We start from the raw sequence: 57671 nt of genomic DNA on the forward strand, positions 1-57671 counted from the left end.
AGCCGGGAGCGACGTGATGAGCGGTAGTGCCGGCCACTGGCCGGCACTCTCCCGGTCCCACGCACGACGGAATGCCGGCCAGCGGCCGGCACTACCCGTTACACGTCAGCCCTGGTGATAGACCTCGGCGCCGGCCGCGCGAAACTCTTCCGACTTCTCCTTCATGCCGGCCTCGGCGTAGTCGCGCACGTCCTGGGTGATCTTCATCGAGCAGAAGTGCGGGCCGCACATCGAGCAGAAGTGCGCCAGCTTGTGCGCATCCTTCGGCAGCGTCTCATCATGGAATTCCTTGGCCTTCTCCGGGTCCAGCCCGAGATGGAACTGGTCTTCCCAGCGGAACTCGAAGCGTGCCTTGCTCAGCGCGTTGTCGCGCACCTGTGCGCCGGGGTGTCCCTTGGCCAGGTCGGCCGCATGCGCGGCGATGCGGTAGGCCATGATGCCGTCGCGTACGTCCTGGCGGTTGGGCAGGCCGAGGTGCTCCTTCGGCGTCACGTAGCACAGCATCGCCGTACCGAACCAACCGATCATCGCCGCACCGATCGCGCTGGTGATGTGGTCGTAGCCCGGTGCGATGTCGGTGGTCAGCGGCCCCAGCGTATAGAACGGCGCTTCGCCGCATTCGCGCAGCTGCTTGTCCATGTTCTCCTTGATCAGCTGCATCGGCACGTGGCCGGGGCCTTCGATCATGGTCTGCACGTCGTGCTTCCAGGCGATCTTCGTCAGTTCGCCCAGCGTCTCCAGCTCACCGAACTGCGCAGCGTCGTTGGCATCGGCGATGCAGCCCGGGCGCAGGCCGTCACCCAGCGAGAAGGTCACGTCATAGGCCTTCATGATTTCGCAGATGTCTTCGAAATGCGTGTAGAGGAAGTTCTCCTTGTGGTGTGCCAGGCACCACTTGGCCATGATCGAGCCACCGCGGCTGACGATGCCGGTGACCCGCTTGGCGGTGAGCGGAACATAGCGCAGCAGCACGCCAGCGTGGATGGTGAAGTAATCCACGCCCTGCTCGGCCTGTTCGATCAGCGTGTCACGGAAAATTTCCCAGGTGAGCGCCTCGGCGCGGCCGTCGACCTTCTCCAGCGCCTGGTAGATCGGCACGGTACCGATCGCCACCGGCGAGTTGCGGATGATCCACTCGCGGGTCTCATGGATGTGCTTGCCAGTGGACAGGTCCATCACCGTGTCACCGCCCCAGCGGATCGCCCACACCAGCTTCTCCACCTCCTCGGCAATGCCCGAGGAAACAGCGCTGTTGCCGATGTTGGCGTTGATCTTGGTCAGGAAATTGCGGCCGATGATCATCGGCTCGCTTTCCGGATGGTTGATGTTGTTGGGCAGCACCGCACGGCCGCGGGCGATTTCGTCGCGCACGAACTCCGGGGTGATGATCTTCTGGATCGAAGCGCCGAACGCCTCGCCCGGGTGCTGCTGCAGCAGCCCGGCATCGCGGATCGCGTCCAGCCGCTGGTTCTCGCGGATGGCGACGAATTCCATTTCCGGCGTGATGATGCCGCGGCGCGCGTAGTGCATCTGGGTGACGTTGGCACCTGCACGCGCACGGCGAGGCAGGCTGCGCGCGGGGAAGCGCACCGCATCGAGCTTCGGGTCATGCTCGCGATCGCGACCGAACGAAGAGCTCAGTCCTTCCAGCCGCTCGGTATCACCGCGTTCTTCCACCCAGCCGCGACGCAGTGCCGGCAAACCAGCGGACAGATCGATGCGCACCTCCGGATCGGTGTACGGGCCCGACGTGTCGTAAACGGTCACCGGTGCATTCTCTTCGCCGCCGAACAAGGTCGGCGTGCGGGTCAGCGCGATCTCGCGCATCGGCACCTGCAGATCCGGGCGTGAACCGGGCACGTGGATCTTGCGCGAGCCGGGAATGGGCCGGGTCACGGATTCGGAGAGTTGCTGGGCCTGTTGCTGCAGGGCGGAGAGCTGTGCGTTCATCGGGCATCGTCCAGGAAGGTCAGGGACGAAGCGGCGGCGCACTGCTGCCGCGCCCGGACGGTCCTTGGGCGGAGTCCGGGCATGGCTGCACTACAAAGCTTCCCTACGCCGGTATGAGCCGGATCAGGTTCCAAGGGACTGTCTCAACCGTGGCCACATGGCCGCGGTACCCCCGCTTCTTGGTGTGCATTAGAGCATAGAACGCACTGCAGCTCCTGGCTGTTCCATCCACGCACGGCGTGGATCCGCTGTTTCTGTATTAACAGAACCGTGACATCGCATTCAGTAACGTGCACACGCATCGTGCCGCTGCGGCCGGTGTTTCCCCGCCGCCTTCGCGGCCCCTGCCCGGTCTGTGCTGCATGTCGCCGGCCCCTCGCAGCAAGCTCTGCTCGCTCCCCTCAATCCCTTGATCGGAGAAGCTCCTTCATGGTGTTTCGCGTTTCCATCGCACTGGTTCTGCTTCTGGTGCTGCTTGCCGGTGTTGCACCCGGCCCCTTCAATACCGTGGTGCAGTCGGTACTGGCCGATGTCATCCGCAGTGTCGGCTGGCTCTATCTTCTGGTCGTGTTCCTGGCACTGACGTTCCTGATGTATCTGGCATTCGGTCGCTTCGGCAACCTGCGCATCGGCGGTGAAGATGCCGAGCCGGAGTTCTCGCGCGCCAGCTGGATGTCGATGCTGTTCGCCGCCGGCATGGGCATCGGCCTGGTGTTCTGGGGCGCCGCCGAGCCGATTTCCCACTTCACCAAGCCTCCGGAAGGCCTCGCACCGCAGAGCATGGACGCGGCGCGGGCTTCGATGCGCTATGCATTCTTCCACTGGGGCCTGCACCCGTGGGCGATCTACGCGCTGATCGGCCTGGCCATGGCCTGGTTCCAGTTCAACCGCAATGGCCGTGGACTGGTCAGTGACATGCTGCAACCGATCATCGGCCGGCACCATCGCGGCTGGATCGGACGCGTGGTCAACATCGCCGCGGTTGTTGCCACTGCCATTGGCGTGGCCACCACGCTGGGCTTCGGCACCATCCAGATCGCTGCCGGCATGGAACGCGTGTTCGGCCTGCACGCGGGTGTGCCACTGCAGCTGACCATCATCGCCATCGCGTTCGTGCTGTACATGGCCTCCACCGCCAGCGGTGTCGAGCGCGGGGTGAAGTGGCTGTCCAACTTCAACCTTGCGCTGGCCGCGCTTCTTGCGGCCACCGTACTGGTGCTGGGTCCGACCGGATTCATCTTCGATACGTTCACCACCACACTGGGGTCGTACCTCAACCAGCTGGTGACGATGAGCCTGCGCATGTCGCCGTTCTCGGGCAGCACATGGGTGGCGGACTGGACCATCTTCTACTGGGCGTGGTGGATTTCCTGGGCCCCGTTCGTCGGCTCGTTCATCGCGCGCATCTCGCGTGGGCGCAGCGTCCGCGAGTTCGTCATCGGCGTCGTGCTGGCACCCACGGTGCTGGGCTTCTTCTGGTTCGCGGTGTTTGGTGGTACTGCGCTGTGGGCGCAGATCTTCGGCCACGCCGACCTGGTGCAGGCGCTGGGCAATGGCTATGAAACGGTGCTGTTCACCCTGTTTGACAGCATGCCGCTGCCCTTGCTGCTTTCCTGCATCGCACTGGTGCTGCTGATGATCTTCTTCGTGACATCAGCCGATTCGGCGGTGCTGGTACTGGCCAGCATGTCCACTGACGAGGCAGGCGATCCGCCGTTGAAGCGCAAGCTGGCCTGGGGCATCGCGGTGGCGCTGATTGCAGCGGCGTTGCTGCTGGCCGGTGGCCTGGATGCACTGCAGGGCATGATCACGATTGCGGCGTTGCCATTCGCGCTGCTGATGGTGCTGGTGATGGTGTCGCTGTACCGGGTGCTGGACCAGGAGTACACGCGCGAGCGGCGGCAGGCGCAGCGCCAGCGGCACATGATCGATGCGTGGATCGCGCGCGAGATGGCGGCGCAGGAGGAGACCCAGGCGGAGGCGGCGCGCGCGCACGATCAGGATTGAGTGGGTTTTGCAGCCTGCGGCTGCACCGCTCTTTCAAGCAAGTGCAAATTCAAAAGCCAGGGCAGCTCTGGGTTTCTGCTGGTTGGGCGGGGCGGTGTGGGTAGGCAGGACACGCCGTAAACCCGTCCATGAAGTGACCCCCGAGACTTGGACGGGGTCAGGCGGCCGATTGGGCCTGCTCCCGGTACTTTATCGGGCTCAGACCTTTCAGTTTCAGTTTGATGCGCTCTTCGTTGTAGTACTGGATGTATTCCACCAGCCCAGCCTCCAGACTCTCGAGGCTGTCAAAGCTGTTCAGGTAGAAGAACTCCGACTTCAGCGTTCCAAAGAAGCTCTCCATCGCCGCATTGTCCAGGCAGTTGCCGCGCCGGGACATGCTTTGCTTCAACGAGTGCTTTTCCAGCATATGCCGGTAGTTTTCATGCTGGTACTGCCAGCCCTGGTCGGAGTGGATCATCGGGCGCTCATCCGGGGAAAGCTTCTTGATGGCCTCCTCCAGCATTTGACCCACCAGATCAAATACGGGCCGACGCTTGATCTGATAAGCCACGATTTCGCCGTTGTAGAGGTCCATGATCGGCGACAGGTACAGCTTCATGCCCTGCACCTTGAACTCGGTCACGTCAGTCACCCACTTCTGGTTGGGCCGCTCGGCATGGAACTGGCGATTGAGGTCATTGCCAACCACAACATTGGCCGCCCCCTTGAAGGCCTGGTAGCGCTTCACACGCACCCGCGATTTCAGTCCCATCTCCCCCATCAGGCGCTGAACCCGCTTGTGATTGGTCCGATGACCCTGATTGGCTAATTCCAGCGTCACCGTGCGATAGCCATAGCGCCCTTGGCTTTGATCGTAGATTGCACGGATGCGCTCGCACAGGGCTGCCTCATCCTGATCCGGATGGGCCAGGACATGGTTCTGGTAATAGAACGTACTGCGTGACAGCTCAGCTGCTTCGAGCAGAAGCGACAGCGTATGAACCTGCCTCAATCCTTGGACGGCTTGCGCTTTGCGTCCTGCGCCGCCTGCTCTTCCCGGATCAAGGCATCGAGTTTTTTTAGGTAGTCGGTCTCCGCACGCAGATAGGCGACTTCCTTGAGCAGCTCATCGCGGCTCATATCCTCAGGTGGCTTGGACGAACGGGTCTTTTTCATCGGCTTTCGGGGCGGCGGCGGAGGGGGTGCCAACGCTTGGGCACCGCCTTGAGCATACAGGCGCCGCCATCGCCCCACCGCGCCGGCATCGCCAATTTGAAAGTAGGTGGTGGCCTCCCGCCCGGACAAGCCGTCCTGGCTCATCTTCTCCAGGACAGCCAGTTTGAACGGGAGGTCATAGGACCGGGCCTGGCGATGAAATCCCCGCCTACCATGCAGCCGATAGGTCGCCACCCAGCGCCTGACCGTGGAGAACTCCAGGCCGTGGCGACGGGCAATGGCTTTGACCGATGTGGAGGTCTTGCAGGCCTCTTTGGCGACCTGCAGTTTGAAACGCGCGTCGTATTTGTTCATGTATCCCTCGGGGTTGGATCTGGTGTCCAACTCCCGGGGGTCACTTCACCCTGGGGGCTCGATGGCGCCATCCATGGCGCCAACGGTCCTGCCTACCCACACCGCCCCACCCCCGACAGGTTACGTGTGACGGTTGGTCCATCCACGCCATGCGTGGATGAGGTGTATCGGAAAACAAGAAGGGGTCGGATCCGTTTTCCTGTGGAAAACGGATCCGACCCCAACCCACAGCACGCGGCTGTTGCCGTTGCCTTTGTTCTTGATCTTCTTTTTTCTTTTCCTGCGGTGATGGCCACGGAAACTGTCAGGGGCCGGGCGGGTGGGCTGGGCGGGGGTGTCCGCGGCATGGATGCCGCGGCCAAGCCTCCAGGGACGGATTCACGGCGTCCCCCGACCAGCCCACCCGCCCGGCCCAATCACATGATCCCGCTTCCACGAACCATCACCGCGGAGGGGGCTGCGCCCGGTGGCCGGGAAACCTCAATACCCCGCCGCCTGCCCATCCTTTCGACTCTCAGACGCACCGTAGTAAACGCCGGATTCCGGATCACGCATGATCGCCTGATACCCACCATACGGACCGTCGGCGAACACGATGCGATGCCCCTTGCGCATCAACGCACGCACCGTTTCATACGGGAAGCCGGTTTCCAGATTCACTTCACCACCGTCGGTCATCGCCGTGGCCTGACCTGTCGGTTCAGTCGAGCCCTCGTGCTGGATGCGCGGCGCATCACCGGCTTCCTGCAGGTTCATCCCGAAATCCACCAGGTTCATCACGATCTGCGCGTGGCCCTGCGGCTGCATCGCGCCGCCCATCACGCCGAAGCTGGCATACGGCTTGCCGCCCTTGGTGATGAACGCCGGGATGATGGTCTGGAATGGACGCTTGCCCGGCGCGTAGCCGTTGGGATGGTTCTTCTGCAGCACGAACATCTCGCCACGGTCCTGCAGAATGAAACCCAGACCGGGCGGTGCCATGCCGCTGCCCATGCCACGGTAGTTGGACTGGATCAGCGACACCATCATGCCGTCGGCGTCGGCCACGGTCATGTAGATCGTGTCGCCCTCCTCCAGCTGCTTCGGCGTGCCCGGCTGCACTTCCTTCAGCGCCTTGTCCATCGAGATCAGCGCGCGGCGCTGTGCGGCGTAGTCCTTGGAAATCAGCTTCTGCACCGGCGCCGGCTGGAACGCCATGTCGGCATAGAAGCGCGCGCGGTCGGCGAAGGCCAGCTTCTTCGCTTCCACGAACAGGTGCACATGCTCGGGTGAACCGAAGGGAATCTTCGAGAAGTCGTAGCCTTCCAGCACGTTGAGGATCTGCAGCGCGGCAATGCCCTGGCTGTTCGGCGGCAGCTCCCACACGTCGTAGCCACGGTAGTTGCTGCTGACCGGTTCGACCCACTCACCGTGGTGGTCAGCCATGTCCTGGTAGCTCAGGTAGCCACCGTTGGCCTTGAAATAGTCGCCGATGGTGCGGGCGATATCGCCCTTGTAGAAGGCATCACGGCCGCCGTCGGCGATCTTCTGCAGCGTACTGGCCAGATTCGGGCTCTTCCACATCTCACCCTTGCGCGGGGCGTGGCCGTTGATCGTGAACTGTTCCTTGAAGCCCGGGTACTGCGACAGCTTGGGCACCGAGCGGTCCCAGTAATAGGCGATCACCTCGGCCACCGGGTGACCCTCGCGGGCGTAACGGATGGCCGGTGCCAGGTTGTCCGCCATCGGCTTGCGGCCGAAGCGGTCGTGCAGTGCGAACCAGCCGTCGACAGCGCCCGGTACCGACACCGGCAGTGGACCGGTGGCCGGGATGTCCTTCAGGCCACGGCGCTGGAACTCGGCCAGGGTGAGCGACTTCGGCGAGCGGCCCGAGCCGTTGTAGCCGTAGAGCTTCTGCGTCTTCGGGTCCCAGACGATGGCGAACAGGTCGCCGCCGATGCCGTTGCCGGTGGGCTCCATCAGGCCGAGCGCGGCGTTGGCGGCAATCGCCGCGTCCACCGCCGAGCCACCGCCCTTCATCACGTCCAGCGCGATCTGGGTGGCCAGCGGCTGTGAAGTGGCAGCCATCGCATGCGGGGCGATCACCTCCGAACGCGTGGCAAAGGTGTGGCCGGTGATGCGGTCGGCGGCAGAAGACAGTGCGGGCACAGCGGCCAGTAGAGCAGCGGCCAGCAGGGAACGGGCAAGGCGTCGGGACACGGTCGGGTTCCGATGGAAGGGTGGTCCCTCGATCTTCGCCGCTGCGGCCTTCACGCGGTATCGGGCAGAGGTCATGGACGTTGATCCTGGGATGGGGTGCGGAAGCTCCGCACCCGCCAAGGCGAAAATCCGCCGGATTCCGCGCAAAAGCCGGCCTGAAAGGAGTGAATTGGGGTTCACCGAAACACTTTCAGCGGCAACCATCCTTGTGCCGCAAGCGATTGCGCTGGATGCACCGGAAACCGATGGAAAATCCGTTGCGAGGGTTGACAGCGCCGAAACGGCTGTGTTTCTCTCGATCACATGTTGCATCACAACACGCCACCGCGAACCCACATCGAAGCCGCCGATATCGGCGCCGCTTCGCTGCGTTCGATTCTTGTGCTCGTACTTATTACCCAACCAACAGGTGCGGGACGAGCCAGCGTGTAAGCAACAAACACACCGGAACTCTTCAAAAACCCGCACCCGCCCCGGTGCGGGTTTTTTCATTTCAGGACCTGGTTTCAGACGCAACCACCATGCACAACGCCGATCGCACAACCCGGACCTGCACCACCGCGACGCCTCGTGGTGGCTGTGCCTGTGCAACGCGCGGCGCCTCCTCCACCGCTTTCCCCTGACCGGCCGGCACGTCACCTCGACGACCGGCCGTTCTTTTTTCTTCCCACCGCAAGGAACCTCCCCCATGAGCACCAACGACCTGCCCCAGACCAAGATCGCCGTCATCGGCTACGGCAGCCAGGGCCGCGCCCACGCGCTGAACCTGCGTGAATCCGGCTTCGATGTGGTGGTAGGCCTGCGTCCGGGCGGCCCGACCGAAGCCAAGGCGCAGGCCGATGGCTTCACCGTGATCGCGCCCGCTGAAGCGGTGAAAGACGCCGACCTGGTCGCCGTGCTGACCCCGGACATGGTGCAGAAGAAGCTCTACAACGACGTGCTGGTGCCGAACATGAAGCAGGGCGCCTGCCTGCTGTTCGCGCATGGCCTGAACGTGCACTACGGCATGATCGAGCCGCGCGCCGACCTGGACGTGGTGCTGGTTGCGCCGAAGGGCCCGGGTGCGCTGGTGCGTCGTGAGTATGAGATCGGGCGCGGCGTACCGTGCATCTGGGCGGTCTACCAGGATGTCAGCGGCAAGGCTGCGCAGCACGCGCAGGCCTATGCGGCCGGCCTCGGCGGCGCTCGCGCCAACCTGATCCAGACCACCTTCAAGGAAGAGACCGAGACCGATCTGTTCGGCGAGCAGGCGGTGCTGTGCGGCGGTGCCTCGGCACTGGTGCAGGCCGGTTTCGAAACCCTGGTCGAAGCCGGTTACCAGCCGGAGATCGCCTATTACGAAGTGCTGCACGAACTGAAGCTGATCGTGGACCTGTTCTACGAAGGCGGCATCTCGCGCATGCTGGAGTTCATCTCCGAGACCGCGCAGTACGGCGACTACGTCAGCGGCCCGCGGGTGATCGACGCCGGCACCAAGGCGCGCATGAAGGAAGTGCTGAAGGACATCCAGGACGGCACCTTCACCAAGAACTGGGTGGCCGAGTACGAAGCGGGCCTGCCGAACTACAACAGGTTCAAGCAGGCCGACCTGGAGCACCCGATCGAGAAGGTAGGCAAGGAACTGCGCGCCAAGATGGTCTGGTTGCAAGGACAGGCCGCGTAACCGCGCGGCCCTCCCCCACCCGCTTTGCAAGGTTCCCCCATGAACTCTTCGACACATCGCAGCGCGCCGCCCAACGGCGCGCGCTGGCTGACCCAGGCGCTGGAGGCCGAAGGCGTCCGCACGCTGTTCGGCTATCCCGGTGGCACCATCATGCCGTTCTACGACGCGCTGGTGGATTCGTCGCTGAAGCACATCCTGGTACGCCATGAGCAGGGCGCGGCGCTGGCCGCCAACGGTTTTGCCCGCGCCAGCAACCAGGTGGGTGTCTGCGTGGCCACCTCCGGCCCGGGCGCCTCCAACCTGGTCACCGGCATTGCCGATGCGATGCTGGATTCGGTACCGATGGTCTGCATCACCGGTCAGGTCGGCACGCCGCTGCTGGGCACCGACGCCTTCCAGGAACTGGATGTGTTCGGCCTGACGATGCCGATCGTCAAGCACAGCTGGCTGGTGCGCAGCGTCGATGACCTGCCGCGCGTGGTGGCCGATGCGTTCCGCATTGCCCGTGAGGGTCGCCCAGGCCCGGTGCTGATCGACCTGCCCAAGGATGTGCAGCTGGCCGATGCCAGCCATCTGCCGGCGCATGTGCCCAGCAGCGTCGAACCGCCGCCGGCGCCGGCCGAGGCCGCCATCGCCGAGGCCATCGCCGCGCTGGCGGCGGCCGAGAAGCCGGTGGTCTACGCAGGTGGTGGCATCGCCCTGGGCGATGCCGTGCAGGACCTGCGCGACTTCGTCGAGGCCAGTGCCATCCCCACCGTAATGACCCTGCGCGGCCTGGGTGCACTGCCGGCCCACCATCCGCAGTCGCTGGGCATGCTGGGCATGCACGGCACCCGCGCGGCCAACATGGCGGTGCAGGAAAGCGACCTGCTGCTGGTGCTGGGTGCGCGCTTCGATGACCGTGCCACCGGCAAGCTGGCCGAGTTTGCACCGTTCGCCCGCGTCGTCCACATCGACGCCGACGCCTACGAGATCTCCAAGCTGCGCAGCGCCGACGTCGCCGTGCCCGGCAACGTCGGCCATGCCATCCGCGCCCTGCGTGCGGCCTTCCCCTCCCCCAAGGCCCACCAGGACGCATGGCGCAAGCGCTGTGCACAGCATCGTGATCGTTTCGCTGCGCGTTACGACGCCCCCGGCCAGCATATCTACGCCCCGGCGCTGCTGAAGCGCCTGAGCGAGCTGGCACCGGCCGATGCAGTGATCGCCTGCGATGTCGGCCAGCACCAGATGTGGGTCGCCCAGCACTGCCGTTTCAACCACCCGCGCAATCATCTGACCAGTGGCGCGCTGGGCACCATGGGCTTTGGCCTCCCGGCCGCGATGGGTGCGCAGTTCGCCTGCCCCGATCGCACCGTGGTGCTGGTCTCCGGCGACGGCAGCTTCATGATGAACGTGCAGGAGCTGGCCACCATCGCGCGTTGCCGCCTGCCGGTGAAGATCGTGCTGCTGGACAACAGTTCGCTGGGCATGGTGCGGCAGTGGCAGGAGCTGTTCTTCGCCGAGCGTTACAGCGAGATCGACCTGTCCGACAACCCGGACTTCGTGGCACTGGCGCAGGTGTTCGGCATCGCCGCCACCCGCATCGACAACCGCGACGACGTGGAGGGCGGCCTGGCCGCACTGCTGGCCGAACCAGGCCCGGCGCTGCTGCACGTGGCCATCGATGCACGCGCCAACGTGTGGCCGCTGGTGCCGCCGAACACCGCCAACAGCACGATGCTGGAAAGCAACCCCGCCCATGCCCGCCAGGAGACCCCCAATGCAATACCGGCTTGACCTGGTGCTGCACCCGGCCGAAGGCGCGCTGCTGCGCGTGATCGGCATGGCCGAACGCCGTGGCTTCGCGCCGCGTGCGATCAGTGGTGCGCCGGTGGCCGCCGACGATGGCCGCTGGCACCTGCAGCTGGTGGTGGATGGCCAGCGTCCGGCGGAAACGCTGTGCCGGCAGATCGAGAAGATCTACGACTGCGTGTCCGTGCAGGTCACCGCCGTGGAAGGAGCATCCGTATGAACACCCGTACCGTAGCGACCACGGTGCCGGTACGGAGGCGTCTTCTTCGCCGCCCGTGCCCGCATGCGGCGGTCTTCTGCACTGCGCTGGTGGCCCATGCCGGCCGCTGACACCAGCCAGGAAAGCGATGTCGGCGACGTAAGCGTCGCCGACGTACTGGCGGCGCAGGCTCGTCTGCGCCGCTTCCTGCCGCCCACCCCGCTGCACCATGCCGAACGCTTCGGTACCTGGCTGAAGCTGGAGAACCTGCAGCGCACCGGTTCCTACAAGGTACGCGGCGCATTGAATGCGCTGCTGGCCGGCCGCGAGCGCGGCGATACCCGGCCAGTGATCTGCGCCTCGGCCGGCAACCATGCCCAGGGCGTGGCGTGGGCGGCCTACCGCCTGGACGTGCCGGCCATCACCGTGATGCCGCATGGCGCGCCCGCCACCAAGATCGCCGGCGTCGCCCACTGGGGCGCGACCGTGCGCCAGCACGGCACCAGCTATGACGAGGCCTACGCCTTCGCGGTCGAACTGGCACAACGCCACGGCTACCGCTTCCTGTCCGCGTTCGACGATGCCGATGTGATCGCCGGCCAGGGCACGGTCGGCATCGAGCTGGCCGCGCACGCGCCGGATGTAGTGATCGTACCGATCGGCGGCGGCGGCCTGGCCTCCGGCGTTGCGTTGGCGCTGAAATCGCAGGGCGTCCGCGTCGTTGGCGCGCAGGTGGAAGGCGTCGATTCGATGGCCCGCGCGATCCGCGGTGACGTGCGCGAGATCGCCCCCGTTGCTTCGCTGGCCGACGGCGTGCGGGTGAAGATTCCCGGCTTCCTGACCCGCCGCCTGTGCACCTCGCTGCTGGACGACGTGGTGATCGTGCGCGAAGCCGAACTGCGCGAAACCCTGGTCCGCCTGGCACTGGAAGAACACATCATCGCCGAGGGTGCCGGTGCGCTGGCGCTGGCCGCCGGCCGCCGCGTCGCCGGCCGCCGCAAGTGCGCGGTGGTCTCCGGCGGCAACATCGATGCCGGCGTCCTCGCCGGCCTGCTCACCGACATCCGCCCGCGCCCACCACGCAAACCACGGCGACGGCGCAGCGAAACACCGCGCTCGCCCGCCAAGGCCAGCGCCATCGCTTCCCCCACCTCTTCCCCTTCCCCCCTGCAAGCCGTCGCACCCGCTGTCGAGGAGATTTCCCTGTGACCACCATCGAACGAATTACCACCCCGCGCATCCGCATCTTCGACACCACCCTGCGTGACGGCGAGCAGTCCCCCGGCTGCAGCATGAGCCCGCCGCAGAAGCTGGTGATGGCGCGTGCGCTGGACGAACTGGGCGTGGACATCATCGAGACCGGCTTCCCGGCCAGCTCGCAGTCCGACCGTGAGGCGATGGCACTGATCGGCCGCGAACTGCGCCGCCCGAGCCTGACCCTGGCGGTGCTGTCGCGCTGCCTGCAGGCCGACATCGAAACCTCCGCACGTGCGCTGGAGGCCGCTGCCAACCCGCGCCTGCACGTGTTCCTGTCGACCAGCCCGCTGCACCGCGAGCACAAGCTGCGGATGACCCGCGAGCAGGTACTGGAGTCGGTACGCAAGCACGTATCGCTGGCCCGGTCCTATATCGACGATGTCGAATTCTCGGCCGAGGATGCCACCCGCACCGAGCTGGACTACCTGATCGAAGTCGCGCGCGTGGCCATCGCTGCCGGCGCCACCACCATCAACCTGCCCGACACCGTCGGCTTCACCACGCCGGAAGAGATCCGCGCGATGTTCCAGCAGGTCATCGCCGGCGTCGCCGACGTGCCGAATGCCGCCAATGTGATCTTCAGCGCGCACTGCCACAACGACCTGGGCCTGGCCGTGGCCAACTCGCTGGCCGCCATCGAAGGCGGTGCACGCCAGGTCGAGTGCACCATCAACGGCATCGGCGAGCGCGCCGGCAACTGCTCGCTGGAAGAGATCGCGATGGTGCTGAAGGTGCGCCAGGCCTTCTACGAACAGGACAGCTCGATCAACACCCCGCGCATCGTCGGCACCTCACAGCTGCTGCAGCGCCTGGTCGGCATGCCGGTACAGCGCAACAAGGCCATCGTCGGTGCCAATGCCTTCGCCCACGAATCGGGCATCCACCAGCACGGCATGCTGCGTCATCGCGGCACCTACGAAATCATGCGTCCGGAAGACGTGGGCTGGGAGGATTCGCAGATGGTGCTGGGCCGCCACAGTGGCCGCGCCGCCGTCGAAGCACGCCTGCGTGCGCTGGGCTTCTGGCTGGACGAAGACGAACTGAAGCTGGTATTCGAGCAGTTCAAGGGCCTGTGCGAACAGCAGCGCGTGGTCACCGATGCCGACCTGCAGACGCTGATGCAGGGCGGCTCCAACGCGCAGGGCTATCGCCTGGCGTCGATGACCATCAGCGACGTCGGCAGCCGCGCCAATGCGCTGGTGGAACTGTCCGACCCGGACGGCAACCGCGTGGCCGAGACCGCGCAGGGCGATGGCCCGGTCGATGCGCTGTTCGGCGCGCTGTCGGCCGCTACCGGCGTGCAGCTGATGCTGGACAGCTACCACGTGCACAGCGTCGGCATCGGCGCCGATGCGCGCGGCGAAGCCAATCTGAGCGTGCGCCACGAGGGCGTGGAGTACGACGGCACCGGCACCAGCAAGGACATCATCGAAGCCTCCGCGCTGGCCTGGCTGGATGTGGCCAACCGCCTGCTGCGCCAGCGCCAGGCTGCCGCCCACAGCAACACCGACGTTGCCACCCCCGCCACCGCCTGAGGACCCCGCCATGAGCGCCTTCGACACCCCCACCCCCACCAGCGCCGCTGGCCAGCAGTGGAACGCCCAGGATTATGCGATCGACGCCGGCTTCGTGCCGCTGCTCGGCGGCGCGGTATCGCGCCTGCTCGACCCGCGCGCCGGTGAACGCATCCTCGACCTGGGCTGTGGCGATGGCGTGCTCAGCACTGAGCTGGCGCTCAGCGGCGCACACATCCACGGCGTGGATGCCTCGCCGGAGCTGGTGATCGCCGCGCGTGCGCGCGGCGTCGATGCGCAGGTGATGGATGGCCACGCGCTGTCGTTCGACAGCGAGTTCGATGCGGTGTTCAGCAATGCGGCGCTGCATTGGATGACGACTCCGGACCGCGTGCTGGAAGGCGTGCGCCGCGCCCTGCGCCCTGGCGGCCGCTTTGTCGCCGAGTTCGGTGGCCACGGCAACGTGGCCACGATCATCGCGGCCGTGCAGGCCGCACGCGTGGCTCACGGCCACGGCGCCAGCGCTTTCCAGTGGTACTTCCCGACGGCCGATGCCTACGCCGACCGCCTGCGCCAGCATGGCTTCCAGGTTCAACTGATCGAGTGCACGCCGCGCCCCACCGCACTGCCGACCGGTGTGGCGGGCTGGCTGCGGGTATTCGCCGCACCGCTGCTGGACGACCTGCCGGCCGAGGCACGCGCCACCGTGCGCGAGGCGGCCACCGCGTTGCTCGCCGAGCTGCCGCGCAATGCCGCCAGCCAGCCACTGGCCGACTACGTGCGGCTGCGCGTGCTCGCCCGCCGTCGCTGACTTGACCGTTCCGCTTTCTTTACTGATGTTCGCTATTTCGTACTTCTGCCAGGCATACGCATGACTTCCGCACCCCGCACCCTGTACGACAAACTGTGGGACGCCCACGTGGTGGTTCCCGAATCTGAAAGCGCGCCCGCCGTGCTGTACATCGACCTGCACCTGATCCACGAGGTGACCTCGCCGCAGGCGTTCACCGAGCTGCGCGAGCGCGGCCTGTCGCCGCGCCGCCCGGACCGCACCAAGGCGACGATGGACCACTCCACGCCGACCCTGCCGGCCGCTGCCGACGGCACGCTGCCCTACGCCAGCGCCGCCTCCGAAGTGCAGGTCGCCACGCTGGCGCGCAACTGCGCAGAGCACGGCATCGAGCTGTTCGACATGGCCTCGGACAACCGCGGCATCGTCCACGTGATCGCGCCGGAACAGGGTTTCACCCAGCCGGGCATGACCATCGTCTGCGGCGACAGCCACACCTCCACCCACGGGGCCTTCGGTTCGCTGGCGTTCGGCATCGGCACCAGCGAAGTCGGCCATGTGCTGGCCACGCAGTGCCTGCTGCAGCGCAAGGCGAAGACCCTGGCCATCACCGTCGATGGCCCGCTGGCGCCCGGCGTCGGCGCCAAGGACGTGGTCCTGCACATCATCGGCGTGATCGGCGTCAATGGCGGCACCGGCCATGTCATCGAGTTCCGTGGCAGCACCATCGAAGCGATGGACATGGAACAGCGCATGACCCTGTGCAACATGTCGATCGAGGCCGGCGCACGCGCCGGTATGGTGGCCCCGGACCAGGTCACCTTCGACTTCGTCGCCGCTACACCGCGCGGGCCCAAGGGCGCCGATTTCGATGCTGCCGTGGCGCGCTGGCAGCAGCTGCGCAGCGATGACGGCGCGCATTTCGACAGCGAAGTGCACATCGACGCTGCCGACATCCGCCCGACCCTGACCTGGGGCACCCATCCGGGCACCGCGATCGCAGTGGATGCGCCGATTCCGGCAGCCAACGATGCCGCCGCACAGAAGGGCCTGGACTACATGCACTTCCAGGCCGGCAGGGCGCTGGCGGGTACGCCGGTGGACGTGGTGTTCGTCGGCTCGTGCACCAATGGGCGCCTGAGCGACATGCGCGAAGTGGCGCAGGTGCTGCGCGGTCGTCGCGTCGCTGACCGGGTACGCATGCTGGTGGTGCCGGGCTCGGAGATCGTCAAGCGCGAGGCCGAGGCCGAAGGCATCCATGAGATCGTGCGCGCGGCCGGTGCTGAGTGGCGCGAGCCGGGCTGCTCGATGTGCATCGCCATGAACGGCGATCTGGTCGCGCCCGGCCAGCTGGCCGTGAGCACCAGCAACCGCAATTTCGAAGGCCGCCAGGGCCCCGGTTCGCGCACGCTGTTGGCCTCGCCAATGAGCGCGGCATGGGCCGCAGTGAACGGGCACGTTGCCGATACCCGCGAACTGTTCGCACAGGAGGTGGCGTGATGAGCGGATTCCGTACCCTGACCTCGGCCAGCGTGGTGCTGCGCCAGACCAACATCGATACCGACCAGATCATTCCCGCACGGTTCCTGTCCACCACCGAGCGCGCCGGCCTGGGCCGCAATGCGTTCAATGACTGGCGCTGGCAGGCCGATGGTTCGCCGGTCGCCGACTTCGCCTTCAACCAGCCGCACAACGCCGGCCGCAGCATCCTGCTGGCCGGCCGCAACTTCGGCTGCGGTTCCTCGCGCGAGCATGCGCCGTGGGCACTGACCGACCTGGGCCTGCGCGCCATCGTCAGCAGCGAGATCGCCGACATCTTCCGCGGCAACTCGCTGAAGAACGGCCTGCTGCCGATCGTGCTGGATGAGGCCGATGTGCAGGCGCTGATGCAGCGCCCGGATGATGAGCTGACCATCGACGTGGCCTCGCGCGAACTGCGCACCCCGGATGGCCGTGTCTATCCCTTCCCGCTGGATGGCTTCTCGCAGACCTGCCTGCTGGAAGGTGTCGACCAGTTGGGGTATCTGTTGGGTCGTGTCCCTGAAATCGAACGCTACGAGAGTGAGCATGCACGCTGAAATTGTTGTCCTGCCCGGTGATGGCATTGGCCCGGAAGTCGCCGCCGCCGCGGTTGCCGTCCTGAAGGCGGTCGCCGAACGCTTCAACCACACCTTCACCTTCAGCGAGCACGATATCGGTGGCATCGCCATCGATCGCCACGGCGAACCGCTGCCGGCGTCGACCCTGGCGGCCTGCCAAGCCGCGAATGCGGTGCTGCTGGGCGCGGTCGGCGGCCCTAAGTGGTCCGACCCGAACGCCAAGGTGCGCCCGGAGCAGGGCCTGCTGGCGATCCGCAAGGCGCTGGGCCTGTATGCCAACCTGCGCCCGGTGCGTACCCATGAAGCCGCCCTGCACGCCTCGCCGATCAAGGCCGAGCTGCTGCAGGGCGTGGACTTCGTGGTGGTGCGTGAGCTGACCGGCGGCATCTACTTCGGCGACAAGACCCGCGATGCCGACAGCGCCAGCGACCTGTGCCGCTACACCGTGGCCGAGATCGAGCGCGTGCTGCGTAGTGCGTTCCGCCTGGCGCAACAGCGCCGCGGCAAGGTCACCTCGGTGGACAAGGCCAACGTGCTGGAAACCTCGCGCCTGTGGCGTGACGTGGCGGCACGCATCGGCCGCGAGGAGTTCCCGGACGTAGCACTGGAACACCAGCTGGTCGATTCGATGGCGATGCACCTGCTGGCCAAGCCGCGCGAGTACGACGTGATCGTCACCGAGAACATGTTCGGCGACATCCTCACCGATGAGGCGTCGATGCTGGCCGGCTCGCTCGGCCTGCTGCCGTCGGCCTCGCTGGGCGAGCCGGGTGCGGTCGGCATCTACGAACCGATCCACGGTTCGGCCCCGGACATTGCCGGCAAGGGCATCGCCAATCCCTACGCAACGATCTTCAGCGCGGCGATGCTGCTGCGCCATTCGCTGGGGCTGGAAGCGGAAGCCGCTGCGGTGGAAGCGGCGGTGCACGCCGTGCTGGATGATGGTGTGTTCACTGCCGACCTGGCCGCCAAGGGCCAGGCGGTGAGTACCGCCGCTGCGACAGATGCGGTGCTGGCGAAGCTCAACTGATCCGATAGCGCCACGCCATGCGTGGCGCCCCTCCCTTTGGACATTGTGCGCAGCCACCCATGGGGTGGCTCTACTGTAGATCCACGCCATGCGTGGATGCGCCATCCGTGCCAACCAAGGTTGGCACCCACCACCGCAGTAGAGCCACGCCCTGCGTGGCTGCGTTACTTGGTGGTGTAACCGCCATTGACGAGGATGGTCTGCCCAGTCATCCACCAGCCATCGGTCACGAGGAAGCGGATCCACGGCACGATGTCGGCGATGTCGGTCAGGCCAGTGCGGGTGAATGCCGACAGCGCCGCCGCGGTCTTGTGATACGCCTGCGCGTCGGCACTCTCGGCCGGATAGAAGAACGGCGTGTCCATCGGACCGGGGCCGATCGCGGTCACCGAGATGCCGCGCTCACCGAACTCCTTCGACGCCGCACGGGTGAAGTGCTCGACCGGTGCCTTGGTGCCGGCATAGCTGGAATAGAACGGCGTGAACGCGCCCAGCAGTGAGGTGACCAGGGTGCAGATGCGGCCACCGTCATTGACGTGGCGGCCGGCCTCCTTGAGGAAGAAGAATGCGGCCTTGGCGTTGACCGCGCTCATCTCGTCATACTCCGCTTCGCTGATCTCCAGCAGCGGCTTCTTCAGCACCTTGCCGACCGTATTGATGGCGATGTCGGGACGGCCGACCGCGGCCACGGCATCGGCGAACAAGCGCTCCATCGCTGCCGCCGACGTCAGGTCGCCCTGCAGGGCCACCGCCTTGCTGCCGGCCGCCTGCACGGCGGCAACGGTTGCTTCTGCATCGGCCTGGGTGGCGGCGCTGTTGTAGTGGATGACGATGGCTTTGGCGCCCTGGCTGGCGAAGTCGCGGGCCAGCAGGCCGCCCAGGTTCTTGGCGCCACCGGCGATCAGCACGGTCTTGCCCTTGAGGGAATGGTCGGTCATGGCGTTTGTCTCAGGAGAGGGGCTGCCCGGGGTGGCAACCCTGCCCTGACGACGATATCGTGCAGAAAATGCGGATAAAGCCCGCCACATTGACTTAACTTTCCAGAATAGGCGAACAATGGACCGGATCGATCGCTTCCGCATCTTCACCCGGGTGGTGGAATGCGCCAGCTTCACCCGCGCCGCCGACCAGCTCGGCCTGCCCCGCTCCACCGTTTCCGCGGCGGTGGCCGAGCTGGAGCAGCGGCTCGGCACCCGCCTGCTACAGCGCTCGACCCGTCGGGTGTCCACCACCCATGATGGGGACGTGTTCCATGCCCGCTGCCTGCGCCTGATCGCCGAGGTTGAAGACGCCGAATCGCTGTTCCGCCAGGATGACGCGCAACCGATTGGCCTGCTGAAGATCGACGTGCCCAGCCGCATCGGCCGACGCATCATCGCCCCTGCCCTGCCGGATTTCTTTGCGCGCTACCCGCAGGTGGAACTGGACCTGGGCATGACCGATCGCGCGGTGAACCTGATCGAAGACGGTTGCGATGCGGTCCTGCGGGTCGGTCAGTTGGGTGACTCCAGCCTGGTGGCGCGCACACTGGGCCAGCTCGACTTCGTCAACGTCGCCGCGCCGGCCTACCTGCGCGAACACGGCGTACCGCAGCATCCTGCCGACCTGCAGCAGCACCGCGCGGCGAACTACGCATCGCCGACCACGGCGCGGGTGGAACCGTGGGAATGGCAGGACGGTGGCCAGCTGCGCACGCTGCCGATGCCTGGCTGGGTACGGGTAAACAGCGCCGAGGCCTCGATCGCGTGCTGCGTGGCGGGGCTGGGGTTACTGCAGATTCCGCGCTACGACGTGCAGGCCGAACTGCAATCCGGTGCGCTGGTGGAAGTGATGCCACAGCACGTGGCGCAACCGCTGCCGGTGACCCTGTTGCAGCCGCATCGGCAGCACCGCGCGCAACGCGTGCGGGTGTTCATCGAATGGCTGCTGCCGGTGCTGCGGAACGGCCTGCAGCTGCAGTAGATCCACGCCATGCGTAGATGCACGCCACGCAGATCAGTAGATCCACGCCATGCGTGGATGACTGAGCCTGGTCCTCCGCAGCCACCCATGGGGTGGCTCTACTGCAGAAACTACCAACCTTGGTGGAAGTGATGCCACAGCACGTGGCGCAACCGCTGCCGGTGACCCTGTTGCAGCCGCATCGGCAGCACCGCGCGCAACGCGTGCGGGTGTTCATCGAATGGCTGCTGCCGGTGCTGCGGAACGGCCTGCAGCTGCAGTAGATCCACGCCGTGCGTGGATGCACGCATCAGTGCCAACCAAGGTTGGCACCTACCAGGGCAGTGGCCGCCGAACCCGGGGCGTCACGCCCCGGATTCGTCCGGCTTGACCCGGAACCACGCGGCGTACAGCGCCGGCAGGAACACCAGGGTCAGCACCGTGCCCACGATCAGGCCCCCCATGATCGAGATCGCCATCGAGCCATAGAACGCACTGCGCGAGAGCGGAATCATCGCCAGCACCGCCGCCAGCGCGGTCAGCACGATCGGGCGGAAGCGGCGCACCGTGGCATCGATGATCGAATGCCAGCGGTCATGCCCGGCATCGATGTCCTGCTGGATCTGGTCGATCAGGATCACCGAGTTGCGCATGATCATGCCGGCCAGTGCAATCGTGCCCAGCAGCGCCACGAAGCCGAACGGGGCGCGGAACAGCAGCAGGAACAGGGTCGCACCGATGATGCCCAGCGGCGCGGTCACCAGCACCATCGCCGCACGCGAGAAGCTGCGCAGCTGCAGCATCAGCAGCGTGGCCACCACCACCAGGAACAGCGGCATGCCGGCCTTGATCGAGTTCTGGCCACGTGCCGAATCCTCCACGGTACCGCCGGTTTCCAGCAGGTAGCCATTCGGCAGTTCGGCACGGATGCCATCCAGCGTCGGCAGGATCTGATGCACCACGTCCAGTGGCTGCATGCCATCACTGATGTCGGCGCGCACGGTCACCGTCGGCAGACGGTTACGGTGCCAGATGATGCCATCCTCGAAGCCGTACTCCATCGTCGCCACCTGCGACAGCGTGATGCTGCCGCCGTTGGCGGTCGGCATCGACAGGCTGGACAGCAGCTCCAGCTGGTTGCGTTCATCGGCCGGCCCGCGCAGCAGCATCTCGATCTGGCGGTTGCCTTCGCGATACACGCTCACCGACTGCCCGGCCAGCGAGCTGGACAGGAACTGGCTGACCTGGGCACTGCTCACACCCAGCGCGCGCGCACGCTCCTGGTCGATCACCAACCGCACCACCTTGCTCGGCTCGCTCCAGTCCAGGTTGACGTTCATCACGTGCGGGTTTTCACGCACCTTGGCCTCGACCTGCCGTGCGATCGCCTGCACCTTCTCGATGTGCTCGCCGGAGATGCGCATCTGCACCGGGTAACCGACCGGCGGACCATTCTCCAGGCGGGTGACGCGCATCTGCACGTCCGGGAACTTCGGGATCACCTCATGCAGCAGCCAGTCACGGGTGCTTTCGCGCGACTTGATGTCCTTGGCCAGCACCACGAACTGGGCGAAGTTGGTGGCCGGCAGCTGCTGGTCCAGCGGCAGGTAGAAGCGCGGCGAACCGGTGCCCACGTAGGACACGTAGTTGGCGATGCCATCGCGGTTGGACAGCAGCTTCTCCAGCTTCTCGGCCTGGGCCTGGGTCGAGCGCAACGACGCACCCTCGGCCAGCTCGATGTCCACCATCAGTTCCGGCCGGGTCGAATCCGGGAAGAACTGCTGCGGCACGAAGCGGAACATCATCAGCGAGAACACGAACAGGGCGATGGTCGCGGCGATCACCCACCAGCGGTGGCGCAGGCAGCCATCGAGGAAGCGACGGAAGCTGCGATAGAACGGGCGCTGGTACGGATCATGGTCGTGCCCGTGCTGCGGCGGCGCGATCAGGTTGGCCAGCGCCGGATAGCGGTCGGCCCACTGCTGGCGCTTGGCCAGCCAGCGCGCGGACAGGCTGCCCGGCTTCGGCGGCTGCGGATTGAACAGGTCCGGCAGCATCTTGTCGCCCAGGTACGGGATGAACAGCACCGCGGCAATCCACGACACCACCAGTGCGATAGTCACCACCTGGAACAGCGAGCGGGTGTACTCACCCGTGCTCGATGCCGCCGTGGCGATCGGCAGGAAGCCGGCCGCCGTGATCAGCGTACCGGTCAGCATCGGGAACGCGGTCGACTCCCAGGCGAAACTGGCCGCACGCAGGCGGTCGTAGCCCTGCTCCATCTTGGTGGCCATCATCTCCACCGCGATGATCGCATCGTCCACCAGCAGGCCCAGCGCCAGCACCAGCGCGCCCAGCGAGATCTTGTGCAGGCCGATGTCGAAGTAGTGCATGACGAAGAAGGTCATCGCCAGCACCAGCGGGATGGTCACACCTACCACCAGGCCGGTGCGCAGGCCCAGCGAGAAGAAGCTGACCAGCAACACGATCACTACGGCTTCGGTCAGCACCTGCACGAACTCGCCGACCGACTCCTCCACCGACTGCGGCTGATCGGACACCTTGCGCAGCTGCATGCCGGCCGGCAGGGTCTTCTGCAGGCGTTCGAACTCTGCATCGAGGTTGGCGCCGAGCTTGAGGATGTCACCGCCATCCTTCATCGCCACCGCCAGGCCGATGGCCTCTTCGCCCATGAAGCGCATCTTCGGCGACGCCGGGTCGGCGAAGCCGCGCTTGACCTCGGCGATGTCGCCCAGGTGCACGGTGCGGTCACCAGCACGGATCGGGAACTGGCGGATGGCGTCGATGTCGTTGAACTGGCCGGTCACGCGCAGCTGCACGCGGTCGGTGGCGGTCTCGAAGAAGCTGGTGCCGGTGACCGCGTTCTGGTCGGCCAGTGCCTGCTGCACCTGCTGCATCGACACACCCAGCGTGGCCAGGCGGGTGTTGGACAGCTCGATCCACACCTTCTCGTCCTGCAGGCCGACCAGGTCGATCTTGCCGACGTCGGGCACGCGCTGCAGCTCCAGCTGGATACGGTCGGCGTAATCACGCATCACCGCGTAGTCGAAGCCCTTGCCGGTCAACGCATAGATGTTGCCGTAGGTATCGCCGAACTCATCGTTGAAGAACGGACCGACGATCTCGCGCGGCAGCGTCGGCCGGATGTCGCCCACGCGCTTGCGCACCTGGTACCACAGATCCGGAATCTGCTTGGACCGCAGGCTGTCGCGCGCCATGAAGATGATCTGCGACTCGCCCGGCCGAGAATACGAGCGGATGAACTCGTACTCGCCGGTATTCATCAGCGCCTTCTCGAGCGGCTCGGTCACCTGCCGCGAGACCTGTTCGGCGGTAGCGCCCGGCCACAGCGTGCGCACCACCATCGCCTTGAAGGTGAACGGCGGATCCTCGGACTGGCCCAGATGCTTGTACGACCACGCGCCGATCAGCGCGAACGCCAGCATCGCGAACAGCACCAGGGGTCGGTTGGCCAGCGCCCACTCGGAGAGATTGAAGCGGCGCACCGGCTTACTCCTTGGCCTTGGCGGCAGCGGCCGGCGCGGCCGGCTTCAGCACCGGACGGTTCTGCCGGTCCACGGCGATCACCGGCTGACCGGCACGCAGCAGATGGCCACCAGCAGCAACCACCCAGTCACCTGCGCTCACGCCGGACAGCACCGGCACGGTCTCACTGCCAAACGCACCGGTGGTGACCGCTGCAGCCTTCAGCGTGCTGTTGGCCGGGTCGACCAGCCACACGCTGGCGGTACCGTTGGCACCGCGCTGCAGCGCGCCCAGCGGCAGCTGCAGGGTGCCGTGGCGGCCGGCGCTGCTGTAGACGCGTGCGCTCTGGCCCAGTTCGACATCGGCCAGCGCATCGGCGGCCAGGCTGACCCGGGTCGCGTAGGTACGTGCCTGCGGATCGGCGGCGGCGGCGATCTCGCGGATCGTGCCCGGCAGGCGCTGGCCAGGACGGTTCCACAGCTCCACCTCGACCGGCTGGCCCACCGCATAGTCGCGGATGGTGGCCTCGGGCAGGTCGATCAGCACTTCGCGCCCGCCATCGGCGGCCAGGTTGAAGATGGTCTGGCCGGCCGACACCACCTGCCCGGCCTCGGCCTCGCGGCTGGCGATCACGCCGTCGGCCGGTGCGCGCAGCTGGGCGTAATCGGCCTGGTTGCGCAGCACATCGAGGTTGGCGCGGGCGGCGTTGGCCTGGCCCTGCGCGGCCTTGAAGGCGGCGGACTGCTGGTCCAGCTGCGAGCGGCTGACCAGTTGCTGGTCGGCCAGCACCTGGTAGCGCTTGAGGTCATCGCGGGCACGTACCAGATCGGCTTCGGCCGCAGCCAGCTGCGCCTGCGAGGCGCGGGCCTGCAGCGCGAAGTCGGCCACGTCCAGCTCGGCCAGCACATCGCCCTTCTTGACCCGCTGCCCGGCATCGACATGGCGCTTGACCAGGTTGCCACCGACGCGGAACGACAGCGGGCTTTCCTGCCGGGCACGCACCGTGCCCGGGAACGCCGCCGGGGCCTGCCCGGCCTGTTCGCCGGGGTGAACCACCAGCACCGGTACGGCCGCCTGTGGCGCCTGTTCCTGTCCCGAACAGGCTGCCAGCGCAGCCACCCACACCATACCGCCCATCCAGCGCACGATCTTCATCGGTCAACGTCCTGAAAACGCAGGGTTGCAACTAAGGGGGGAGCCGCGACTGCCGGCCCAATTTAATAAACCGACCGGTATAGTATAAATATCGAACCGCTTGGTCTAGTATTGTCGCGATGAGTTCTCCCACTTCCCGCAAGCCGTCGGCCAAGCCCGCTGCCAAGGCCGCCGGACCCGGGCGTCCCAAGGACCTCGGCAAGCGCGCGGCGATCCTTGAAGCAGCCAAGGCACTGTTCATCGAACAGGGCTATACCGGCGTGAGCATGGACACCATCGCCGCTCAGGCCGGCGTCTCGAAGCTGACTGTGTACAGCCACTTCGGCGACAAGGAGACCCTGTTCTCCGAGGCCGTGCAGTCAAAATGCATTGAAATGCTGCCTGATGCGCTGTTCGTGGCCGACGCGGACGGCCCCCTGCGCGACCAGCTGATCGGCATCGGCCTGGCCTTCTTTGAGCTGATCACTTCCGATGCGGCGATCTCGATCCAGCGCATGATGATGGCGCCGGAGACCGACGAACGCCTGCGCGAGCTGTTCTGGCAGGCCGGCCCGGAACGTACCTGCGAGGCCCTGGCCGATTTCCTGCGCGCGCGCGGCGAACGCGGCGAACTGGACATCCCCGACTATTACCTGGCTGGCCAGCAGTTCCTTACCCTGGTCAAGGGCGAAGTGCACATGCATATGATGTGCGGCATGCCACTGTCACCGGTGGAGTGCGACCCTCTTGCCCATGTGACCGCCAGCATCGACTTCTTCCTGCGCGCCTACGCGCCAAGAGGGGCCGGGACGGCCGGATAACCAAAACTGAACGAACCGGAGGTCGCGATGACTTCCGGCACTGCGACCCCGGCCACCCGGCAGCTGATGCTCTGGGCGCGCCGCCGGCCTCCGGCACCGGTAAAATGGCCGGCCCACTGCGCTGGATTTGAACCTCATGACGATTGATTACGCCCACGCCCGCGAACTGATGGTGGAACAGCAGATCCGTCCCTGGGACGTGCTGGACATCAAGGTGCTCGACGTCCTGGCCCGCCTGCCGCGCGAGGCCTTCGTCGCCGACGCGCACCGGGCGCTGGCCTACGCCGATGTTGAACTCCCGATCGGCCATGGCCAGAAGATGATGAAGCCGGTCATCGAGGGCCGTACCCTGCAGGCACTGGATCTGCAGCCGGGTGACGAAGTGCTGGAAATCGGCACCGGCAGCGGCTTCCTGGCAGCCTGCATCGGCGCGCTGGCGCGCGACGTGCTGAGCCTGGAGATCGACCCGGAACTGGCCGCCGCCGCGCGTGCCCGCCTGGACGCTTCCGGCCTGGGCACCAACGTCCGCGTGGAAGTGGCTGACGCCCTGTCCTGGCAGACCGAACGCCGCTTTGACGTGATCTGTGTCACTGGTGCGGTCGACGTGGTGCCGTCACAGTTCGCCTCGTGGCTGCGTCCGGGTGGTCGCCTGTTCGTGATCCATGGCCGTTCGCCGGCGATGGAGGCCCTGCTGGTCAAGGCCGACGGCAGCACCGAGTCCCTGTTCGAGACCGATATTGATTACCTGCGTGGTGCCGCCCCGGCCCCCCAGTTCCACCTCTGAGTCCAAGGAAGCCGCAATGATCCGCCGATCCCTCGCTGTTGCGCTGGCCACTGCCCTGCTGCCGTTGTCCGCCCATGCCGCCGACCTGCTGCAGGTCTACGAAATGGCGCGCAATGGCGATCCGCAGCTGTCCGCCGCCGAATCCACCCGGCTGTACGACAAGGAAGGCGCCGTGCAGGCCCGCGCTGCCCTGCTGCCGCAGATCAACGGCCAGGCCACGCTGAACCGCTCGCGCAGCGAGGCGGACCATGACGCCAACTCCGGCACCGTGACCAGCAAGCGCCGCAACTACACGATCGAAGGGAGCCAGACGCTGTTCAACTGGACCCAGATCAACAACCTGCGTTCGCAGCGCGAGCTGAGCAAGGCGGCGGACTTCACCCTCGATTCGGCCAACGACAGCCTGATCGTGCGCACCTCGGCGGCCTACTTCAACGTGCTGGTGGCAATCGAATCGCTGAACGCCGCACAGACCAATGAAGCGGCCGCGAAGAAGCAGTTCGACTTCGCCGACAAGCGCCTGGAAGTGGGCCTGGCGCCGATCACCGACGTGCACGAAGCACGCGCCCAGTACGACCAGGCGCGTGCCAACACCATCGTTGCGCAGAACACCCTGGCCGATAACTACCAGGCCCTGACCGAACTGACCGGCCAGCCGGTGGTCAACCTGCGCGGCCTGCCGGCGGACTTCCGCCCGGAAGTGCCGGCTAACCGTGGCAACATCGATGAGCTGGTGCACCAGGCCACCAACCAGAATCCGGCGCTGAAGGCCCAGGAACTGAAGGTCAGCGCCGCCGAGGCTGGCGTGCAGGCCGCTCGTGGCGGCCATTACCCGACCCTGTCGCTGGGCGGCAGCTGGGGCAAGAGCGCAACCTGGGGCGACAGCACCGGTGCCGGCTCGTTGTCGCCGGATGCACGCACCAACAGCATCGGGCTGACCCTGAGCGTGCCGATCTTCGCCGGTGGCGCCACCCAGTCCGGCGTGCGCCAGGCACTGGCCCAGCGTGACATCGCCCAGGATGGCTACGAGCAGCAGAAGCGTGCCCTGGACCGCAACACCCGCAATGCCTACCAGACTCTGGTGCAGGGCATCAGCGAAGTGGAAGCCCGCCGCCTGGCGGTGGTCTCGGCGCAGAGCGCGTATGACGCGTCGCAGGTCGGCCTGGAAGTCGGTACCCGTACCGTGCTGGACGTGATCCAGAACCAGCGCATCCTGTTCTCGGCACAGCTGGACTACGCCCAGGCCCGCTACACCTTCCTGCAGAACCGCCTGCTGCTGAGCCAGTCGCTGGGTGCGCTGGACGTGGCCGAGCTGCAGGACGTGAACCGCCTGCTGACCCAGGACGCGGGCAACCCGTCGACGACCACGCACTGAGTCGTCGCCCTGCCGGCAACGAAGAAGCCACCCGGGAGGGTGGCTTTTTTGTGGGCGGCGCGTACGGCCCCACCCAGGCATGGCGCAGATCCGCCGGCCGTCAACCCGGCCACGCGCCTGCCCGCTCCACTGCGGCCAGCACGCACAGCGCCGCGGCCAGGGGCGCAAGCCCCATCGCAGCCCCCGGCATCGGCGCGCGCACACGCAGTGCTGCCAGGCACAAAGCCGCCATCACCAGCAGGGTGGCCGGACCCGGCAGCACCGGCAATGCATCGACGGGTGTTCCCAACGCCAGCAGCGCCGCCAGCACCACGGTGACCGGTATCAGCCGCGTCCGGAACCCGGGCGCTTCATCCGCGGCCACAGGCCAGAGCTGCGCTGCCAGCTGTGTGGCCAACGACAACAGCACCAGCAGCAGTGCTGCCAGCCCGGCCATGCCCGCCAGCGGCAGCAACGGCAGCAGCCACTGCAACTGCGGATGGCCCTGCAATGCCACCGACAACGGCCGCGTACTGGCCAATGCCGGGAACTCGACCAGGCCGGCCTGCAACGCCGCCAGCACGATCAGCAGCAGCATTGCCAGCAGCAGCGCGGCCGCCAGCAGCCCTGGTGACCGCGCACGCACCTGCGGGCCACGCCCAGGAAACCCCAATGCCAGACCCACACTGGCAAACACCGCCAGCAAGGGCACGCTTGCCGCCAGCACCCCGCCGGGTCCGAACCGATAGGGCGCGGTGGCGTCCGGCAGCCACGGGATCCAGTTCGCGTAGTGCACGTGGCGGACCGCCAGCGCCAGCAGCAACAGCCCAACACCGATCTTCGCCGTCAACAGCACGCAGACCATCAGCGCGATGCGACGCGGAGGCAGCAACACGAACGCACCCAGCACCAGCAGGCTGGTGACGGCCATCACCGGATACGGCAATGCGCTGCCGGTTTCAATACCGCGACTGGCAAACACCGCACGCGCGTGGCCCGCCATGGACTGCGCCACGCCGGCGCTGGTCACCACCAGCTCCAGCAGCAGCACAGCACCCAGCAGGCGCGCGACTGCCGGGCCCCAAGCGGCCCGCAGCGGGCCGTACAGGCCATCGGCTTCCGGCTGCTGCTGGTTCAGCACGTGCAGGCAATACAGCATCGGCGCTGTGCCCAGTGCGGCCAGCAGCAGACTCAGTACGATGGCCGGGCCGGCCTGGGCGGCGGTGTACTGGCCGACCAGGGCGATCACGCTGCCCCCCAGCAACAGGGTCAACGCCACCAACGCGAAGTGATCCATTCCCAGCAGCGCGTGCCGGCCACGGCGGTTGTCGCTGTCCATCGCAAGCCCTCTTGATTCCGCCCATGCGCGGTCGACAGCAGGCTGGCAGCCTGCGCCAAAGGGCGGTATCAGAATCCGTACCGTGCGCATCGCGATGTGACCACAAACACGTTCGCAGCCACGCATCCGGTCCTGCTGCGACAGGAATCCGGTTGCTAAGCAGAATTGATGCAGTCGATCACGTCAGTCGGTCCACGTAGTGTCCGCCCTGGCGGTGTTGCTGCCCGGCTCAGCTGCGCGGCGGCGGCAGATGTGGCGCGACCAGCGCCAACGTGCGCTGCAGGGCACCGCGGCCATTGCTGACCAGCGTGCATCCAGCACGGGCCATGTCCTCGCGCGCCGCTGCGTCGCCCAGCAGGTGCTGCAGCAGGTCACCTACCGCCTGCACGTCCTCGCCGATCAGCAAGGCACCGGCCTCACGCATGCGCCGTGAGATCTCGGCGAAGTTGTGCAGGTGCGGACCGGTCACAGCGGCAGTGCCCATCGCCGCCGGTTCCAGCAGATTGTGGCCACCAATCGGCTGCAGGCTGCCGCCGACGAAAGCGACCTGCGCGCAGGCATAGAACGGCATCAGCTCACCTAGGGTGTCGATGACGAATACATCCGTGCCGGCCTCCGGCCATTGCTTCGCGCGACGGGTCGTCACGTTCCAGCCCTGCTCGCGCGCCAGCGCCTCCACCTTCGGGAAGCGCTCGGGGTGCCGCGGCGCCCACAGCAACAACAGGTCGGGGTGCTGCTGGCGCAGGCGCCGATGCAGGTCGATCACCGCCTGCTCCTCACCATCGTGGGTACTGGCCGCGATCCACACCGGGCGCCCGGCGGGCACGCAGGCGTGGAACTGCTCGACGAAGCCCTGCACATCCGGCGTGGCGATATCGAACTTGAGGTTGCCCAGCGCCTGCACCTGTTCACGCGCAGCACCCAGCTGCACGAAGCGCTCGGCGTCGTCCTGCGACTGCGCGGCCACGCAGGTGACCGTGCGCAGCGCACGGCGGATCAGCGCCGCCAGCACCCGGTAACCGCGCAGCGAACGCGCGGACAGGCGGGCGTTGAGGATGTAGACCGGGATGCGACGGTCGCGGCAGCCGAACAGCATGTTCGGCCACAGCTCGGTTTCCAGGATCAGTGCCAGGCTGGGCTGGAAATGGCCGAGGAAGCGGTTGACGCTGCCCGGTACGTCGTACGGCAGATAGACATGGTCCAGCGCGTCTCCCCACAGCGCGCGCACGCGCTCCGAGCCGGTCGGGGTGATGGTGGTGATGACCCAGCGGATGTCCGGACGCTGCTGGCGCAGGGCATTCACCAGCGGCGCGGCGGCATTGACCTCGCCCACCGAGACCGCGTGCAGCCAGACCCGCGGCTGGCCGGTCGGCTGCGGATACGAGGCATAACGCTCGTCCCAGCGCCGGAAGTATTCACGGACCCGGAAACCGCGCCAGACCAGGTGGTACACGGTGATCGGCAGCAGGATGTAGAGCACGGCCGAGTACAGGCCGCGCAGGATCCATTCGACAGGGTCTTTACGCATGCGGCAAGGATACGGGAGCCCCCCGGGAAAGACACGCAGCCGGGTTGGTAGAATGGCGCCATGTCAGATGCCACCACCGCCGTCCGCCCGTCGCTGCGCGATCCCCGCAACTGGCCGATGTTCGCCGCCATGCTCGGCGCCTTCGCCATCGCCCGCCTGCCGTGGATGCTGCAGCGTGCGCTCGGCCGGGGCGTCGGCTGGATCAGCTGGCGCCTGCTCGGCAGCCGCCGTCGCGCCGCCGAGGTCAACCTGCAGCTGTGCTTCCCGGAGAAGGACGAAGCCTGGCGCCAGCGCCTGGTGCGCGACAGCTTCGACGCGCTGGGCGTGGGCGTGCTCGAGTGCATCCGCGCCTGGTGGGGCAGCATCGACCGCATCCGCCCGCAGGTGAAGATCGAAGGCCTCGAGCATCTGCGGCAGATGCAGGCCGAAGGCCGCGGCGTGCTGCTGGTCTCCGGCCACTTCATGACCCTGGAGATGTGCGGCCGCCTGCTGTGCGACTACGTCGATCTTTCAGGCATGTACCGCAAGCACAAGAACCCGGTGTACGAATGGGCGGTGAAGTTTGGCCGCCTGCGTTATGCCAAGGCGATGTTCGCCAACGAGGACATCCGCGCGACCGTGCGCCACCTGAAGAAGGGCGGCTTCCTCTGGTATGCGCCGGATCAGGACATGCGTGGCAAGGACACCGTGTTCGTGCCGTTCTTCGGCCATACCGCATCCACCATTACCGCCACCCACCAGCTGGCGCGGATGACCGGCTGCGCGGTGATTCCGTACTTCCACCGCCGCGAGGGCGGGAAGTACTTCCTGAAGATCGGCGCACCGCTGGAGAATTTCCCCAGCGAGGATGTGGAAGCCGATACCACGCGGGTCAACCAGGCCATCGAAGAAATGGTGCGCGAAGCACCGGACCAGTACCTGTGGATCCATCGGCGGTTCAAGCGCCAGCCCGGCGGCCGGAGCGATTTCTACAAGTAGCGGTGGGAGGGATGGCTTCATCCACGCATGGCGTGGATCTACTGCCTTGTGCGGCTTCATCCGCGTATGGCGTGGATTCAATGACGTGGGGCATTCTGAAGTAGATCCACGCCATGCGTGGATGCTCTTCGATTCCGTGCCGGGATTCACAACGGCCAGCGGCACCAGGCGTACGGGTACTCCCCCATCACGCACGCCAAGCCCGCACGGACCGGATTGGCCAGGATGTACATCGCCTTCTCGTGAAGGGATTCATCGCTGCGTACGGCGTGATCGTGGTAACCGTGCTGCCACAGCGACCCTCGCCGCTCCAATCGCCGATTCAGCAGCCGGCTGCTGCGTGATTTGAGCAGGGCCATGCACTCGGCCAGGGTTCCCCCGCGCAATTCCATCAACCAGTGCAGATGGTCGGGCATCACCACCCAGGTGAAGCTGTGGCTCACCCCCTTGCGCTCTACGAAGCGCAGTGCCTCAACCAGAATCGCTACGTTGGAAGCATCGGCAAAAAAGGGTTCACGATCGAGGGTTACCGTAGTCAGTGAATAGACGTTACCGGTGCAGGAGTAACGACCGTAGCGGAGTCTTGGGCTGGCCATGGCCTCAGCGTGCGATACACACGGAGGCACGGCTAGTGGAGGTTGGCGCGTGTTTGCGTCGGTAAAGCCCCATCCACGCATGGCGTGGATCTACTACGGCGACCTTCGTTCGGTGACCGCCCCATGCACGCCATGGCGTGGATCCACCATGGGGACGTTTGTTCGGTACGTGGAGTAGAGCCACGCCATGCGTGGATGGACGATCACACCACCGTCGGCGTGTCATCCGTTTCGCGGGCCAACAGGCTGCCGGCGAACAACGCGGCCAGCATCACCGTCAGCCCCCCCCAGAACGCGGAATAGAACGCCAGGTGCGTGTTAAGCGGGAACACGGTGACCGCCAGCGCCAGCATCGCCGGGCGCGCACGCTCACGGGCGGCGGCCGGTGCATAGCGCCAGGCCCGCCAGGCCTGGGCCACCGCAGCCAACCACAGCAGAAGGCCGATCACACCGGTTTCCGCCAGGATCTCCAGCACGATCTGATGGGCATGCAACGCCGGGGCATCGCCCCACACCGCCGGTTCGTCGCCAGACACGCAGGCCGGATAGGCATCGCGGAAACCGCGCGCGCCGACCCCGTTGATCGGGTGCTCTTCAATCATGCAGGCCGCGGCGTCCCAGATCCGCGCGCGCCCCGACAACGCCTCGTCGACACCGCGTTCGCTCCCCTCCCAGGCCATCGCCGTACGTGCGAAGCGCTCACGCAGCTGCGGCACGCTGGCGGTCAGCACACCCGCTCCGAGGACAGCGACCAGCCCCAGCAGCACCAATCGCTTCCAGCCGAACTGGCGCACGCCGCTGTAGGCCAGCACCAGCGCGAAGGTGATCCACGACGCGCGCGAGCCGGCCAGCAGCAGCACGCAGCCCAGCGCCGCCGCAGCCAGGACCCACCCTGGATTGCCGAAGCGGCGCGCCAGCGGCAGCAGCAGGAACGGTGAAAGGCTGGCCAGCACCTGGCCGAACTTCAGGTTGCACGGCCCCAGCGCGCCACTGAGGCGATCGACCCATGCTGCCTCGCTGGCCGGGCACAACGCGTGACCGCTTACTGCAAACTTCAGTTGCTCAAGTGACCAGAACCACGGACTGGTACCCACAACCGCCTGCACCAGTGCATCCAGCGTCCACGCAGCGGTAATCAATGCGAGGCCACCGAAGGTCAGCCGCCGGCGTTCCGGCGTGGCCACGGCGATCGCCACCAGCCACATGAAGGGCAGGTAGCGCAGGCCGGCGGCCGCCTTGGTCCACGACGCCGCCGGATCGATCGCATCGAAGGCGGAGAACGCCTGCGGCAGCCAGTAACCGAGGAACAGGATCGAGGTCAGCGCCCACGCGGCGGGTGTCAGCAGGTGCGGGCGGCGCTGCAGGCGGCGCATGATCATGCGCACCGCGGCATACAGCGCACCAAGACCCAGCACGGTTTCAGCGATGCCCGGCAACGGCCACAGCGCCACGTACGCCAGCACCCACCAGGGCGCCCAGCGCCCGGCGCGGTCCTCGCGCACGAGGGTTGCGGGGTCAGCCGGCGAGGTCGGCATAGAGGCGGAGGGTGTCGCGCTGCATGGCCTGCAGGGTAAACGGGATGCGGGTCGGCAAGGACGGCGGCTGCGCCAGCAGGGCCAGCGCACGTTCACCCAGCGCCCGTGCATCGCCCAGCGGCACGGCGCCGGCCGGCTGCAGCTGCTGCAGCAGTTCGCCGACGCCGCCATGGTCCCAGCCCAGTACCGGGCGACCGACCGACAACGCTTCGACCACGGTGCGGCCGAACGCTTCGGGCTTGTCCGAAAGCTGCAGCACCAGATCGCTGGCCGCATAGGCCTGGGCGATGCGCGCGGTCGGCGTGCTGATCTGCACGGCGTCGGTCACGCCCCAAGCAGCCGCCTGCCGGCGCAGGTCGGCCACGTAGGCTTCACGGCCGGGTTCATCGGTGCCCAGCATCCACAGCTGTGCCGGCACACCGGCCGCGCGCACATCCGCCAGCAACTGCAGCGCATGAGCATGCCCCTTCAGCCGGGTGCCCCGCCCCGGCAGCAGCAGCAGCGGGCCCTCAACCTGCGCCAGCCACGGGTAATCGGCTGCCAGCGTCAGTCGTGGCCGACGGTCGGCGCGGGCCACGCGGGGAAACTGTGCGACATCGACGCCGCGCGGAATCACCTGCAGCCTCGCTTCGGGAACCGTGGGGTAGTGCCGCTGCACATAGTCGCGCACGGTATTGGACACGCAGATCACGCGTTCACCGCTGGTCATCACCGCGCTGTAGCGGCTGGGCGAGTTCAACCCGTGCACGGTGGTCACCCAATGCGGGCGCTGTGCGGCAGGCATCGCGCGGATCGCGTACAGGCCCAGCCAGGCCGGCAGCCGCGAACGGGCATGCACGATGTCGGCGCCAACTTCAGCGAACAGGCGGCGCAGGGTCGGCAGGTGGCGCAGGGTCAGCAGCGATTTGCGGCCGATATCAAGGGTGAGGTGCTCGGCACCGCTATCGAGCAGCGGCTGCACCAGGCGGCCACCGGCGGAGACCACCAGCGCACGATGGCCGGCAGCGACCAGGGCCGCAGCAATTTCCAGGGTCGAGCGCTCGACACCGCCGGAGTGCAGCGCCGGCAGCAACTGCACCACGGTCAATCGGCGCATCGAAGGGGCGGCCGCTTAGTCGGCCAGCACGAACACGGAACCGCAGTACGGGCACTGCGCTTCGCCGTTGGGCTCGTCTTCGATCGGCAGGTACACGCGCGGATGCGAGTTCCACAGCGCCATTTCCGGGGTCGGGCAGCTCAGCGGCAGATCGCTGCGGTGCACGGTGTAGCGCTTCTCGGCGTTGGCGGGCGCGGTGGCGGTATGGCTCATGGCGGATGTCGATGAACGGGTTGCGAGGCCTGTGATTCTAGCATCTGGGCCGCCCCGACATTGCGCCGCAACGGGTCTTTGCGCGTACCGGGCCGATTCCCTGCGGCCCTGCATGCCACCTCGGGACGGGGTGCCGGTGGAAATTCCCGATCGATCCTGCAGGTTCACGCCGAAAATCCGCCGACAACGATATTTCCCGCATTTGGATCGAGCTAAATGGCACTTGTCAGGTTGCCACGGCTGTTGCAGGATCGGGCCAGGTCGTAAACCGGCCCACTCCAATCCGACCCGATCGCATGGCCCGCCCCCACCGGACCGGCATCGCCTCTTCCACTGCCATCCCGGCGGGCGGAGCGGTGCTGTCCGTGGTGTCCGCCGATGCGGGTTCTGCCCGCCGCCTGCCCTTCCGGGAGACCCTTGCATGACCCTGTCCGATCCACGCCGCGCCCTGCTTCCGCTCGCCCTGGCCCTGGCCTGTGCGACTACCGCGATGCCGGTGCTGGCACAGGGACTGCAGACCTCGTTCGAACCGGGCCAGCCGGCGCCGGCACCGGCCGCAGGCGCACTGCAGGTCACGATCGGCAACGGCCCTGCTGCGCCTTACGCCGCCAAGCGCAATGCGGGCTACAGCGGCCTGCATGCACTGCGCTACAGCAGCGAAGGCGGCAGCGCGCGACGCGAGCTGTTCAAGGCGGACATGACCATCAATGCCGATACCACCCTGTCTTGGCTGGTGCTGCCGGAGATCGTCGGCAAGGACACCGTGGCCTCGACCTATGTGTCACTGGACCTGCTGCTGGACGATGGCAGCCGCGTTTCGGCCAGCGCTGCACGCGACCAGCATGGCGTGGCCATCGGTGCGCGCGCGCAGGGCGATTCGAAGACGCTGTATCCGCAGCAGTGGGCGCGCAAGGCGGTGCGGCTGGGCGACGTGCCCGCGCTGAAGGGCCGCCGCGTGCTGGCGATCGAACTGGACGTGGCCAGTGCCGACGGTGCACCGGTCTCGGGCTGGATCGATGACGTGCGCCTGGACACAGTGCCACGTCAGCAGCCAGCGCGCGTCTCCGACTGGGTGCTGACCACCCGTGGCACCCAGGCCAACGGCACCTTCTCGCGCGGCAACAATTTCCCGGCCACCGCGGTACCGCACGGATTCAACTTCTGGACCCCGGTGACCGATGCTGGCGCACTGAACTGGCTGTACCGCTGGAACGAACAGAACGACGCACAGAACCGTCCGCAGCTGCAGGCGCTTGCGCTGAGCCATCAGCCCAGCCCGTGGATGGGCGACCGCCAGACCTTCCAGGTGATGCCCTCGGCCAGCCGTGGCGTGCCGGAGGCCGACCGTCGCAAGCGCGCGCTGTCATTCGAGCGCAGCCATGAAAGCGCGCGCCCGTATCGCTACGACGTGCGCTTCGACAACGGCATCGCGGCCGCCATCGCGCCGACCGATCATGCCGCGCTGTTCCGCTTCGAGTTCCCCGAGGGCGGCGACGCCAACCTGCTGTTCGACAATGTCGATGCACGCGGTGGCCTGACCCTGGACGCTGCCACGCAGACACTGTCCGGCTACACCGATACGCGCAGCGGGCTGTCCAACGGCGCCAGCCGCATGTACGTGGTGGCCAGCTTCGACAGGCCGTGGCGCAGCAGTGGGCGCCTCAACACCGGCCGACCGACCGGTTACATCAAATTCGATGCCGGCAGCGACCGGCGGGTGACCATGCGCATCGCCACCTCGCTGATCTCGGTGGAGCAGGCACGGCACAACCTGGCCCTGGAAATGGCCGCCGCCGATACACTGGAAAGCGTGGCCGGCCGTGCGCAGGATGCATGGGATGCGCGCCTGGCCCGTTTCGACATCGGCGATGCCAGCGACGACCAGAAGACCACGCTGTACTCCAGCCTGTACCGGCTGTTCCTGTACCCCAATTCCGGCCATGAGAACGTGGGCAGCGCCGCCGCACCGGAGTGGCGCTACGCCAACCAGGCCAGCGCCAGCGATGACAACACCGAGGGCAGCGCGACCCGCAGCTATGCCGCCGTGCGCGACGGCAAGGTGTTCGTCAACAACGGCTTCTGGGACACCTTCCGCACCACCTGGCCGGCCTATGCGCTGTTCACGCCCGACGATGCCGGACAGCTGGTGCAGGGCTTCATCGAGCAGTACCGCGCCGGCGGCTGGATTGCACGCTGGTCGTCGCCAGGCTACGCCGATCTGATGGTCGGCACCAGCTCCGATGTGGCCTTCGCCGATGCATGGCTGAAGGGCGTCGGCGGTTTCGATCCGGCCGAGGCCTATGCCGCCGCGCTGAAGAACGCGACCGTGGTGCCGCCGGACCGCCATGTCGGCCGCAAGGGCATGAACCGTTCGACCTTCCGCGGCTATGCCAGTGCCGACGTGCACGAAGGTATGTCGTGGACGATGGAAGGCGCACTCAATGACTTTGGCATCGCCAACATGGCCGATGCCCTGGCCAAGCGCGCGACCGCGCCCGCCGCACGCGAGCGCTACAGCACCGAGGCCGACTACTTCCGCCATCGCGCCGCCAGTTACGCGACGATGTTCGATCCGGCGGCAGGCTTCTTCCAGGGCCGCAAGGCCGATGGTCGCTGGCGCGTGGACGCAAAGGCCTACGATCCGCGCGTGTGGGGCCACGACTACACCGAATCCAATGGCTGGACCTTCGCCTTCACCGCCGCCCACGATGGCGAAGGCCTGGCCGCGTTGTATGGCGGCCGCGAAAAGCTGGCGGCGAAGCTGGATACCTTCTTCGCCACACCTGAAACCGCGGACCCGGCACTGGCCGGCTCGTACGGCGGCACCATCCACGAGATGACCGAAGCGCGCGACGTGCGCATGGGCATGTATGCGCACAGCAACCAGCCGGCGCACCACATCCCGTGGATGTACCTGTACGCCGGGCAGCCGTGGAAGACCCAGCAGCACGTGCGCGAGATCCTGTCGCGGTTGTACGTCGGCAGCGAGATCGGCCAGGGCTACCCGGGCGATGAGGACAACGGTGAAACCTCGGCATGGTACGTACTGGCCTCGCTGGGCCTGTACCCGCTGCGCATGGGCGCCCCGGAGTACGTGATCGGCTCGCCGGCATTCGAGCATGCACGGGTGGAGCTGCAGGGTGGCGCGGTGCTGACCGTGAACGCGGCCAACAACTCGCGTGAGAACGTCTACGTGCAGTCGCTGAAGATCAACGGTACGCCGTGGACGAAGACCTGGGTGCCGCACGACCTGATCGCCAAGGGCGCGACCCTCGACTTCGTGATGGGACCCCGCCCCTCGCGCTGGGGCAGCGGCGTGGACGATGTGCCGCGCTCGTTGACCGCGCGCGGCCAGCACCCGCAGCTGCTGCACGACCTGCTCGGCAGCGGCGCGAAGGCGACGCTGGCCGATGGCCGTGCCCTGCCCGCGCTGGTCGATGACGATGCCGGCACCACGGTGGGTCTGGGCGCCGGTGCAACCATCGCGCTGACCGGCCTGGCCGAGGACACCCCGACGATGTACACGCTGACCAGCGGTGACGGCCGCATCCAGGGCGGTGAGTGGACGCTGGAGGCGCGCAACGGCGGCGGCAGCTGGGCCGTGCTCGACCAGCGCAGCGGCGAAGACTTCGAATCCGCCCGCCAGACCCGTCCGTTCCGCATCGCCAAACCCGGTCGTTACAGCGAGTACCGCCTGCGCCTGGCGGCACCGGCACGGCTGCCGCTGGCGGAGATCGAACTGCTGGCGGCCGGCACCGTACAATGAGCTGCATTCGCTTCCGTCTACTGCCTCTGGCCCTTGTTGCCCTGTCCTTCTCAAGCTTCGGCCAGACCCAGGCGTTCGATACGCAGCTGACCCGCGACGGCGTGACGCTGAACTACCAGGACGCCCGTGGCACCCTGGCCGCACCGCAGCGCAAGCGGGTGATCGATACGTTCTTCTTCGCGTACCTGCGCGAACGTGCGGACTTCCATCCCGCTGCGCCGTCAATGGTGCGCATCGTGATCGATCCGGCCTACACCGGCATCGCCTTCGTCGGCGACAAGGACCAGGCAGCGACGATCACCATCAATCCGGGTTGGCTGGCGCAGCACCCGAACGACATCGACCTGGTCACCCACGAGGCGATGCACATCGTGCAGGGGTATCCCGGCTATGGCGATGCACGGGTGCCGGGCTGGCTGGTGGAAGGCATCGCCGACTACGCCCGCGACCGCTATGGCATGGATAACGCCGCCGCCGGCTGGGCATTGCCCGGCAAGGTCGAGAAGGGGCAGAACGTCGACAGCGGCTACCGTGTCACCGGTGCGTTCCTGAAGTGGGCCGACGCCGAACACCCGGGCCTGGTGCTGGCACTGGACAAGGCCCTGCGCGATGGCCGCTATGCACCGGCGCTGTGGCAGAAGCACACCGGCAAGGCACTGCCAGCGTTGTGGGCGCAGTACGCCAAGCCGCGTTCGGACGCACCGCCGCCGGCGCCGGCACGGCAAGCGGCACTGACTGGGTGGTCGACTGGATATCGGGGCGACTGGGTAGAGTCGACTGTTAGTCGACTGCCCTTGATTCAGCCACCGAAAACCCCGCGCTTCGCGCGATAGTCGACCAACGGTCGACTCTACCTCGCTGCCTTCTACGCCTCAGCGCGACCGCACGAAGCCGGCGTAGAGCGCGAACAGCTGCTGGAAGTACCGCCGCGTCACTCGATTGCGCATGACACCCTCGCCCATGAAAAGTTGGTCGGGCCCAGGGTGGGAAGGCCGGTCCGGTCCCTTCCCACGGCCGGGCCGCGTGGGCGTATTGGGCCGCAAAGGCGTTGCAGGGACATGACCGGGCGGCGTAGCGCGTGTGGCACAGGCCGGCGGGCGGTAGAGCCGGCCGCTGGCCGGCTGCAGTGGCGGTGGACATGATTGCGGTTGCCGGCCAGCGGCCGGCACTACCCGTTTCCGCTTTGCGGAAACAGAAACGCGCCCCGGGGGGCGCGCTTCTGCAGCTGGAATCGGAAAGAAGGCTTACGCCTTCTTTTCCGCTTCCAGCTGCTTGCGGATCTGCGCATCCACCGCTGCAATGGCGGTCATGTTCAGGATCCTGCGCGAGGTCGCGCTGGTGGTCAGGATATGCACCGGCTTGTTCACGCCCATCAGGATCGGGCCGATCGCCACGCCGTCGGTGAACACACGCACCAGGTTGTAGGCGATGTTGGCCGCTTCCAGGTTCGGCAGCACGAACAGGTTGGCGCGACCCTGCAGGGTCGAGCCCGGCAGCAGCTTCTGGCGCAGCGCTTCGTCCCATGCGGTGTCACCCTGCATTTCGCCGTCCACGTTCAGACGCGGGTTGCGCTTGAGCAGCAGCTCGCGCACCTGGCGCATCTTCAGCGCGTCCTTGGAATCGTGGCTGCCGAAGTTGGAGTGCGACAGCAGCGCCACCTTCGGCTCGATGCCGAACAGCTTCATGCGGTAGGCCGCCTGCAGGGTCGCTTCGCACAGCTGCTCGGCGGTCGGGTCTTCCTGCACGTGGGTATCGACGAAGAAGAACACGCCCTGCTGGTTGATCACGCCGGTCATCGCCGAGGTCGAGGTGACCTTCGGCTCCAGCGGCAGCACGCTGCGCACGTAACCCAGCTTCTTGTGGAAGCGGCCGACGATGCCGGTCAGCATCGCATCGGCTTCGCCACGGGCCACCATCACTGCAGCGATCAGGGTCGGGCGCGAACGCATCAGGTTCTTCGCCGCGGCCACGGTCACGCCACGACGGCCGGTCAGGCCGTGGTAGTACTGCCAGTACTCGTTGAAGCGCGGGTCGTCGTTGATGTTGGTGACTTCAACGTTCTCGCCGATCTTCAGGCGCAGGCCGAGGCGCTCGATGCGCGACTCGATCACTTCCGGGCGGCCGATCAGGATCGGGTGCGCCAGGCCGTCATCGACCACGTTCTGCACCGCCTGCAGCACCACTTCCTCTTCGCCCTCGGCATACACAACGCGCTGCTTGTCGCTGCGCGCGCGGTCGTAGACCGGCTTCATCATCAGGCTGGTGCGGTAGACGAACTGGGCCAGCTTGTCGCGGTAAGCGCCCATGTCGTCGATCGGGCGCGAGGCCACGCCCGAGTCCATCGCGGCCTGGGCCACGGCGGCCGACAGCTCCACCAGCAGGCGGCGGTCGAACGGGCGCGGGATCAGGTATTCACGACCGAAGCTCGGGGTCTCGCCGCCATAGGCCGAACCCATGTCGGTGGCCGCACGACGCGCCAGCGCCGCGATGGCGCGCACGCAGGCGATCTTCATTTCCTCGTTGATCGCGGTCGCGCCCACGTCCAGCGCACCACGGAACAGGTACGGGAAGCACAGCACGTTGTTGACCTGGTTCGGGTAGTCCGAACGGCCGGTGCCGATGATCGCGTCCGGACGGGCGGCGCGCGCCAGTTCCGGCATGATTTCCGGGGTCGGGTTGGCCAGCGCGAAGATCACCGGATCCGGCGCCATGGTCTTGACCATGTCGGCAGTCAGGATGCCCGGCGCAGACAGGCCCAGGAAGATGTCCGCGCCGTCGACGATCTCGGCCAGGGTGCGCTTGTCGGTGTCGCGCGCATAGCGCTGCTTTTCCGGGTCCAGGTCGGTACGACCGGTGTGGATCACGCCCTCGCGGTCGAAGGCCAGGATGTTCTCCGGCTTCAGGCCCAGCTGCACCAGCATGTTCACGCAGGAAATGCCAGCTGCGCCCATGCCCGTGGTCGCCAGCTTCACTTCCTCGATCTTCTTGCCGGTGATCGCCATGGCGTTGAGCACCGCTGCGCCGACGATGATCGCCGTGCCGTGCTGGTCGTCATGGAACACCGGGATCTTCATGCGCTCGCGCAGCTTGCGCTCGACCACGAAGCATTCCGGTGCCTTGATGTCTTCCAGGTTGATGCCGCCGAAGGTCGGCTCCAGCGAGGCGATGATGTCGACCAGCTTGTCCGGGTCGGTTTCATCCACTTCGATGTCGAACACATCGATGCCGGCGAACTTCTGGAACAGCACACCCTTGCCTTCCATCACCGGCTTGCCGGCCAGCGCGCCGATGTTGCCCAGGCCCAGCACCGCGGTGCCGTTGGAGATCACCGCCACCAGGTTGCCGCGGGCGGTCAGCTCGCTGGCCTGCTGCGGGTCGGCCTTGATCGCTTCACAGGCGTACGCCACGCCCGGCGAATACGCCAGCGACAGGTCGCGCTGGGTCAGCATGGGCTTGGTAGCGGAAACCTTGATCTTTCCCGGCGGGGACATCCGGTGGTAATCGAGGGCGGCCTGTTTGAAATCTTCGTTGGACATCGATGTGGGTTACATGAATGGGCAGAAGGGACAGGGGATGATACCCCCGTTGGAGCGTCTGGACCTGTCGCTATCCTGTCGCAGGCATGCTGCGACCGCACAATTCCGTGCCGTATGCGACGGTACCGCGACACCAGCTTCGGTGCGTCCCATGACAGCCATGGGACGCCTTGAAACGCCGCGGGGCCGTACCACTGTCGTGATCGGCCCCGCGGTACCACACACCTGGATCAGCCCCTGGCCGGCAGCGCCTCGGGCACGGCATCGATCAGCGGCGGCAGTTCGCTTTCGCGGCCATCCAGCGCCAGCTTCAGGCGGTTGCGGTCCAGCGCCCCCTCCCAGCGCGACACCACCACGGTGGCCACGGCATTGCCGATGAAGTTGGTCAGCGAGCGGCATTCGCTCATGAAGCGGTCCACGCCCAGGATCAGCGCCATGCCGGCCACCGGCACCTCCGGCACCACGGCCAGGGTGGCGGCCAGGGTGATGAAGCCGGCGCCGGTGACGCCGGCCGCGCCCTTGGAGCTGAGCATGGCGACCAGCAGCAGGGCAATCTGATGGCCCAGGGTCAGTTCGGTGTTGGTGGCCTGGGCGATGAACAGCGCCGCCAGGGTCATGTAGATGTTGGTGCCGTCCAGGTTGAACGAGTAGCCGGTCGGGACCACCAGGCCCACCACCGACTTGCTGCAGCCGGCGCGTTCCATCTTCTCCATCAGCGACGGCAGCGCCGACTCCGACGAGGAGGTGCCCAGCACCAGCAGCAGTTCGGCCTTCAGGTAGCGCGCCAGCTTGAACACCGAGAAGCCGCACAGGCGGCAGACCAGGCCCAGGATGACCGCCACGAACAGGAAGGCGGTGAGGTAGAACGAACCCACCAGCCAGGCCAGGTTGATCAGCGAGCCAACACCGTACTTGCCGATGGTGAAGGCGATTGCGCCGAAGGCACCGATCGGCGCGGCCTTCATCAGGATGTGGACCAGCTTGAACACCGGGGCGACCAGCGCCTCCAGGAAGTTCACGATCGGCTTGCCCTTCTCGCCCACCGATGCCAGCGCGATGCCGAACAGCACGGCCACGAACAGCACCTGCAGGATGTTGCCATCGACGAACGCGCTGAGCAGCGTCTTCGGGATGATGTCCATCAGGAAGCCGACCAGGGTCAGGTCATGCGACTTCTCGACGTAGCTGTGCACCGCGGTCTGGTCCAGCTCGGCCGGGTTGATGTTCATGCCGGCGCCGGGCTGCACCACGTGCGCCACGATCATGCCGACGATCAGCGCCAGCGTGGAGAAGAACAGGAAGTACGCCATCGCCTTGGCGAATACGCGGCCCACCGTGCGCAGGTGGGTCATGCCGGCGATGCCGGTGACGATGGTCAGGAAGATCACCGGTGCGATGATCATCTTCACCAGGTTGATGAAGGCATCGCCGAGCGGCTTCATCTTCTCGCCGATCAACGGTTCGTAGTGGCCGAGGATGGCGCCCAGGACGATCGCCACGATCACCTGGAAGTACAGCTGGCGATAGATCGGCAACGGCTTTGCAGGCACCGGTGCTGCGGTCGGGATGTGCATGGCGGACTCCGGAAGGGGCGTTTTCAGGCACGTACGGCCCCGGGACTGCACGGGAACCGTTACCGTGGAAACTGACCGCAGGCCCTGTGCAGCACGCGCAGGGGGTGCGACCAATGGACGCCTTTGTACGCGCCGGGCACGCTGGCGCAGATAACCTATTGGTACTAGCCCCCCGGTTCAGGTGGCCGCGGTGCCTACACTGGCGCCGCACCGCCCGATCACGGGGAGGCCGGTGGCCCGAGCTGAACGGCCGGGCGCGTCATTGCGAAAGTTCCGGCCCTTGCGGCCGTTGTTGTCCTGTCCACACGCAATCTGAGAGAGCCGCACCCAACATGCGCCCGATTCCCACCTTGCTGGCCCTGTCGCTGGCCGCGCTTCCCGCCTTCGCTTCGGCTGCCGATTTCGACAACTGGCCGACCAAGTACGCCTTCGGCGACGGCACCGAGCTGGCCGCTACCGCCAACATCGCCTACGACTACAACGATTTCTCCTCGGGCAGCGGCCTTGAGGACGACGACGCCGTGCGCCGCAAGGAGTTCGGTGCGACGCTGAAGAAGAAGGGCGTCTACGACGCGATGGTCTATTACGACTTCCAGTCCGATACCTGGCTGGACGTGTTCGTGCGCTTCGAAAGCAAGGCCTTCTTCGGCCGCGACATCGGCCGCTTCCGCTTCGGCTACATGAAGACCCCGGTCGGCCTGGACGCGAACACGTCCTCGCGCGCCGGCAGCTTCCTGGAAACCGCACTGCCGGTGCAGGCCTTCTACGCTGGCCGCCGCACCGGCGTGGAATGGGTGCTTGAGCGCCCGCAGTACCTGCTGCAGGCCGGCGCCTATGGCGGCAAGGACCTGCAGGGTGACAACCCGGGCACCACCCAGGCCGTGCGTGCGGTGTGGACCCCGGTGAAGGCGCCGGGTGACGTGATCCACCTGGGCCTGGCCTACTCGCAGGAAAATCCGCGCGGTTACAGCGATGGCCGTGACGTGCACCACGAGGCCAGCGCGCGCCTGCGCGCGCGTCCGGAAGCAGGCCTGACCGACATCCGCTATGTCGATTCCGGCGCGCTGGTCACCGCCGACCAGATCCGCCGCACCGGCCTGGAAGGCATCTGGATCCGCGGCCCGTTCTCGGTTCAGGCCGAAGCCCTGCGCGCCACGGTCACCCGCCATGACGGCAAGCCCGACTACACCGGCAGCGGCCAGTACGCGATGGCGAGCTGGGTGCTGACCGGCGAATCGCGCCCGTACAACGCCGGTGCGGTGGCCAACATCAAGCCGGCGCACGACTACGGCGCGGTGGAACTGGTGGCCCGTTACAGCCGCATGGACCTCGACGATGGCAGCATCCTCGGCGGCCGCCAGCACGACCTCACTCTGGGTGCGAACTGGTACCTGACCAGCCACTTCAAGTTCCAGGCCAACTACGTCAAGGTCGACGCCAGCCGTCGCGGCGTGCACAGCACGCCGGAGATCTTCGAACTGCGCGCGCAGATGCACTTCTGACCCCTTCCACGTCAGATCCCGGCGGGCGTGCACGCCACGCCCGCCGGCCCTGCGTAGACTGCCGCCATGTACTGGCTCAGCCGCCACCGGATGCTGTTGCTGACCATCGCGGTGATGGTCGGCGGCACCGTGCTGTGTGCGGTCGCCGCCGGCCACTACGCCTGGCGGCGCGCCCTCGGCGAGGAAAGCAGCCAGGTACAACGCCAGCTGCAGTTGTATGGCCAGGGCCTGCAGCAGCGCATCGACCGCTTCGGCACCTTGCCGCAGGTACTGGCACTGGATCCGGATCTGCTGCACGCGCTGCGCGTACCGCCCTCGCCCACCGAACGGCAGCGGCTGAACCTCAAGCTGCAACGCGCCAATGAAGTCACCCGTGCCTCGACCCTGACCCTGGTCGGTCACGATGGCGTGGCGGTGGCGGCGAGCAACTGGGACCAGCCGACCACCAACGTCGGTGAGAACTACAGCTATCGTCCCTATTACCGCCAGGCGCTGGCCCAGGGCCGCGGCCGCTTCTACGGCATCGGCATGACCACCGGCGTGCCCGGCTACTACCTGTCGCAGGCCATCGAGGAAGACGGCAAGCGGCTCGGCGTGGTGGTGATCAAGGTCGAGCTGTCGGCACTGGAGCAGGAGTGGCTGAGCAGCCCTGACGTGGTGCTGGCCAGCGACGACCACGACGTGGTGTTCCTGGCCAACCGTGACAGCTGGCGCTACCGCCTGCTGCGCCCACTGGGCGCCGATGAGCGCCGCGAGATGCTGGACGCCCGCCAGTACGCCGATCGCACCCTGCAGCCACTGCGCGCACGTACCGAGGATGTACTGGCCGATGGCGGCCGCATGGTGCGCCTGCTGGATCCGGCATTGCCGCAGCCGATGCTGTGGCAGAGCCTTGCGCTGCCGGCCGAAGACTGGAACCTGCACCTGCTGCACGACGCCAGTGCCGCCACCGCCGCCGGCCGTGCGGCCGCGCTTACCGGAGGTGCCGCATGGCTGGCGCTGGGCTTCCTGGTGCTGTTCATACAGCAGCGCCGGCGCCTGGCCAAGCATCGCCTGCGCAGCCGCCGCGAGCTGGAAACCCTGCTCAAGCAGCATGCACAGGAACTGCGCACCGCACAGGATGGCCTGCTGCAGGCCGCCACCGATGCCGACAGCGGCCTCAGCCGCAGCCTTGAACACCTGCCGCAGGGCGTGGTGGTGATCGACCGGGACCTGCGTCTGGTCGCATGGAATTCACGCTACCTGGAACTGTTCCGTTTCCCGCTGGACCTGGTGCGCGTGGGGCGGCCCATCGAGGAACTGTTCCGCTTCAACGCACGCCGTGGCCTGCTCGGTCCCGGCCCGGTCGACGAGGCCATCGAGCGTCGCCTCAACCACCTGCGCAGCGGCCGTCCGCACATGCGCGAAAGTGAGAAGGACGACGGTACGGTGCTGGAAATCCGCGGCAACCCGCTGCCCGACGGCGGTTTCGTCACCAGCTACGCCGACATCACCAGCTACAAGAATGCTGCACGCGAACTGCGCTCGCTGGCCGATGCACTGGAACACCGCATCGCCGAACGTACCCACGACCTGGACGAAGCACGTCGCGAAGCCGAGCAGGCCAACCGCTACAAGACCCGCTTCGTCGCCTCGGCCGTGCACGACCTGCTGCAACCGCTCAACGCAGCACGCATGTTCGTCTCGGTGCTGCGCGGCAAGCTGAGCGACCCGGCGCAACAGCAGACCAGCGATCACATCGACGCTGCATTGGCCGCGCAGGATGCGATCCTCAACAGCCTGCTGGATATCGCGCGGTTGGAATCGGGCAGCCTGCCGACCCGTGTGCAGGCGTTCCGGCTCGGGCCGCTGCTGCAGACACTGGCGCGCGAATTCGGCATCGCCGCGCAGTCACGTGGCCTGGTGGTGGACTGGGTCGATACCGATGCGGTGGTGGTCAGCGATGAAGCGCTGCTGCGCCGCATCCTGCAGAATTTCCTGTCCAACGCGCTGCGCTACAGCGAGCGCGGTCGCGTGCTTCTGGGCTGCCGTCGCCGCGAAGGCCTGCTGTGGATCGAAGTGCACGACCAGGGCCCCGGCATTCCCGATGCGCTGCAGGGCGAGATCTTCGAGGAATTCCGCCGCCTGCACGACGGCCAGCAGCGCGGTGCCGGCCTTGGCCTGGCCATCGTCGACCGCATCGGCCGCCTGCTCGGACATCCGATCCGGCTGCGCTCGCAGCTGGGCCAGGGCAGCGTGTTCGCCGTGGGCGTGCCGTTCGGCGACGCGGGCGCGATTCCCGCCACCGCGCCCGCGCCGGTGCTGGCGCAGGAACCGGCGGCGGACAACCCGCTGCGAGGGCGCCGTGTGTGGGTAATCGATGACGATCCGCACGTGTGCGCGGCCAGCCGCGCGCTGCTGGAGCGGTGGGGCTGCGAGGTGCTGCTTGCCGATGGCCCGCAGGCAGCGCTGCAGTTGGCCACGACGACAACCGTGCCGGAGCTGGTGCTGCTGGATGTGCGCATGGGTGACCACCACGGCCCGGTGCTGTACGAGACATTGGCAGAGCTGTGGCGGGCCCGCCCGCCGGTGGTGCTGGTCACTGCCGAGCGCGATGCGGGATTGCGTGAGATGGCTGCCGAGCGTGGCTGGGGAATGATGGCCAAGCCGGTGAAACCGCCGGCGCTGCGGGCGCTGATGAGTCAGTTGCTGATCCGGCATCGCGGGTAGTTTCCAGCCAACGGCGCAGCCCCTCGTGGGTGGTGTCTGGTTGGTCGTGGAAAGCAGAAGCCGTGGGTGGGCCGGTCGGGTTGGGTGCACGGGGGACGCCGTGAATCCATCCCTGGAGGCTTGGCAGCCGCATCCATGCGGCTGACACCCCCGCGAACCCAACCCGACCGGCCTCTGACAGATTTCGGTGGCCTGCCACCCACGGAGAAGAAAAAGAAGAACAAAAGCCGGTCGCGCGCTGCGCTTGCTCGTGTAGAGCCGAGCCCATGCTCGGCATCGCGGACTGACCGCAAAGCAGCCGAGCGTGGGCTCGGCTCTACAAAAGGCGGCCTGCCAGGCCGCCTTTGCTTTTGATCTTCTTTTCTCTTCCGTGGATGAATGCGCACGGAACCTGTCCGTGGCCGGGCAGGTGGGCTGCGCAGGGGCGTGAGCCGCATGGGCCCGAGGCATGCCTCGGGCGGGTTGGGCAGGACGCCCAACCCCGGTCTTGCCGTGTGCGCAGGACTGCGCACACGAGCAAGCGGCGACCGAGCTTACATGGACGTACTTGCAGCGACCCCTGCGCAGTCCACCTGCCCGGCCTCACCCATGAACTGCTCTACGTGTCCACCCACGAGGGGCTGCGCCGTTGGCTGGAAACTACAACCCGATGCCGGCGTCGCCCTCGGGCTCCAGCGACTTCACCAGCACCGCCGCCTGCGTGCGGCTATGGCATTCGAGCTTCTTCAGGATCGCGGTGACATGCACCTTCACCGTGTTTTCCGCCAGCCCCAGCGTGTAGGCGATCTGTTTGTTGAGCAGCCCGTCGGCCAGGCACAGCAGCACGCGGAACTGCTGCGGGGTCAGCTGCGCCAGGCGGCTGGCCAGCAGGGCGTCGGCCTCGGAGCGTTCGGCGGCCATCGCCGGGAACCACAAGCCGCCATCAAGGACCGCCTGCACCGCCTCGCCGATGGTCTCGGCCGGGGCCGACTTCGGGATGAAACCGGCGGCACCGAACTGCTGGGCGCGGCGGATCACACGGGGGTGGTCGTTGGACGAGAGGATCACCACCGGAATGTCCGGATGCGAGCCGCGCACGTGCAGCAGCGCGGAGAAACCGTGTGCACCGGGCATGGTCAGGTCGAGCAGCACCAGGTCCACGTCCGGGTGCGCGTCGAGGGCTTCGGCCAATGCCTCGGCGCTGGCGACCTCGCGCACCTGCGCCAGCGGCAGGCTCTGCCGCAATGACTGCACCACCGCCGAACGCAGCAGCGGGTGGTCATCGGCGATCAGGATGGTGTATTCGCTCATGCCGCCATTGTACGGGCAGGCCGTCGCCTCAGCGCCCTGCCGGCTCCACGCTGCTGCGCCAGGCATCGAGGAACTGGCGGCGCTTGAGTGCATCCAGGTACACCAGCAGGCCCGGGCCCAGCTGGATCGGGCGGCGGCTGCGGCCGGGCGCATCGTCGCCACGTGCGCTGCCGGTGACGATCGGCATCAGCCGTGCCTCGCGTGACAGCACCTGCTGGCCACGCGGCGACAACAGGTAGTCGAGGAAGCGCCGGGCTTCTTCCGGGTGTGGGCCGGTGCGTGGAATCACCGCGGTACGCAGTACCACCAGCGTGTAGTCCTCGGGCTCCACAATCGCCAGCGGAGCACCCGCGTCGATGCGCGCCTGCGCGTAAGAGCCGAGCACGTTGTAGACCAGCGACAGCTGTCCGCTGGCCACCTTGTCCAGCAGCACGCCGGTGCGCTCCTCGCGCACCACGTCGTTGTCGCCCAGCGCGCCCAGCAGCGCACCGGCGATGCTGCCACGCTGCGCATCCTGCGTAGACAGCAGGTAGCCGACGCTGCTGCGTTCGATGTCATAGGTGCCGACCCTGCCCCGCAGGGTGCGCCTTCGGCGCGCAACCGGTCCAGCAGTTGCCGGCGCGTGTGCGGCACCTTCGCAGCCGTCAGCGCGCGGGTGTTGTAGACCATCACCACCGGCTCATAGCTGATGCCGAATGCCTCGTTGCGCCACTGCGCCCAGGCCGGCAGCGCGGCGGTCTGAGCGGAGCGGTGCGGCAGTGCATGACCATCGTTGACCAGCTTGGTCTGCAGGTCCATGCCACTGGAGATCAGCAGGTCCGGCGATGCCGGTCCGCCGCGGTCGTGCAGGTACCGCGCGTACAGGTCCTGGGTGATGATGTCCTCGTACACCACTTCGGTGCCCGGGTGCAGCCGCTGGTAGTCGGCGATGACCACCGCGAACACTTCGATGTCGGTGGTGCCGTGGATGCGCAGCTGCGCCGTGGTCTTTGCCTGTGCGGGAAAACGGCGCACATCGCCGGGCGCGGCCAGCACCGGCAGGGCCAACAGCAGGGCAACGGCGGTGGCGAACAGGCGGATCATGAACTGCTCCGGGGCAGGCGGATGGTAGCGATCAAACCACCCTGCGGACGGTTGCTGAGATCGATGCGGCCGCCATGGCTGTCGACCACGCGCTTGACGATGGCCAGGCCCAGCCCGGCGCCGCCGGACGGCGCGCCCTCGCCACGGGCGAAGCGCTCGAACACGCGTTCGGCATCGGCGGCGGCAATGCCGGCACCGTGGTCGGCGATGGTCAGCACGGCCTGCCCGCCTTCCACGGTCAATGCGATCTGCAACGGACCGTCGCCGCCGTACTTGAGTGCATTGTCGACCAGGTTCTTGATCGCCTCGCGCAGCAGCAGCGCATCGCCATGCACCTGTACCGGCTCGGCAGTCATCGCCAGCTGCACGCGCGGCGCCGGGCCGGCCTGCGGCAGCGCTTCATGCAGGGCCTGGTGCACGGTCTCGGCCAGATCCACTGCAGCAAAGCGCTGCAGATGCGAACGATGGATCACGCTGGCATCGCTGAGCAACTGATTCAACAACCGGCTCATGTGGGTGGCGTTGCGCTCGATCGCCTGCAGGCTGCGCCGCATGTCTTCGGGATCGTCGTCATCCAACGCCAGCTGTGCCTGCGCACGCAATGCCGCTAACGGCGTGCGCATCTGGTGCGCGGCCTCGGCCATGAACGCGCGCAGCGTCTCGTTGCTGCTGGACAGCCGTTCCATGAAGCGGTTCAACGCCGCCACCATCTGGTCCATCTCGCGCGGTACACGGGCATCCAGCGGCTTCAGGTCAGAGGGCTCGCGGCGTGACAGCTCGCGTTCCACCCGCACCAATGGCCGGAATGCGCGATGCACGCCAAAGGCCACCAGCGCCAGCAGCAGGCCGGACAGCACACCGATCGCCAGCAGTGCGCGGTTGACCATGTCCTGCGCGACCGCTTCACGCGCACGCCGGGTCTGGCCGACCTGCACCTGTACTTCGCCCTGCGCCGAGGCGGCGGCGAAACTGCGGCCGACCACCACGAAGCGCACGGTCTCGCCGCTGTAGGCGGCATCGAACAACTGCGGTTGCGTGCCGGGCCGGCGAGGCGGCGCCGGCAGGTCGCCATAGCCGGTGATCAGGTTGCCACGGCTGTCGGCGACCCGATAGAACACGCGGTCTTCCGGGGCCATCGCCAGCAGGTCCAGCGCCGCATAGGGCAGATCGACCTGCCATTGGCCATCGACCAGGGCCACCGAATCGGCAATGGACAACGCCGAGGACACCAACAGGTGATCGTAGGAACGGTTGGCGGCGCGCTGGCCATAGCCGCGCGCGGCAAACAGCAGAGCCACCGCGAACACCGCCAGCAACGCGCCGAGGTAGAGCAGCAGCGTGCGCCGCAGCGAGCCCGGTGCGGCGTTCGCGGTACGCGCGTCAGCCATCGGCGTCGGCGCTGTCATCACTGGCTTCCAGCAGGTAGCCAACGCCGCGCACCGTGGTGATGCGCAGCGGTGCACCTGCCAGCTTCTTTCTCAGGCGCCCCACATACAGCTCGATGGCATTCGGGCCGGCCTCGTCATCGAAGCCGAACAGCCCGTTGCCTATCTCATCCTTGCCGACCACCTGGCCGAGGCGGCCGACCAGGATCTCCAGCAGCCGGTACTCGCGGTTCGGCAGTTCGATCGGTTCGCCGTCGAGGCTGACCCGGTGCGCGGCATTGTCGAACTGGAAGCCACCGATCTGCACCACTTCGCTGGCCTGGCCGCGCGCGCGTCGCAGCAGCACGCGGCAGCGCGCTTCGAACTCGCGGAAATCGAACGGCTTGCCCAGGTAATCGTCGGCGCCGACGTCCAGCGCCTGCACACGGTCTTCGATGCCGTCGCGCGCGGTCAGCATCAGCACCGGTGTGCTGTCGCCGCGCTCGCGCATGCCGGCCAGCACGCGCAGGCCATCGAGCTTGGGCAGGCCGATATCCAGCACCACCAGGTCGAAGCTCTGGTAGCGCAGCACGCTGGCGGCGGCCAGGCCATCGGCCTGCCAGTCCACGGCGTGGCCGCTGCGACGCATGCGACGGATGATCGCATCGGCCAGATCCGGGTTGTCTTCGACCAGCAGCAGGCGCATGGGCACACGGGTGGGAGGGGAAACGAATGCTACCGCATGCCGCCGCCGCGCTTGCCGGGCGTGGCCCAGTGAGCGCAGTGGCCGGTTTTACGCTGCACCGCACAATCCGTTGACAGGACGATGACAGCTACGGCAACCCAGACTGCGGCCGCGCACCGTCCGGTGCCCACGATTGCCGCGCGCCTGGCGCGCACCTGGGAGGGTTTGTGGAATTCACGTTTGCCTGGCGGCGTCCTGCCGCCATGATGGCTCTGGCTGCCCTGTCGGCGCCGGCCTTCGCCGCCGAAGACGACCGTCCGGTCACCGCCACCCTCGGTGGCCGCCTGCACCTGGACTTCGCCACCTTCGACAACGACAACCGCGGTACGCCGAACAAGGACGACACCGAGATCCGCCGTGCCTGGGTCGATGTGTCCGGCAAGTTCTTCGTGGTCGACTACAAGCTGGAAGCCGACTTCTCCGGCGACCGCGTCGAGGCCAAGGACGTGTACCTGGCACGCAGCTTCGGCAAGGCCGGCAAGCTGACCGTCGGCCAGTTCAAGCAGTACTTCTCGCTGGATGACCGCACCAGCTCCAACTACGGGAGCTTCCTGGAGCGCGGCAACGCCGGCACCACGCTGGCGCCGCTGTACCGCCTGGGTGCGTCGTGGCAGGCCAACCCCGGCGACTTCACCTGGGCGGCCAGCATCTACAGCCTGGAAAGCATCGACGCCTGGCAGGTGAAGGGCCGTGCCGCCGGTGGCCGCGTCACCTGGGCGCCCTCGCCCAGCGATGGCGACGTGCTGCACCTGGGCCTGTCGCTGGCCCGTGAGGCCTATGACAACCCGGGCGCCAATGGCGTGCCTGGCCTGCGCATCCGCCCGCGCCCGGCCGGCCACCTGTCCGACGAGAGCCGCCTGACCCTGGTCGACTTCTCCGCCGGCCGCGATACCGACGTCAACAAGTGGTCGCTGGAATACGCGCAGGTGCGCGGCCCGCTGTCGTGGCAGGGCGAGTTCAGTGGCGCCACCTTCGACGACGGCGCGCAGCGTGGCGACGTGATGGCGGCCTACGGCATGCTCAGCTGGTTCGTCACCGGCGAAAGCCGCGCCTACGACCGCAAGACCGGCCGCTTCGCGCGGGTGAAGGACATCCGCCACAAGGCCGGTGCCTTCGAAGTGGCGCTGCGCTACGACCAGATGTGGGGCGCACAGCACCTCGACGGTGCCCCCGACCTGCGCCGCGGCAGCACCGAAGCATGGACGCTGGGTGGCAACTGGTACCTGCGCGACAACCTGCGCTTCATGCTCAACGTGATCGAAAGCCGCAACCGCGACCGCCTGGCCGGGGTCACGGTGGACCGCACGCGTGCGGTCACCGGCCGCCTGCAGTACGACTTCTAGGCCCGACATTCCGGGCATTCCGCCCGGGCCCCTTCCACTCCCCCACGTCCTGTTTTCGCAAGGAGTCCGCAGATGATGCTGAGCATCCTCGGCTTTGGCATGGTCATTACGTTCATGTACTTGATCATGAGCAAACGCCTGTCGCCGCTCGTCGCCCTGATCACCATCCCCATCCTGTTCGCGCTGATCGGCGGCTTCGGCGCCAACATCGACGAGATGATGCTGGAGGGGATCAAGAAGATCGCGCCGACCGGTGTGATGCTGATGTTCGCCATCCTCTACTTCGGGGTGATGATCGACGCCGGCCTGTTCGATCCGCTGGTGCGGGTGATCCTGCGCTTCGTCAAGGGCGATCCGATGAAGATCGTGCTCGGCACCGCGGTGCTGGCGATGCTGATCTCGCTGGACGGTGATGGCTCGACCACCTACATGATCACCGTCTCGGCGATGCTGCCGCTGTACCAGCGGCTGGGCATGAACGCACTGAACATGACCTGCGTGACCATCCTCGCCGGCGGCGTGATGAACCTGACCCCGTGGGGCGGCCCGACCGCCCGCGCGGCCACCGCGCTGCACGTGGACCCGGCCGATGTGTTCGTGCCGCTGATCCCGTCGATGGTGATCGCCTGTGCCGGCGTGCTGCTGCTGGCCTGGTACCTGGGCCTGAAGGAACGCCGTCGCCTCGGCGTGGTGACCCTGCCCAAGGGCGGCAGCTGGATGGACAACAGCGTGTCCGACGACAGCAACCCGCTGCCGACCGTGGAAGACGCCGAGGACATCAAGCGTCCGAAGCTGCTGTGGGTCAACCTGGCCCTGACCGTGGCGCTGATGACCGCGCTGATCATCGGCGTGCTGCCGATGCCGGTGCTGTTCATGGTCGGCTTCGCCATCGCCCTGGTGATCAACTACCCGAACCTGGCCGAGCAGCGCCGCCGCGTGGTCAACCACGCCGGCAACGTGCTGTCGGTGGTGTCGCTGATCTTCGCCGCTGGCATCTTCACCGGCATCCTCAACAACACCGGCATGGTCGAAGCGATGTCGCACAGCTTCCTGGCGGTGATCCCGGAATCGTGGGGGCCGTACCTGGCGGTGATCACGGCGGTGGCGTCGATGCCGTTCACCTTCTTCATGTCCAACGACGCGTTCTACTTCGGCGTGCTGCCGATCCTGTCCGAAGCCGCCGGCAACTACGGCATCACCCCGGTGGAAATGGCGCGCGCCTCGCTGGCCGGTCAGCCGGTGCACCTGCTCAGCCCGCTGGTGCCGTCCACCTACCTGCTGGTTGGCCTGGCCAAGGTCGAGTTCGCCGATCACCAGAAGTTCACCCTGAAGTGGGCCATCGCCATCTCGATGCTGCTGATGGTCGGCAGCCTGCTGTTCGGCCTGTACCCGCTCGCGGCCTGACCCCTTACCAAGGAGCCTTCTGCAATGACGCTTCGAATCGCTTACGTCACCAGCGGCATGGGCAGTGTCGGTACTGCCATCTGCCAGAGCCTGGCCCGCAGCGGCCACACCGTGGTCGCCGGTTGCGCGCCGAACTCACCGCGCAAGGCCAACTGGCTGCGCGAGCAGCGCGAACAGGGCTTCGACTTCATCGCCTCCGAAGGCAACGCGACCGACTGGGCCTCGACCAGCGCGGCGTTCGCCAAGGTCCGCGCCGAAGTCGGCGAGGTGGATGTACTGGTCAACAATTCCGGCGGCAGCCGCGACCTGCTGTTCCGGCAGATGACGGTGGAGGACTGGAACGCGGTGATCGCCTCCAACCTCAATGCGCTGTTCAACCTCACCAAGCAGGTCGTCGACGGCATGGCCACGCGTGGCTGGGGCCGCATCATCAACATTGGTTCGGTCAGCGCCCACAAGGGCCAGATCGGCCAGGTGAACTACGCCACCGCCAAGGCAGCGATGCACGGCTTCAGCCGAGCCCTGGCCGCGGAAGTGGCCTCGCGCGGGGTGACCGTCAACACGTTGTCGCCGGGCTATATCGCCAGCCAGGCCATCAGCAGCTTCCCGCCGGATGTGCTGGACCGGCTGGCCGCCTCGGTGCCCGTGCGCCGCCTCGGCCGCCCGGAGGAAGTAGCCGGCCTGTGCGCGTGGCTGGCCTCGGATGAAGCCTCGTACGTGACCGGCGCCGACTATCCGGTCAACGGTGGCCTGTACATGGGTTGAGCCCGTCTCCACGCAGCGCGTGGACCGCCTCCCCCACGGAGTGCGCGGGGCCGGTGAACCTTCGCTTGCGAGGGGGATCCGGCCCCTTTTTGTTTCTGCATTTCTGAGACGCACTTCCCGATGCATCGGCAGAACCGGTGCTATACCTGCCAGCGCTTGCCGCGCCCAATGGACGAACGGCTGACATCGCGGATCAAGGAGGTTGGCATGCGTGCAATGCTGATTGCGCTTCTTGCGGTCGCCACCACGCCACTGGCGGCAACCCCACCCGCTGCCACTGCAGAAGAGGCGGACGCAACCTGGCGGCTCGTGGAGCGCTGGTCCTTGCAACTGGCACGCTCTGACCTTGTCGCGCAGCTGTCACCACTGGCTCCGGCCGGCTCGCGTTCGGAAGCAGGAATGGGCCGGGGCGACAGCGCCACCATCGATCTGGCGCCATTCGTGGTCGCTGGGAGGATCAAGGGGCCTTCTGGACAGATCTACACCGATGCGTCGGGGCGAATCATCAAAGGCATTACGCTGTCGCTGGGCGGCGCCTGCATCTCACGAAAGCAGATGGGTCGTCGCTACCCCGACTTCAACGTCCTTTCCGTCCCGTCAGGGCATAGTCTGGACGAGTCGACGGTGTTCGGCACGGTACTGAACGGCATCCAGATCGGGTTCTCATTCTCCGAACATGATCGTGACTGCATGGACCAGCTCAAATTCAGGTGGCCCGGTGAGCGCTTCTGATTCTCTCCGGCATACCACCATGACGAACAGGTTGCAGGACGCACACCACTGCCCTGCATCGTTCGTTGGTTTTCCGTAAAGAAGGTTTCATGTTCCGTTCGCATAGTGGCCATGCACCGCGCACGCGTGCCGGTGACCACCCCCAATGCAACGGACCACCATGCAGACCCGACACCTGACGATCGCCGTGGCGATCGCGCTCTCCGCCGCCGCCAGCGCCCATGCCGCCACCGCCGCCGATGCCGGCGCCAGCACCGATGCCGCGCTGAGCGCGCAGACGCTGGATACCGTCTCTGTGATCGGTCAGGGCGAGACCCGCCAGGTGCAGCGCATCACCACCGTCGACAAGCAGGTGCTGCCGCCGGGCACCAGCGGCCAGAAGATCCTCGACCGCCTGCCGGGCGTGTCGGTGCAGTCCAACGACGCCTTCGGTGCCAACGAGGAATCGCAGACCATCAGCCTGCGCGGCTTCGACAAGAGCCGCCTGGGCTACACGCTGGACGGCATCCCGCTGGGCGACAACAGCTACGGCAACTACAACGGCCTGAGCATCGCCCGCGCGATCATCGCCGAGAACCTGGCCGGTGCCGAACTGTCGCAGGGCATCGGTTCGCTGGGCGTGGCCTCGACCAGCAACCTGGGCGGCACCATCCAGTACTTCTCGACGGACCCGTCCACCGAATTCGGCGGCCGCGCCAGCGTCACCGTTGGCGACAACAGCCAGCGCCGTGGCTACCTGCGCGTGGATACCGGCGACATCAACGGCTTCTCGGCCTATGTGTCCGGCGTGCACCAGGACCAGGACATGTGGGCCGCGCCGTACCAGAACCAGACCACCCGCCAGTTCAACGCCAAGGCGGTGTGGAATGTCGGCGACCACCGCTTCGGTGCGTTCGTGGCCACCTCGCGCGCCAGCCAGGCCAACTACGCCTACCTGTCCAAGGACATGCTGGCACGTGGCCTGGGCTATGACTGGAACATCTACGCGCCGGACTGGGATCGAGCCGTGGCTGCTGCGTACTGC

41 protein-coding genes, 2 pseudogenes and 1 riboswitch (1 of these 44 only partly in view) are annotated in these 57671 nt (G+C 66.9%); of the genes and pseudogenes, 25 read left to right on the forward strand and 18 right to left on the reverse strand.

Annotated elements, in window-relative coordinates:
• Window positions 1–105 precede the first annotated feature (105 nt).
• Complete coding sequence (gene thiC, locus ACZK3W_RS18235) at window positions 106–1950, reverse strand: phosphomethylpyrimidine synthase ThiC (protein WP_071228157.1); 1845 nt, start codon at window positions 1948–1950, stop codon at window positions 106–108.
• 82 nt (window positions 1951–2032) lie between these two features.
• A riboswitch (TPP riboswitch) is annotated at window positions 2033–2134 on the reverse strand.
• A gap of 245 nt (window positions 2135–2379) precedes the next feature.
• Here thiC and ACZK3W_RS18240 point away from each other — a divergent pair.
• Window positions 2380–3957 carry a BCCT family transporter gene (locus tag ACZK3W_RS18240; RefSeq protein ID WP_049400562.1) on the forward strand — a complete coding sequence of 526 codons (1578 nt, stop codon included), beginning with the start codon at window positions 2380–2382 and terminating at the stop codon, window positions 3955–3957.
• Window positions 3958–4114: 157 nt separating this feature from the next.
• Here the strand turns inward: ACZK3W_RS18240 and ACZK3W_RS18245 are convergent.
• Window positions 4115–5466 (reverse strand): IS3-like element ISStma2 family transposase gene (locus ACZK3W_RS18245; RefSeq protein WP_132810585.1). Its coding sequence is split into 2 segments (ribosomal slippage): window positions 4115–5019 and window positions 5019–5466, totalling 1353 coding nucleotides; the frame shifts between segments, so codons are not numbered across the junction.
• Between the two features lie 480 nt (window positions 5467–5946).
• Window positions 5947–7740, reverse strand: a complete 1794-nt coding sequence (gene ggt, locus ACZK3W_RS18250) for a gamma-glutamyltransferase (protein WP_478450151.1) — start codon at window positions 7738–7740, stop codon at window positions 5947–5949.
• A 613-nt stretch (window positions 7741–8353) separates the two neighbouring features.
• Here ggt and ilvC point away from each other — a divergent pair.
• From ilvC to leuB, 9 genes are all read left to right on the forward strand, one after another.
• Complete coding sequence (gene ilvC, locus ACZK3W_RS18255; protein WP_478450152.1) at window positions 8354–9328, forward strand: ketol-acid reductoisomerase; 975 nt, start codon at window positions 8354–8356, stop codon at window positions 9326–9328.
• A 39-nt stretch (window positions 9329–9367) separates the two neighbouring features.
• On the forward strand, window positions 9368–11104 hold the full coding sequence (ilvG, locus tag ACZK3W_RS18260) for an acetolactate synthase 2 catalytic subunit (protein WP_293799344.1): 1737 nt from the start codon (window positions 9368–9370) through the stop codon (window positions 11102–11104).
• Window positions 11088–11339, forward strand: a complete 252-nt coding sequence (locus tag ACZK3W_RS18265; protein WP_014038403.1) for an ACT domain-containing protein — start codon at window positions 11088–11090, stop codon at window positions 11337–11339. Before ilvG ends, ACZK3W_RS18265 begins: the two co-directional genes overlap by 17 nt.
• Window positions 11340–11435: 96 nt before the next feature.
• The gene (locus ACZK3W_RS18270; RefSeq protein ID WP_032130451.1) at window positions 11436–12527 is read left to right on the forward strand and encodes a threonine dehydratase; all 1092 of its coding nucleotides are present in this window, start codon (window positions 11436–11438) and stop codon (window positions 12525–12527) included.
• Window positions 12524–14110, forward strand: a complete 1587-nt coding sequence (locus ACZK3W_RS18275; protein ID WP_032130450.1) for a 2-isopropylmalate synthase — start codon at window positions 12524–12526, stop codon at window positions 14108–14110. Before ACZK3W_RS18270 ends, ACZK3W_RS18275 begins: the two co-directional genes overlap by 4 nt.
• Before the next feature lie 10 nt (window positions 14111–14120).
• Window positions 14121–14900: a class I SAM-dependent methyltransferase gene (locus tag ACZK3W_RS18280; protein WP_478450153.1), complete on the forward strand. Its 780-nt coding sequence runs from the start codon at window positions 14121–14123 to the stop codon at window positions 14898–14900.
• A gap of 60 nt (window positions 14901–14960) precedes the next feature.
• The gene (gene leuC / locus ACZK3W_RS18285; protein ID WP_478450154.1) at window positions 14961–16379 is read left to right on the forward strand and encodes a 3-isopropylmalate dehydratase large subunit; all 1419 of its coding nucleotides are present in this window, start codon (window positions 14961–14963) and stop codon (window positions 16377–16379) included.
• Complete coding sequence (leuD, locus tag ACZK3W_RS18290; protein ID WP_478450155.1) at window positions 16379–16957, forward strand: 3-isopropylmalate dehydratase small subunit; 579 nt, start codon at window positions 16379–16381, stop codon at window positions 16955–16957. Before leuC ends, leuD begins: the two co-directional genes overlap by 1 nt.
• Window positions 16947–18008: a 3-isopropylmalate dehydrogenase gene (leuB, locus tag ACZK3W_RS18295; RefSeq protein WP_414539398.1), complete on the forward strand. Its 1062-nt coding sequence runs from the start codon at window positions 16947–16949 to the stop codon at window positions 18006–18008. Before leuD ends, leuB begins: the two co-directional genes overlap by 11 nt.
• A 164-nt stretch (window positions 18009–18172) precedes the next feature.
• On the opposite strand, the gene ACZK3W_RS18300 is transcribed toward leuB, so the two are convergent.
• Complete coding sequence (locus ACZK3W_RS18300; RefSeq protein ID WP_121504421.1) at window positions 18173–18946, reverse strand: SDR family oxidoreductase; 774 nt, start codon at window positions 18944–18946, stop codon at window positions 18173–18175.
• A gap of 118 nt (window positions 18947–19064) precedes the next feature.
• Here ACZK3W_RS18300 and ACZK3W_RS18305 point away from each other — a divergent pair, with 118 nt between their 5' ends.
• Entirely contained in the window at window positions 19065–19970 is a 906-nt protein-coding gene (locus ACZK3W_RS18305; RefSeq protein WP_478450156.1) for a LysR family transcriptional regulator, read from the forward strand.
• A 119-nt stretch (window positions 19971–20089) separates the two neighbouring features.
• Window positions 20090–20233 (forward strand): annotated as a pseudogene (locus ACZK3W_RS18310) (LysR family transcriptional regulator); the annotation flags it as partial.
• An 81-nt stretch (window positions 20234–20314) separates the two neighbouring features.
• On the opposite strand, the gene ACZK3W_RS18315 reads toward ACZK3W_RS18310, so the two are convergent.
• Both ACZK3W_RS18315 and ACZK3W_RS18320 read right to left on the reverse strand, forming a co-directional pair.
• Window positions 20315–23476, reverse strand: coding sequence for an efflux RND transporter permease subunit (locus ACZK3W_RS18315; protein ID WP_100437662.1), 3162 nt, complete (start codon window positions 23474–23476; stop codon window positions 20315–20317).
• A gap of 4 nt (window positions 23477–23480) precedes the next feature.
• Window positions 23481–24611 (reverse strand): efflux RND transporter periplasmic adaptor subunit, encoded by a 1131-nt coding sequence (locus ACZK3W_RS18320; protein ID WP_032129094.1) that lies wholly within the window; start codon window positions 24609–24611, stop codon window positions 23481–23483.
• A 119-nt stretch (window positions 24612–24730) separates the two neighbouring features.
• Between ACZK3W_RS18320 and ACZK3W_RS18325 the strand changes: the two genes are divergently transcribed.
• The 3 genes from ACZK3W_RS18325 (at window position 24731) to ACZK3W_RS18335 (ending at window position 27570) form a co-directional block, all read left to right on the forward strand.
• Window positions 24731–25411: a TetR/AcrR family transcriptional regulator gene (locus ACZK3W_RS18325; RefSeq protein WP_049398377.1), complete on the forward strand. Its 681-nt coding sequence runs from the start codon at window positions 24731–24733 to the stop codon at window positions 25409–25411.
• 136 nt (window positions 25412–25547) lie between these two features.
• Window positions 25548–26195 (forward strand): protein-L-isoaspartate O-methyltransferase family protein, encoded by a 648-nt coding sequence (locus ACZK3W_RS18330; RefSeq protein ID WP_049398378.1) that lies wholly within the window; start codon window positions 25548–25550, stop codon window positions 26193–26195.
• Window positions 26196–26211: 16 nt separating this feature from the next.
• Complete coding sequence (locus tag ACZK3W_RS18335) at window positions 26212–27570, forward strand: TolC family outer membrane protein (protein WP_049460783.1); 1359 nt, start codon at window positions 26212–26214, stop codon at window positions 27568–27570.
• A 100-nt stretch (window positions 27571–27670) separates the two neighbouring features.
• Here ACZK3W_RS18335 and ACZK3W_RS18340 read toward each other — a convergent pair whose 3' ends face one another.
• Window positions 27671–28888 (reverse strand): APC family permease, encoded by a 1218-nt coding sequence (locus ACZK3W_RS18340; RefSeq protein ID WP_478450157.1) that lies wholly within the window; start codon window positions 28886–28888, stop codon window positions 27671–27673.
• A gap of 229 nt (window positions 28889–29117) precedes the next feature.
• Window positions 29118–30416, reverse strand: a complete 1299-nt coding sequence (waaA, locus tag ACZK3W_RS18345) for a lipid IV(A) 3-deoxy-D-manno-octulosonic acid transferase (protein WP_049398381.1) — start codon at window positions 30414–30416, stop codon at window positions 29118–29120.
• A 60-nt stretch (window positions 30417–30476) separates the two neighbouring features.
• Between waaA and ACZK3W_RS18350 the strand changes: the two genes are divergently transcribed.
• On the forward strand, window positions 30477–31394 hold the full coding sequence (locus tag ACZK3W_RS18350; protein WP_049398382.1) for an LpxL/LpxP family Kdo(2)-lipid IV(A) lauroyl/palmitoleoyl acyltransferase: 918 nt from the start codon (window positions 30477–30479) through the stop codon (window positions 31392–31394).
• A gap of 146 nt (window positions 31395–31540) precedes the next feature.
• Here the strand turns inward: ACZK3W_RS18350 and ACZK3W_RS18355 are convergent, their stop codons facing one another.
• The 4 genes from ACZK3W_RS18355 to ACZK3W_RS18370 all read right to left on the reverse strand — a co-directional run bounded on the left by ACZK3W_RS18355 (window position 31541) and on the right by ACZK3W_RS18370 (window position 34834).
• The gene (locus ACZK3W_RS18355; RefSeq protein WP_121504416.1) at window positions 31541–31990 is read right to left on the reverse strand and encodes an REP-associated tyrosine transposase; all 450 of its coding nucleotides are present in this window, start codon (window positions 31988–31990) and stop codon (window positions 31541–31543) included.
• A 203-nt stretch (window positions 31991–32193) separates the two neighbouring features.
• Window positions 32194–33525, reverse strand: coding sequence for an O-antigen ligase family protein (locus ACZK3W_RS18360; RefSeq protein ID WP_293796002.1), 1332 nt, complete (start codon window positions 33523–33525; stop codon window positions 32194–32196).
• Window positions 33506–34621, reverse strand: coding sequence for a glycosyltransferase (locus ACZK3W_RS18365; protein ID WP_478450158.1), 1116 nt, complete (start codon window positions 34619–34621; stop codon window positions 33506–33508). Before ACZK3W_RS18365 ends, ACZK3W_RS18360 begins: the two co-directional genes overlap by 20 nt.
• Before the next feature lie 15 nt (window positions 34622–34636).
• Window positions 34637–34834, reverse strand: coding sequence for a zinc-finger domain-containing protein (locus ACZK3W_RS18370; RefSeq protein WP_005410967.1), 198 nt, complete (start codon window positions 34832–34834; stop codon window positions 34637–34639).
• A gap of 421 nt (window positions 34835–35255) precedes the next feature.
• Here ACZK3W_RS18370 and ACZK3W_RS18375 point away from each other — a divergent pair, with 421 nt between their 5' ends.
• Both ACZK3W_RS18375 and ACZK3W_RS18380 read left to right on the forward strand, forming a co-directional pair.
• Window positions 35256–38600: a GH92 family glycosyl hydrolase gene (locus tag ACZK3W_RS18375; RefSeq protein ID WP_478450159.1), complete on the forward strand. Its 3345-nt coding sequence runs from the start codon at window positions 35256–35258 to the stop codon at window positions 38598–38600.
• A complete protein-coding gene (locus tag ACZK3W_RS18380) occupies window positions 38597–39433 on the forward strand; it encodes a basic secretory protein-like protein (RefSeq protein WP_478450160.1) in 837 nt (278 codons plus the stop codon). The genes ACZK3W_RS18375 and ACZK3W_RS18380 overlap by 4 nt, the downstream gene beginning before the upstream one ends.
• A 411-nt stretch (window positions 39434–39844) precedes the next feature.
• On the opposite strand, the gene ACZK3W_RS18385 is transcribed toward ACZK3W_RS18380, so the two are convergent.
• A complete protein-coding gene (locus ACZK3W_RS18385) occupies window positions 39845–42136 on the reverse strand; it encodes an NADP-dependent malic enzyme (protein WP_032129106.1) in 2292 nt (763 codons plus the stop codon).
• A gap of 230 nt (window positions 42137–42366) precedes the next feature.
• Entirely contained in the window at window positions 42367–43710 is a 1344-nt protein-coding gene (locus tag ACZK3W_RS18390; protein ID WP_049398388.1) for a dicarboxylate/amino acid:cation symporter, read from the reverse strand.
• 332 nt (window positions 43711–44042) lie between these two features.
• Between ACZK3W_RS18390 and ACZK3W_RS18395 the strand changes: the two genes are divergently transcribed.
• Window positions 44043–45212, forward strand: a complete 1170-nt coding sequence (locus tag ACZK3W_RS18395; protein ID WP_071228137.1) for an OprO/OprP family phosphate-selective porin — start codon at window positions 44043–44045, stop codon at window positions 45210–45212.
• 66 nt (window positions 45213–45278) lie between these two features.
• Window positions 45279–47921: a hybrid sensor histidine kinase/response regulator gene (locus ACZK3W_RS18400; protein ID WP_478450161.1), complete on the forward strand. Its 2643-nt coding sequence runs from the start codon at window positions 45279–45281 to the stop codon at window positions 47919–47921.
• Window positions 47922–48560: 639 nt separating this feature from the next.
• Here the strand turns inward: ACZK3W_RS18400 and ACZK3W_RS18405 are convergent.
• From ACZK3W_RS18405 to ACZK3W_RS18420, 4 genes and pseudogenes are all read right to left on the reverse strand, one after another.
• A complete protein-coding gene (locus ACZK3W_RS18405; protein ID WP_478450162.1) occupies window positions 48561–49211 on the reverse strand; it encodes a response regulator in 651 nt (216 codons plus the stop codon).
• Window positions 49212–49239: 28 nt separating this feature from the next.
• Window positions 49240–50294, reverse strand: a pseudogene (locus ACZK3W_RS18410) (ABC transporter substrate-binding protein).
• On the reverse strand, window positions 50291–51682 hold the full coding sequence (locus ACZK3W_RS18415) for a sensor histidine kinase (protein ID WP_049421788.1): 1392 nt from the start codon (window positions 51680–51682) through the stop codon (window positions 50291–50293). Before ACZK3W_RS18415 ends, ACZK3W_RS18410 begins: the two are co-directional and overlap by 4 nt.
• On the reverse strand, window positions 51675–52364 hold the full coding sequence (locus tag ACZK3W_RS18420) for a response regulator transcription factor (RefSeq protein WP_049463657.1): 690 nt from the start codon (window positions 52362–52364) through the stop codon (window positions 51675–51677). Before ACZK3W_RS18420 ends, ACZK3W_RS18415 begins: the two co-directional genes overlap by 8 nt.
• Window positions 52365–52606: 242 nt before the next feature.
• On the opposite strand from ACZK3W_RS18420, the gene ACZK3W_RS18425 reads away from it, so the two are divergent.
• From ACZK3W_RS18425 to ACZK3W_RS18445, 5 genes are all read left to right on the forward strand, one after another.
• On the forward strand, window positions 52607–53746 hold the full coding sequence (locus tag ACZK3W_RS18425) for an OprO/OprP family phosphate-selective porin (protein ID WP_282256329.1): 1140 nt from the start codon (window positions 52607–52609) through the stop codon (window positions 53744–53746).
• Window positions 53747–53821: 75 nt separating this feature from the next.
• Window positions 53822–55150 carry a CitMHS family transporter gene (locus ACZK3W_RS18430; protein ID WP_032130486.1) on the forward strand — a complete coding sequence of 443 codons (1329 nt, stop codon included), beginning with the start codon at window positions 53822–53824 and terminating at the stop codon, window positions 55148–55150.
• A 24-nt stretch (window positions 55151–55174) separates the two neighbouring features.
• The gene (gene phbB, locus ACZK3W_RS18435; RefSeq protein ID WP_005419193.1) at window positions 55175–55915 is read left to right on the forward strand and encodes an acetoacetyl-CoA reductase; all 741 of its coding nucleotides are present in this window, start codon (window positions 55175–55177) and stop codon (window positions 55913–55915) included.
• 207 nt (window positions 55916–56122) lie between these two features.
• Window positions 56123–56647: a hypothetical protein gene (locus ACZK3W_RS18440; protein WP_478450163.1), complete on the forward strand. Its 525-nt coding sequence runs from the start codon at window positions 56123–56125 to the stop codon at window positions 56645–56647.
• A 160-nt stretch (window positions 56648–56807) separates the two neighbouring features.
• Window positions 56808–57671, forward strand: partial view of a TonB-dependent receptor gene (locus ACZK3W_RS18445; protein WP_478450164.1) — the beginning only. The gene runs 1434 nt beyond the window's last position; 864 of the gene's 2298 nt are visible here — the first part of the coding sequence; the start codon lies at window positions 56808–56810; its stop codon lies off the right edge, out of view.

Source organism: Stenotrophomonas sp. 80084_Sma (genome assembly GCF_056481995.1).

What these genes read in the sequence shown, in the direction of transcription:
- ACZK3W_RS18385 (WP_032129106.1), bottom strand. Translation starts at nt 42,136, where the DNA reads ATGTCCAACGAAGATTTCAAACAGGCCGCCCTCGATTACCACCGGATG.
- ACZK3W_RS18415 (WP_049421788.1), bottom strand. Translation starts at nt 51,682, where the DNA reads ATGGCTGACGCGCGTACCGCGAACGCCGCACCGGGCTCGCTGCGGCGC.
- ilvC (WP_478450152.1), top strand. Translation starts at nt 8,354, where the DNA reads ATGAGCACCAACGACCTGCCCCAGACCAAGATCGCCGTCATCGGCTAC.
- ACZK3W_RS18400 (WP_478450161.1), top strand. Translation starts at nt 45,279, where the DNA reads ATGTACTGGCTCAGCCGCCACCGGATGCTGTTGCTGACCATCGCGGTG.
- ACZK3W_RS18320 (WP_032129094.1), bottom strand. Translation starts at nt 24,611, where the DNA reads ATGAAGATCGTGCGCTGGATGGGCGGTATGGTGTGGGTGGCTGCGCTG.
- ilvG (WP_293799344.1), top strand. Translation starts at nt 9,368, where the DNA reads ATGAACTCTTCGACACATCGCAGCGCGCCGCCCAACGGCGCGCGCTGG.
- ACZK3W_RS18395 (WP_071228137.1), top strand. Translation starts at nt 44,043, where the DNA reads ATGCGCCCGATTCCCACCTTGCTGGCCCTGTCGCTGGCCGCGCTTCCC.
- ACZK3W_RS18270 (WP_032130451.1), top strand. Translation starts at nt 11,436, where the DNA reads ATGCCGGCCGCTGACACCAGCCAGGAAAGCGATGTCGGCGACGTAAGC.
- ACZK3W_RS18430 (WP_032130486.1), top strand. Translation starts at nt 53,822, where the DNA reads ATGCTGAGCATCCTCGGCTTTGGCATGGTCATTACGTTCATGTACTTG.
- ACZK3W_RS18390 (WP_049398388.1), bottom strand. Translation starts at nt 43,710, where the DNA reads ATGCACATCCCGACCGCAGCACCGGTGCCTGCAAAGCCGTTGCCGATC.
- ggt (WP_478450151.1), bottom strand. Translation starts at nt 7,740, where the DNA reads ATGACCTCTGCCCGATACCGCGTGAAGGCCGCAGCGGCGAAGATCGAG.
- waaA (WP_049398381.1), bottom strand. Translation starts at nt 30,416, where the DNA reads ATGCGTAAAGACCCTGTCGAATGGATCCTGCGCGGCCTGTACTCGGCC.
- ACZK3W_RS18300 (WP_121504421.1), bottom strand. Translation starts at nt 18,946, where the DNA reads ATGACCGACCATTCCCTCAAGGGCAAGACCGTGCTGATCGCCGGTGGC.
- leuD (WP_478450155.1), top strand. Translation starts at nt 16,379, where the DNA reads ATGAGCGGATTCCGTACCCTGACCTCGGCCAGCGTGGTGCTGCGCCAG.
- ACZK3W_RS18330 (WP_049398378.1), top strand. Translation starts at nt 25,548, where the DNA reads ATGACGATTGATTACGCCCACGCCCGCGAACTGATGGTGGAACAGCAG.
- ACZK3W_RS18305 (WP_478450156.1), top strand. Translation starts at nt 19,065, where the DNA reads ATGGACCGGATCGATCGCTTCCGCATCTTCACCCGGGTGGTGGAATGC.
- ACZK3W_RS18335 (WP_049460783.1), top strand. Translation starts at nt 26,212, where the DNA reads ATGATCCGCCGATCCCTCGCTGTTGCGCTGGCCACTGCCCTGCTGCCG.
- ACZK3W_RS18375 (WP_478450159.1), top strand. Translation starts at nt 35,256, where the DNA reads ATGACCCTGTCCGATCCACGCCGCGCCCTGCTTCCGCTCGCCCTGGCC.
- ACZK3W_RS18280 (WP_478450153.1), top strand. Translation starts at nt 14,121, where the DNA reads ATGAGCGCCTTCGACACCCCCACCCCCACCAGCGCCGCTGGCCAGCAG.
- ACZK3W_RS18380 (WP_478450160.1), top strand. Translation starts at nt 38,597, where the DNA reads ATGAGCTGCATTCGCTTCCGTCTACTGCCTCTGGCCCTTGTTGCCCTG.
- ACZK3W_RS18340 (WP_478450157.1), bottom strand. Translation starts at nt 28,888, where the DNA reads ATGGACAGCGACAACCGCCGTGGCCGGCACGCGCTGCTGGGAATGGAT.
- ACZK3W_RS18355 (WP_121504416.1), bottom strand. Translation starts at nt 31,990, where the DNA reads ATGGCCAGCCCAAGACTCCGCTACGGTCGTTACTCCTGCACCGGTAAC.
- leuB (WP_414539398.1), top strand. Translation starts at nt 16,947, where the DNA reads ATGCACGCTGAAATTGTTGTCCTGCCCGGTGATGGCATTGGCCCGGAA.
- ACZK3W_RS18350 (WP_049398382.1), top strand. Translation starts at nt 30,477, where the DNA reads ATGTCAGATGCCACCACCGCCGTCCGCCCGTCGCTGCGCGATCCCCGC.
- ACZK3W_RS18370 (WP_005410967.1), bottom strand. Translation starts at nt 34,834, where the DNA reads ATGAGCCATACCGCCACCGCGCCCGCCAACGCCGAGAAGCGCTACACC.
- thiC (WP_071228157.1), bottom strand. Translation starts at nt 1,950, where the DNA reads ATGAACGCACAGCTCTCCGCCCTGCAGCAACAGGCCCAGCAACTCTCC.
- ACZK3W_RS18365 (WP_478450158.1), bottom strand. Translation starts at nt 34,621, where the DNA reads ATGCGCCGATTGACCGTGGTGCAGTTGCTGCCGGCGCTGCACTCCGGC.
- ACZK3W_RS18420 (WP_049463657.1), bottom strand. Translation starts at nt 52,364, where the DNA reads ATGCGCCTGCTGCTGGTCGAAGACAACCCGGATCTGGCCGATGCGATC.
- ACZK3W_RS18240 (WP_049400562.1), top strand. Translation starts at nt 2,380, where the DNA reads ATGGTGTTTCGCGTTTCCATCGCACTGGTTCTGCTTCTGGTGCTGCTT.
- ACZK3W_RS18425 (WP_282256329.1), top strand. Translation starts at nt 52,607, where the DNA reads ATGATGGCTCTGGCTGCCCTGTCGGCGCCGGCCTTCGCCGCCGAAGAC.
- ACZK3W_RS18265 (WP_014038403.1), top strand. Translation starts at nt 11,088, where the DNA reads ATGCAATACCGGCTTGACCTGGTGCTGCACCCGGCCGAAGGCGCGCTG.
- ACZK3W_RS18440 (WP_478450163.1), top strand. Translation starts at nt 56,123, where the DNA reads ATGCGTGCAATGCTGATTGCGCTTCTTGCGGTCGCCACCACGCCACTG.
- phbB (WP_005419193.1), top strand. Translation starts at nt 55,175, where the DNA reads ATGACGCTTCGAATCGCTTACGTCACCAGCGGCATGGGCAGTGTCGGT.
- ACZK3W_RS18360 (WP_293796002.1), bottom strand. Translation starts at nt 33,525, where the DNA reads ATGCCGACCTCGCCGGCTGACCCCGCAACCCTCGTGCGCGAGGACCGC.
- leuC (WP_478450154.1), top strand. Translation starts at nt 14,961, where the DNA reads ATGACTTCCGCACCCCGCACCCTGTACGACAAACTGTGGGACGCCCAC.
- ACZK3W_RS18325 (WP_049398377.1), top strand. Translation starts at nt 24,731, where the DNA reads ATGAGTTCTCCCACTTCCCGCAAGCCGTCGGCCAAGCCCGCTGCCAAG.
- ACZK3W_RS18405 (WP_478450162.1), bottom strand. Translation starts at nt 49,211, where the DNA reads ATGAGCGAATACACCATCCTGATCGCCGATGACCACCCGCTGCTGCGT.